This window comes from Pseudomonas sp. IT-P176 (assembly GCF_949767245.1).
Classification (GTDB): domain Bacteria; phylum Pseudomonadota; class Gammaproteobacteria; order Pseudomonadales; family Pseudomonadaceae; genus Aquipseudomonas.
In genome coordinates, this window is sequence record NZ_CATKPN010000123.1 from 168,416 (window position 1) to 218,566 (window position 50,151).

General features: G+C 61.4%; 52 protein-coding genes. 34 read left to right on the top strand and 18 right to left on the bottom strand.

Features of this window, described 5'->3' with window-relative positions:
• Positions 1-3: 3 nt before the first annotated feature.
• Entirely contained in the window at positions 4-1,515 is a 1,512-nt protein-coding gene (gene pap, locus ACM6IP_RS26915; RefSeq protein ID WP_095167995.1) for a polyphosphate:AMP phosphotransferase, read from the bottom strand.
• Between the two features lie 139 nt (positions 1,516-1,654).
• Here pap and mnmC point away from each other — a divergent pair, with 139 nt between their 5' ends.
• The 5 genes from mnmC (at position 1,655) to ACM6IP_RS26940 (ending at position 8,859) form a co-directional block, all read left to right on the top strand.
• Positions 1,655-3,637, top strand: a complete 1,983-nt coding sequence (mnmC, locus tag ACM6IP_RS26920) for a bifunctional tRNA (5-methylaminomethyl-2-thiouridine)(34)-methyltransferase MnmD/FAD-dependent 5-carboxymethylaminomethyl-2-thiouridine(34) oxidoreductase MnmC (protein WP_414862664.1) — start codon at positions 1,655-1,657, stop codon at positions 3,635-3,637.
• Positions 3,638-3,773: 136 nt separating this feature from the next.
• Positions 3,774-5,546: an N-acetylglutaminylglutamine amidotransferase gene (locus tag ACM6IP_RS26925; protein ID WP_414862665.1), complete on the top strand. Its 1,773-nt coding sequence runs from the start codon at positions 3,774-3,776 to the stop codon at positions 5,544-5,546.
• A gap of 3 nt (positions 5,547-5,549) precedes the next feature.
• A complete protein-coding gene (gene ngg / locus ACM6IP_RS26930) occupies positions 5,550-7,280 on the top strand; it encodes an N-acetylglutaminylglutamine synthetase (RefSeq protein WP_095167989.1) in 1,731 nt (576 codons plus the stop codon).
• A gap of 90 nt (positions 7,281-7,370) precedes the next feature.
• Positions 7,371-8,558, top strand: coding sequence for an osmoprotectant NAGGN system M42 family peptidase (locus tag ACM6IP_RS26935; RefSeq protein WP_166591345.1), 1,188 nt, complete (start codon positions 7,371-7,373; stop codon positions 8,556-8,558).
• Positions 8,559-8,631: 73 nt separating this feature from the next.
• Positions 8,632-8,859, top strand: a complete 228-nt coding sequence (locus ACM6IP_RS26940) for a YheU family protein (protein WP_095168255.1) — start codon at positions 8,632-8,634, stop codon at positions 8,857-8,859.
• 3 nt (positions 8,860-8,862) lie between these two features.
• Here ACM6IP_RS26940 and csrA read toward each other — a convergent pair whose 3' ends face one another.
• The 3 genes from csrA to ACM6IP_RS26955 form a co-directional block, all read right to left on the bottom strand.
• A complete protein-coding gene (csrA, locus tag ACM6IP_RS26945; protein WP_095167985.1) occupies positions 8,863-9,048 on the bottom strand; it encodes a carbon storage regulator CsrA in 186 nt (61 codons plus the stop codon).
• Positions 9,049-9,189: 141 nt separating this feature from the next.
• On the bottom strand, positions 9,190-9,522 hold the full coding sequence (locus tag ACM6IP_RS26950) for a YnfA family protein (protein WP_159997392.1): 333 nt from the start codon (positions 9,520-9,522) through the stop codon (positions 9,190-9,192).
• A gap of 65 nt (positions 9,523-9,587) precedes the next feature.
• Positions 9,588-10,403: an SDR family oxidoreductase gene (locus ACM6IP_RS26955; RefSeq protein WP_095167982.1), complete on the bottom strand. Its 816-nt coding sequence runs from the start codon at positions 10,401-10,403 to the stop codon at positions 9,588-9,590.
• Between the two features lie 286 nt (positions 10,404-10,689).
• Between ACM6IP_RS26955 and ACM6IP_RS26960 the strand changes: the two genes are divergently transcribed.
• Positions 10,690-10,842 carry a DUF3309 family protein gene (locus tag ACM6IP_RS26960; protein ID WP_095167980.1) on the top strand — a complete coding sequence of 51 codons (153 nt, stop codon included), beginning with the start codon at positions 10,690-10,692 and terminating at the stop codon, positions 10,840-10,842.
• Positions 10,843-10,904: 62 nt separating this feature from the next.
• Here ACM6IP_RS26960 and ACM6IP_RS26965 read toward each other — a convergent pair whose 3' ends face one another.
• The 5 genes from ACM6IP_RS26965 to ACM6IP_RS26985 form a co-directional block, all read right to left on the bottom strand.
• Positions 10,905-12,998 (bottom strand): LTA synthase family protein, encoded by a 2,094-nt coding sequence (locus tag ACM6IP_RS26965; protein WP_401130142.1) that lies wholly within the window; start codon positions 12,996-12,998, stop codon positions 10,905-10,907.
• A 404-nt stretch (positions 12,999-13,402) separates the two neighbouring features.
• Positions 13,403-13,594, bottom strand: coding sequence for a PLDc N-terminal domain-containing protein (locus ACM6IP_RS26970; RefSeq protein WP_095167976.1), 192 nt, complete (start codon positions 13,592-13,594; stop codon positions 13,403-13,405).
• Between the two features lie 76 nt (positions 13,595-13,670).
• Positions 13,671-14,201: a hypothetical protein gene (locus tag ACM6IP_RS26975; RefSeq protein WP_095167974.1), complete on the bottom strand. Its 531-nt coding sequence runs from the start codon at positions 14,199-14,201 to the stop codon at positions 13,671-13,673.
• 90 nt (positions 14,202-14,291) lie between these two features.
• Positions 14,292-14,810: an ankyrin repeat domain-containing protein gene (locus ACM6IP_RS26980; RefSeq protein WP_095167972.1), complete on the bottom strand. Its 519-nt coding sequence runs from the start codon at positions 14,808-14,810 to the stop codon at positions 14,292-14,294.
• A 97-nt stretch (positions 14,811-14,907) separates the two neighbouring features.
• Entirely contained in the window at positions 14,908-16,746 is a 1,839-nt protein-coding gene (locus ACM6IP_RS26985; protein WP_414862666.1) for a long-chain-acyl-CoA synthetase, read from the bottom strand.
• 407 nt (positions 16,747-17,153) lie between these two features.
• Between ACM6IP_RS26985 and ACM6IP_RS26990 the strand changes: the two genes are divergently transcribed.
• Complete coding sequence (locus ACM6IP_RS26990; RefSeq protein ID WP_095167968.1) at positions 17,154-17,432, top strand: DUF3509 domain-containing protein; 279 nt, start codon at positions 17,154-17,156, stop codon at positions 17,430-17,432.
• Between the two features lie 62 nt (positions 17,433-17,494).
• On the opposite strand, the gene ACM6IP_RS26995 is transcribed toward ACM6IP_RS26990, so the two are convergent.
• The 4 genes from ACM6IP_RS26995 to aroC all read right to left on the bottom strand — a co-directional run bounded on the left by ACM6IP_RS26995 (position 17,495) and on the right by aroC (position 20,806).
• Positions 17,495-17,761, bottom strand: a complete 267-nt coding sequence (locus tag ACM6IP_RS26995) for a helix-turn-helix domain-containing protein (protein ID WP_095167966.1) — start codon at positions 17,759-17,761, stop codon at positions 17,495-17,497.
• Between the two features lie 231 nt (positions 17,762-17,992).
• A complete protein-coding gene (locus tag ACM6IP_RS27000) occupies positions 17,993-18,535 on the bottom strand; it encodes an acireductone dioxygenase (protein WP_414862667.1) in 543 nt (180 codons plus the stop codon).
• Positions 18,532-19,686: an MFS transporter gene (locus ACM6IP_RS27005; protein ID WP_162530209.1), complete on the bottom strand. Its 1,155-nt coding sequence runs from the start codon at positions 19,684-19,686 to the stop codon at positions 18,532-18,534. Before ACM6IP_RS27005 ends, ACM6IP_RS27000 begins: the two co-directional genes overlap by 4 nt.
• A gap of 28 nt (positions 19,687-19,714) precedes the next feature.
• A complete protein-coding gene (gene aroC, locus ACM6IP_RS27010) occupies positions 19,715-20,806 on the bottom strand; it encodes a chorismate synthase (protein ID WP_095167962.1) in 1,092 nt (363 codons plus the stop codon).
• A 79-nt stretch (positions 20,807-20,885) separates the two neighbouring features.
• On the opposite strand from aroC, the gene ACM6IP_RS27015 reads away from it, so the two are divergent.
• Together ACM6IP_RS27015 and ACM6IP_RS27020 are read left to right on the top strand one after the other, a co-directional pair.
• Positions 20,886-21,896, top strand: coding sequence for an alpha/beta hydrolase (locus tag ACM6IP_RS27015; RefSeq protein ID WP_095167960.1), 1,011 nt, complete (start codon positions 20,886-20,888; stop codon positions 21,894-21,896).
• Positions 21,897-21,995: 99 nt separating this feature from the next.
• Positions 21,996-22,787 carry a hypothetical protein gene (locus ACM6IP_RS27020; RefSeq protein WP_414862668.1) on the top strand — a complete coding sequence of 264 codons (792 nt, stop codon included), beginning with the start codon at positions 21,996-21,998 and terminating at the stop codon, positions 22,785-22,787.
• A gap of 195 nt (positions 22,788-22,982) precedes the next feature.
• Here the strand turns inward: ACM6IP_RS27020 and prmB are convergent, their stop codons facing one another.
• On the bottom strand, positions 22,983-23,891 hold the full coding sequence (prmB, locus tag ACM6IP_RS27025; protein WP_414862669.1) for a 50S ribosomal protein L3 N(5)-glutamine methyltransferase: 909 nt from the start codon (positions 23,889-23,891) through the stop codon (positions 22,983-22,985).
• 241 nt (positions 23,892-24,132) lie between these two features.
• Here prmB and ACM6IP_RS27030 point away from each other — a divergent pair, with 241 nt between their 5' ends.
• From ACM6IP_RS27030 to ACM6IP_RS27050, 5 genes are all read left to right on the top strand, one after another.
• On the top strand, positions 24,133-24,723 hold the full coding sequence (locus tag ACM6IP_RS27030) for a cysteine hydrolase family protein (protein ID WP_095167955.1): 591 nt from the start codon (positions 24,133-24,135) through the stop codon (positions 24,721-24,723).
• A 131-nt stretch (positions 24,724-24,854) separates the two neighbouring features.
• Positions 24,855-25,175, top strand: coding sequence for a hypothetical protein (locus ACM6IP_RS27035; RefSeq protein ID WP_095167953.1), 321 nt, complete (start codon positions 24,855-24,857; stop codon positions 25,173-25,175).
• A gap of 75 nt (positions 25,176-25,250) precedes the next feature.
• Positions 25,251-25,808, top strand: a complete 558-nt coding sequence (locus ACM6IP_RS27040) for a Smr/MutS family protein (RefSeq protein ID WP_095167951.1) — start codon at positions 25,251-25,253, stop codon at positions 25,806-25,808.
• Positions 25,809-25,885: 77 nt separating this feature from the next.
• Positions 25,886-26,431 carry a GTP cyclohydrolase I FolE gene (folE, locus tag ACM6IP_RS27045; protein WP_003204506.1) on the top strand — a complete coding sequence of 182 codons (546 nt, stop codon included), beginning with the start codon at positions 25,886-25,888 and terminating at the stop codon, positions 26,429-26,431.
• Between the two features lie 103 nt (positions 26,432-26,534).
• Positions 26,535-26,906: a glutathione S-transferase N-terminal domain-containing protein gene (locus ACM6IP_RS27050; protein ID WP_095167949.1), complete on the top strand. Its 372-nt coding sequence runs from the start codon at positions 26,535-26,537 to the stop codon at positions 26,904-26,906.
• 78 nt (positions 26,907-26,984) lie between these two features.
• Here ACM6IP_RS27050 and ACM6IP_RS27055 read toward each other — a convergent pair whose 3' ends face one another.
• Positions 26,985-28,151, bottom strand: coding sequence for a PLP-dependent aminotransferase family protein (locus ACM6IP_RS27055; protein ID WP_414862670.1), 1,167 nt, complete (start codon positions 28,149-28,151; stop codon positions 26,985-26,987).
• An 82-nt stretch (positions 28,152-28,233) separates the two neighbouring features.
• Here ACM6IP_RS27055 and ACM6IP_RS27060 point away from each other — a divergent pair, with 82 nt between their 5' ends.
• From ACM6IP_RS27060 to ACM6IP_RS27070, 3 genes are all read left to right on the top strand, one after another.
• The gene (locus tag ACM6IP_RS27060; RefSeq protein WP_320332822.1) at positions 28,234-28,680 is read left to right on the top strand and encodes a MarR family winged helix-turn-helix transcriptional regulator; all 447 of its coding nucleotides are present in this window, start codon (positions 28,234-28,236) and stop codon (positions 28,678-28,680) included.
• A gap of 219 nt (positions 28,681-28,899) precedes the next feature.
• Complete coding sequence (locus tag ACM6IP_RS27065) at positions 28,900-30,249, top strand: NCS2 family permease (RefSeq protein ID WP_095167943.1); 1,350 nt, start codon at positions 28,900-28,902, stop codon at positions 30,247-30,249.
• Positions 30,250-30,313: 64 nt separating this feature from the next.
• Positions 30,314-30,940: a LysE family translocator gene (locus ACM6IP_RS27070; RefSeq protein WP_095167942.1), complete on the top strand. Its 627-nt coding sequence runs from the start codon at positions 30,314-30,316 to the stop codon at positions 30,938-30,940.
• A gap of 178 nt (positions 30,941-31,118) precedes the next feature.
• Here the strand turns inward: ACM6IP_RS27070 and uraH are convergent, their stop codons facing one another.
• A complete protein-coding gene (gene uraH, locus ACM6IP_RS27075; RefSeq protein WP_095078352.1) occupies positions 31,119-31,472 on the bottom strand; it encodes a hydroxyisourate hydrolase in 354 nt (117 codons plus the stop codon).
• A gap of 436 nt (positions 31,473-31,908) precedes the next feature.
• On the opposite strand from uraH, the gene puuE reads away from it, so the two are divergent.
• From puuE to ACM6IP_RS27120, 9 genes are all read left to right on the top strand, one after another.
• Positions 31,909-32,835 (top strand): allantoinase PuuE, encoded by a 927-nt coding sequence (puuE, locus tag ACM6IP_RS27080; protein ID WP_095167940.1) that lies wholly within the window; start codon positions 31,909-31,911, stop codon positions 32,833-32,835.
• On the top strand, positions 32,832-33,347 hold the full coding sequence (gene uraD, locus ACM6IP_RS27085) for a 2-oxo-4-hydroxy-4-carboxy-5-ureidoimidazoline decarboxylase (protein WP_414862671.1): 516 nt from the start codon (positions 32,832-32,834) through the stop codon (positions 33,345-33,347). Before puuE ends, uraD begins: the two co-directional genes overlap by 4 nt.
• Positions 33,348-33,388: 41 nt before the next feature.
• Positions 33,389-34,384: an allantoicase gene (gene alc, locus ACM6IP_RS27090; RefSeq protein WP_095167936.1), complete on the top strand. Its 996-nt coding sequence runs from the start codon at positions 33,389-33,391 to the stop codon at positions 34,382-34,384.
• A gap of 127 nt (positions 34,385-34,511) precedes the next feature.
• Positions 34,512-35,015: an ureidoglycolate lyase gene (locus ACM6IP_RS27095; protein WP_095167934.1), complete on the top strand. Its 504-nt coding sequence runs from the start codon at positions 34,512-34,514 to the stop codon at positions 35,013-35,015.
• A gap of 50 nt (positions 35,016-35,065) precedes the next feature.
• Positions 35,066-36,364 carry a urate hydroxylase PuuD gene (locus tag ACM6IP_RS27100; protein WP_095167932.1) on the top strand — a complete coding sequence of 433 codons (1,299 nt, stop codon included), beginning with the start codon at positions 35,066-35,068 and terminating at the stop codon, positions 36,362-36,364.
• A 140-nt stretch (positions 36,365-36,504) separates the two neighbouring features.
• Positions 36,505-37,863 carry a nucleobase:cation symporter-2 family protein gene (locus tag ACM6IP_RS27105; protein ID WP_414862672.1) on the top strand — a complete coding sequence of 453 codons (1,359 nt, stop codon included), beginning with the start codon at positions 36,505-36,507 and terminating at the stop codon, positions 37,861-37,863.
• 97 nt (positions 37,864-37,960) lie between these two features.
• Positions 37,961-38,746: an outer membrane protein OmpK gene (locus ACM6IP_RS27110; protein WP_095167929.1), complete on the top strand. Its 786-nt coding sequence runs from the start codon at positions 37,961-37,963 to the stop codon at positions 38,744-38,746.
• A 1-nt stretch (position 38,747) separates the two neighbouring features.
• The gene (locus ACM6IP_RS27115) at positions 38,748-39,128 is read left to right on the top strand and encodes a hypothetical protein (RefSeq protein WP_143501178.1); all 381 of its coding nucleotides are present in this window, start codon (positions 38,748-38,750) and stop codon (positions 39,126-39,128) included.
• A complete protein-coding gene (locus ACM6IP_RS27120) occupies positions 39,125-39,910 on the top strand; it encodes an outer membrane protein OmpK (RefSeq protein WP_095167928.1) in 786 nt (261 codons plus the stop codon). The genes ACM6IP_RS27115 and ACM6IP_RS27120 overlap by 4 nt, the downstream gene beginning before the upstream one ends.
• Positions 39,911-39,982: 72 nt before the next feature.
• On the opposite strand, the gene ACM6IP_RS27125 is transcribed toward ACM6IP_RS27120, so the two are convergent.
• Positions 39,983-41,152, bottom strand: a complete 1,170-nt coding sequence (locus ACM6IP_RS27125; RefSeq protein ID WP_095167926.1) for a patatin-like phospholipase family protein — start codon at positions 41,150-41,152, stop codon at positions 39,983-39,985.
• 46 nt (positions 41,153-41,198) lie between these two features.
• On the bottom strand, positions 41,199-42,131 hold the full coding sequence (locus ACM6IP_RS27130) for a lipid A biosynthesis lauroyl acyltransferase (RefSeq protein ID WP_414862673.1): 933 nt from the start codon (positions 42,129-42,131) through the stop codon (positions 41,199-41,201).
• Positions 42,132-42,252: 121 nt separating this feature from the next.
• On the opposite strand from ACM6IP_RS27130, the gene minC reads away from it, so the two are divergent.
• The 8 genes from minC to ACM6IP_RS27170 all read left to right on the top strand — a co-directional run bounded on the left by minC (position 42,253) and on the right by ACM6IP_RS27170 (position 50,058).
• On the top strand, positions 42,253-42,990 hold the full coding sequence (minC, locus tag ACM6IP_RS27135; protein ID WP_095167923.1) for a septum site-determining protein MinC: 738 nt from the start codon (positions 42,253-42,255) through the stop codon (positions 42,988-42,990).
• A gap of 199 nt (positions 42,991-43,189) precedes the next feature.
• Complete coding sequence (minD, locus tag ACM6IP_RS27140) at positions 43,190-44,002, top strand: septum site-determining protein MinD (protein ID WP_095167921.1); 813 nt, start codon at positions 43,190-43,192, stop codon at positions 44,000-44,002.
• Positions 44,002-44,256 (top strand): cell division topological specificity factor MinE, encoded by a 255-nt coding sequence (gene minE / locus ACM6IP_RS27145; protein ID WP_095167919.1) that lies wholly within the window; start codon positions 44,002-44,004, stop codon positions 44,254-44,256. Before minD ends, minE begins: the two co-directional genes overlap by 1 nt.
• A 91-nt stretch (positions 44,257-44,347) precedes the next feature.
• Positions 44,348-44,983 carry an RluA family pseudouridine synthase gene (locus ACM6IP_RS27150; protein ID WP_027620023.1) on the top strand — a complete coding sequence of 212 codons (636 nt, stop codon included), beginning with the start codon at positions 44,348-44,350 and terminating at the stop codon, positions 44,981-44,983.
• 54 nt (positions 44,984-45,037) lie between these two features.
• Positions 45,038-46,141, top strand: a complete 1,104-nt coding sequence (locus ACM6IP_RS27155; RefSeq protein WP_414862674.1) for a hypothetical protein — start codon at positions 45,038-45,040, stop codon at positions 46,139-46,141.
• 96 nt (positions 46,142-46,237) lie between these two features.
• Positions 46,238-47,527 (top strand): M18 family aminopeptidase, encoded by a 1,290-nt coding sequence (locus tag ACM6IP_RS27160; RefSeq protein WP_095167916.1) that lies wholly within the window; start codon positions 46,238-46,240, stop codon positions 47,525-47,527.
• A gap of 119 nt (positions 47,528-47,646) precedes the next feature.
• Entirely contained in the window at positions 47,647-47,823 is a 177-nt protein-coding gene (locus ACM6IP_RS27165) for a hypothetical protein (protein WP_174244590.1), read from the top strand.
• Between the two features lie 78 nt (positions 47,824-47,901).
• Entirely contained in the window at positions 47,902-50,058 is a 2,157-nt protein-coding gene (locus ACM6IP_RS27170) for a mechanosensitive ion channel family protein (RefSeq protein WP_320332827.1), read from the top strand.
• Positions 50,059-50,151: the final 93 nt, after the last annotated feature.

Genomic DNA, 50,151 nt, shown 5'->3' on the forward strand with positions numbered 1-50,151 from the left:
CCCCTACTTGTGTTTCTTGTCGTGCTTGTCGGATTTCTCGAACGCCGCTTCCAGTGCCCGGTTGATGGTACGCAGCACCTTGACCCGGGCCCAGCGCTTGTCGTTGGCCTCCACCAGGGTCCAGGGCGCGACCTCGGTGCTGGTGCGGTCGACCATATCGCCCACGGCGCCACGGTAGTCGTCCCATTTTTCGCGGTTACGCCAATCGTCCTCGGTGATCTTGAAGCGCTTGAAGGGGATCTGTTCGCGCTCCTGGAAACGCTCCAGCTGGGTCTGTTTATCGATGGCCAACCAGAACTTCACGACGATTACATTGGAGGCATCGAGTTGCTCTTCGAAGTCGTTGATCTCGCCATAGGCGCGCATCCAGTCGGCCGGCGTACAGAAGCCTTCGATACGTTCCACCAACACCCGGCCATACCAGGAGCGGTCAAAGATGGTGAACTTGCCCCGCGCCGGAACGTGCCGCCAGAAGCGCCACAGGTAAGGTTGCGCACGCTCTTCCTCGGTCGGCGCGGCAATCGGCACGATGCTGTACTGCCGCGGATCGAGCGCCGCAGCCACCCGGCGGATCGCCCCGCCCTTGCCTGCCGCATCATTGCCCTCGAACACCGCGACCAATGCGTGCTTGCGCATGCGCTTGTCCCGCAGCAAGCCGGCCAGCCGTGCCTGCTCGGTAATTAACTGCTCTTCATAGTCTTTCTTGCCCAGGTGCTGGCTCATGTCCAGGGCATCCAGCAGCCCGCGCTGGTCCACGCTGGTGGTCAGTGGCGCGGCGCTGACCTTGTCCGGCTTGAGGTTGGGCCGCTTGAGGGCGGCCTGCAGGCCGGCGAGCAGGATCTTGCCCACCGCCAGGCTGCGATAATGGGGGTCGACGCCTTCGATAATGTGCCATGGCGCGTAATCGCGGCTGGTGCGGCGGATCACCCGCTCGCCGTACTTCACGAACTTGTCGTAGGTTTGGGACTGCTGCCAGTCCAACGGGCTGATGCGCCAGCTATGCAGCGGGTCGTCCTGCAGCGATTTGAGGCGGGCCTTCATTTGCTGCTTGGACAGGTGAAACCAGAACTTGAAGATCAGTGCGCCTTCGTTGCAGAGCATTTTCTCCAGGCGTTCCGCACCGTTGATTGCCTGGTCCAGCACCGCGTCCTTGAACAAGCCGTGAACCCGACCTTGCAGCATCTGGCTGTACCAATTGCCGAAGAACACCCCCATACGGCCCTTGGCCGGAAGCATCCGCCAATAGCGCCAGGCCGGTGGCCGCGCCAGTTCTTCATCGGTCTGCTGGTCGAAGGTGCGCACTTCAATCAGCCGCGGGTCCATCCACTCGTTGAGCAATTTGACCGTCTCGCCCTTGCCGGCGCCTTCGATACCATTGATCAGCACGATCACCGGAAAGCGGTCCTGCTGCTGCAACTCGAACTGGGCTTCGAGCAAGGCTTCACGCAGCGCCGGTACTTCGGCCTCATAGGTTTCTTTATCGATCGCGTGACCGATTTCGGCAGATTCGAACATGAGTGGCTCCCATCCAAGATGGCCCAAGCCTAGCGGATTGACCGGCGGTTTGTGCGGGTAATACGCGCCGAGCTGCCATAGATCAGTTGCCGTTGCCCTGATCCGCTAGAATGGCGGCCTTGCCAATGCTGAGCCCGCCATGAACCCTGTATTGCCCCACGCCCAGCTCGACTGGGACGACCAAGGCCGCCCGCGCTCGCGGGTGTTCGATGACGTGTATTTTTCCGACCAATCGGGCCTGGAAGAAACCCGCTATGTATTCATCGAACAAAACCGCCTGAGCGAACGTTTTGCCGCCCTGAGTGCCGGCGAAAAACTGGTGATTGGCGAGACCGGCTTCGGTACCGGGCTGAACTTCCTGTGTGCCTGGCAACTGTTTGAACAGCAGGCAGTGGCCGGCGCGCGCCTGCATTTCATCAGCGTTGAAAAATACCCGCTGAGCCCTGCCGATCTGCAGCGAGCCCTGGCCCTGTGGCCGGAACTCAAGGCCTTCGCCGAGCCCTTGCTGGCGCAGTACGTCGCCATCCACCAGGGTTTCCAGCGCCTGGTGCTGGACCATGGCCGCGTCACGCTGACACTGCTGATTGGCGACGCCCTGGAGCAGTTGCCACAACTGGACGCGCAGATCGACGCCTGGTTTCTCGACGGCTTTGCCCCGGCGAAAAATCCCGAGATGTGGACCGCCGAACTGTTCGCCGAACTGGCGCGCCTGGCCGCTCCCGGCTCGACCATCAGCACCTTCACCAGCACCGGCTGGGTGCGTCGTTTGCTCAACGCCGCCGGCTTCAAGATGCGCCGCACCCCGGGCATCGGCCACAAATGGGAGATCCTGCGCGGGGCGTTCGTCGCCTGGCCCGCAGAGACGCCAGCACCGGCAGCCGTCAAACCCTGGTTTGCCCGACCGCCGCAGCACCTGGGCGAACGCCATGCGCTGGTGATCGGTGCCGGCCTGGCCGGCTGCGCGAGTGCCGCCAGCCTCGCCGCACGTGGCTGGCAGGTCAGCCTGCTGGAGCGCCACGCCGACCTCGCCCAGGAAGCCTCCGGCAACCCGCAAGGGGTGCTGTACCTGAAGTTGTCGGCCCACGGCACCGCCCTCTCGCAAATGATCGTCAGCGGCTTCGGCCATACCCGGCGTCTGCTCGAACACTTGCACCGCGGCCACGACTGGGATGATTGCGGGGTCCTGCAACTGGCATTCGATGCCAAGGAAGCCGAGCGCCAGGCCAAGCTGGCGGCGGCGTTTGCCAGCGATCTGCTGCAGCCGCTGGATCGCCTCCAGGCACAGGCCATCGCCGGCATCGCCCTGGAACACGGCGGGTTGTTTTACCCCGAAGGCGGCTGGGTGCACCCGCCTGCGTTGTGCCGCTGGCAAGCGGCCCACCCCCAGGTGCAACTGCTGGCCCACCGCGAAGTACTGCAACTGCGCAAGGTCGACCAGCTCTGGCAAGCCTGGGATGGCGAGACCCTGCTGGCCAGCGCGCCGGTGGTGATCCTGGCTGGCGCGGCGCAGATCAAACAGTTTGCGCAAAGTGCCGACTTGCCGCTCAAGCGGATTCGCGGGCAAATCACTCGTCTAGCGCAAACCCCACAGAGCCAGAGCCTCGGCACCGTCGTGTGCGCCGAAGGTTACGTCGCCCCGGCGCGCCTGGGTGAACACACCCTGGGCGCCAGCTTCGACTTCAAGAGCGACGACCTCACGCCGACCACCGCCGAACACCTGGGCAACCTGGACATGCTCAAGGACATCTCGCCCGACCTGGTCGAGCGCCTGCACATATCCGAACTGGACCCGGAGCAACTCCAGGGACGCGCGGCCTTCCGCTGTACCAGCCCCGACTACCTGCCGATTGTCGGTCCGCTGGCCGACAGCCAGGCCTTCACCCAGGCCTATGGCGCACTGGCCAAGGACGCCCGGCAAGTACCGGACCATGCGTGCCCTTGGCTCGAAGGCTTGTACGTCAATAGCGGCCATGGTTCCCGGGGGTTGATCACCGCTCCGCTGTCTGGCGAGCTGCTCGCAGCCTGGCTGGACAATGAACCGCTGCCCCTGCCCCGCAGCGTGGCTGAAGCCTGCCACCCGAATCGATTTGCCTTGCGCCAGTTGATTCGCGGCAAAGGCTGAGACCAGTCCGGTAACCTCTGCTTATAACCGATCGATCTAAAACTCACAGCACCGCAGCAGGTCAGTTTCTGAGTACCCGCCACTTCCGGCGGGTTCGAGATTGACCCTCCCCAACGGAAAAACCGGTAAGGAATTTATGTGCGGATTAGCTGGCGAGTTACGTTTTGATCATCAACCGGCCGACCTGGCCGCCATTGAGCGAATCACCCATCACCTGGCGCCTCGTGGCCCCGACGCCTGGGGTTTTCACAGCCAGGGGCCGATTGCCCTGGGCCATCGACGGCTGAAAATCATGGACCTGTCGGACGGCTCGGCGCAGCCGATGGTCGACAGTCAACTGGGCCTGTCCCTGGCCTTCAACGGCGCGATCTACAACTTCCCCGAATTGCGCGCCGAGCTGGAAAGCCTCGGTTACGGCTTCTATTCCGGCGGTGACACCGAAGTGTTGCTCAAGGGCTATCACGCCTGGGGCGCAGACCTGCTGCCCCGCCTCAACGGCATGTTTGCCTTCGCCATCTGGGAGCGCGACAGCCAACGCCTGTTCATCGCCCGTGACCGCCTCGGCGTGAAACCCTTGTACCTGTCGCGCACCGGCCAGCGCCTGCGCTTCGCCTCGACTTTGCCTGCCCTGCTCAAGGGCGGCGACATCAACCCGATCCTCGACCCGGTGGCGCTCAACCACTACCTGAACTTCCACGCTGTGGTCCCGGCGCCCCGCACCTTGCTGGCAGGCATCGAAAAACTGCCGCCGGCGACCTGGATGCGTATCGAGGCTGACGGCAGCACCGAACAGCAAACCTGGTGGACGCTGCCCTACGGACCCCGCGCCGACGAACTCGACCTGACCCTGGAAGACTGGCGTGACCGGGTGCTGCAGAGTACCCGTGACGCGGTGGCGATTCGTCAGCGCGCGGCGGTGGATGTCGGCGTGCTGCTGTCCGGCGGCGTCGACTCCAGCCTGCTGGTGGGGCTGCTGCGCGAAGTCGGTGTGCAAGACCTGTCGACCTTCTCTATCGGTTTTCAGGACGCGGGCGGCGAACGGGGTGACGAGTTCCAATACTCGGACCTGATCGCCAAGCACTATGGCACCCGCCATCACCAACTGCGCATCGACGAGAAGGAAATCATCGAGCAACTGCCCGCCGCGTTCCGCGCGATGAGCGAGCCGATGGTCAGCCACGACTGCATCGCCTTCTACTTGCTGTCCCGGGAAGTGGCCAAGCACTGCAAAGTGGTGCAAAGCGGCCAGGGTGCGGATGAACTGTTTGCCGGCTACCACTGGTACCCGCAGGTCGATGGCGCCAGCGACGCCTATGCGGCCTATCGCGAGGCCTTCTTCGACCGCAGCTACGACGACTACGCCGCCACCGTGCAACCGCAATGGCTGACCGAGCATGACGCCGCCGGCGACTTCGTGCGGGCACATTTCGCCCAGCCCGGCGCCTCCGCACCTGTGGATAAAGCGTTGCGCCTGGACAGTACGGTGATGCTGGTCGACGACCCGGTCAAGCGTGTGGATAACATGACCATGGCCTGGGGCCTGGAGGCGCGTACGCCGTTTCTCGACTACCGCCTGGTGGAATTGTCAGCCCGGGTACCGGGCAAATTCAAACTGCCGGACGGCGGCAAGCAGGTGCTCAAGGAAGCTGCGCGCCTGGTGATCCCCAGCGAGGTGATCGACCGCAAGAAGGGTTATTTCCCAGTTCCCGGCCTCAAGCATCTGCAAGGTGCGACCCTGGACTGGGTGCGCGAACTGCTGCTGGATCCAAGCCAGGACCGTGGACTGTTCAAGCCGGCGATGCTCGACCGCCTGCTCACCGACCCGCAAGGCCAGTTGACCCCGTTGCGCGGCTCCAAACTGTGGCAACTGGCAGCGCTGAACCTATGGCTCAGCGAACAAGGAATCTGACTGATGAAACCTCACGCCACAGCGCTGAACCAGCGCTTGCTGCGCGGCCAGGCACCGTCCTATGAACGCCTGCAAGCGCGTTTCGCCGAAGACGGCAGCGACGCGGGCGAGCCGATTGCCGTGCATTGCGGCTGGGGCCGGTTGCTGATCGGCCATACCTTCCCCGACGCGGCGAGCCTGGCCCGGGAACTGGCCCATGAAGAACCGGGCGAGCGCGACATTGCCCTGTACGTGGCCGCGCCCCAGCAAGTACTGGGCCTGGAGCCGGCGCAGCTGTTTCTCGACCCCTCCGACACCCTGCGCCTGTGGTTCAGCGACTACCGCCAGGCAACCCGGGTCTTTCGCGGCTTCCGTATTCGCCGGGCGCAGAGCGACGCCGACTGGCACGCCATCAACCAGTTGTACCAGGCCCGTTCCATGCTGCCCATCGACCCGCAGCGCCTGACGCCCCGGCATCACGGTGGCCCGGTCTACTGGCTGGCCGAAGATGAAGACAGCGGCGCGGTGATCGGCAGCGTCATGGGCCTCAACCATGACAAGGCCTTCGCCGACCCCGAACACGGCAGCAGCCTGTGGTGCCTGGCGGTCGACCCGCAGTGCACGCGGCCCGGGGTTGGCGAAGTGCTGGTACGCCACCTGATCGAACACTTCATGAGCCGTGGCCTGAGCTACCTCGATCTCTCGGTTTTGCACGACAACCGTCAGGCCAAGCAGCTCTATACCAAGCTGGGGTTTCGCACGCTCACGACCTTCGCCATCAAGCGCAAGAATGGCATCAACCAGTCGCTGTTTCTCGGCCCGGGGCCCCAGGCCGATTTCAATCCTTATGCGCGGATCATCGTCGATGAAGCCCACCGGCGCGGCATCGATGTGCAGGTCGACGATGCCCAGGCCGGCATGTTCACCCTCAGCCATGGCGGGCGCCGGGTGCGTTGCCGCGAATCCCTCAGCGACCTGACCAGCGCCATCAGCATGAGCCTGTGCCAGGACAAGAGCCTGACCCACAAGGTGCTCAAGGCCGCCGGGCTGAATCTGCCGGCCCAGCAACTGGCGGGCAACGCCGACGACAACCTGGCGTTTCTCGACGAACACCGCCGGGTCGTGGTCAAACCCCTGGACGGTGAACAGGGCCAAGGGGTGGCAGTGGACTTGCAGAGCATCGACGAGCTGCAACAGGCCATCGACGACGCCCGCCGCTTCGACTCCCGGGTGTTGCTGGAAAGTTTCCACCAAGGCCTCGACCTGCGCATTCTGGTGATCGGCTTCGAGGTGGTCGCGGCCGCCATCCGCCGCCCGGCGCAAATCATCGGCGATGGCCAGCATACGATCGACGCCTTGATCCAGGCCCAGAGCCGCCGACGCCAGGCCGCCACCGACGGCGAAAGCAAAATCCCCCTGGACCACGAAACCGAGCGCACGCTGCAGGCCGCCGGCTTTACCTACAGCAGCATCCTGCCCGCGGGCGAGCGCCTGTGTGTGCGGCGTACAGCCAACCTGCACACCGGCGGCACCCTGGAAGATGTCACCGAGATGCTGCATCCCACCCTGGTCGATGCCGCCGTGCGCGCGGCGCGGGCACTGGATATTCCGGTGGTAGGCCTGGACCTGATGGTGCCGGCCGCCGATCAGCCGGACTACGTGTTCATCGAAGCCAATGAACGTGCCGGCCTGGCCAATCACGAACCACAACCGGTGGCCGAGCGGTTTGTGGATCTGTTGTTTCCGCATAGCTGACAGCTGCGAGCGGCGAGTCACGCCTGAGCGCGTTAGCTCTTGAGGCTTGCCGCTTGCCGCTCGCGACTCAAGTCAATTCAAGGAATTCCCATGACCCGTAAAATTCCCGAACCCGATCTCGCCTACCTGCAGAAAGTCCTCCTGGAGATGCTCGCCATCCCCAGCCCGACCGGTTTCACCGACACCATCGTGCGCTACGTCGCCGAGCGTCTTGAAGAACTGGGCATCCCCTTTGAGCTGACCCGCCGTGGCACCATTCGCGCCACGCTCAAGGGCCAGAAAAACAGCCCCGATCGCGCCGTCTCCGCGCACCTCGACACCATCGGCGCCAGCGTGCGCGCGGTAAAGGACAACGGTCGCCTGACCCTCGCCCCGGTGGGCTGCTGGTCCAGCCGTTTTGCCGAAGGCAGCCGCGTCAGCCTGTTCACCGACAACGGCGTGATACGGGGCAGCGTGCTGCCGTTGATGGCCTCGGGGCATGCGTTCAACACCGCGGTCGACGAACTGCCGGTGAGTTGGGATCACGTCGAACTGCGCCTGGATGCCTATTGCGCCACCCGGGCCGATTGCGATTCGCTGGGCGTGAGCATCGGCGATTTTGTCGCCTTCGATCCCTTGCCGGAATTCACCGAGAGCGGCCACATCAGTGCCCGGCACCTGGACGACAAGGCCGGCGTGGCCGCCCTGCTGGCCGCGCTCAAAGCCATTGTCGACAGCGGCGAACCCTTGATGATCGACTGTCATCCGCTGTTCACCATCACCGAGGAAACCGGCAGTGGCGCGGCGGCGGCATTGCCCTGGGATGTCAGTGAATTTGTCGGCATCGACATTGCGCCGGTCGCCCCGGGTCAGCACTCCAGCGAGCACGCGGTCAGTGTGGCGATGCAGGATTCCGGCGGGCCCTATGACTACCACCTCTCGCGCCACCTGTTGCGGCTGGCCAGCGAGCATGAATTGCCGGTGCGCCGCGATCTGTTCCGCTATTACTTCAGCGACGCCCACTCGGCGGTCACCGCCGGCCATGACATCCGCACCGCCCTGCTGGCATTCGGTTGCGACGCCACCCACGGCTACGAGCGCACCCATATCGACAGCCTCGCCGCCTTGAGCCGCTTGCTGGGTGCCTACATCCTCAGCCCGCCGGTATTTGCCAGCGACGCCCAACCGGCCAAAGGCTCACTGGATCGCTTCAGCCATCAACTGGAACACGATGCACAGATGGAAAGCGATACCCGCGTGCCCTCGGTGGACAGCCTGGTAGGGCAACGTTCGTCCTAGGACCCGGGTCACTTTGCACTGGTCCTGCTGCGCGAAGCGCCGTAGGATCGGCGCATTGATGACCGAGGTAGCCATGCTGATTCCCCACGACCAACTTGAAGTCGACACCCTGACCCGCCTGATCGAAGACTTTGTCACCCGCGACGGCACCGACAACGGCGACGACACACCGCTGCAGACTCGGGTGCTGCGGGTGCGCAATGCCCTGAGCAAAGGCCAGGCCCTGATTGTCTTCGACCCCGAGAGCGAGCAGTGCCAGTTGATGCTCAAGCACGATGTGCCCAAGCACCTGTTCGACTGAGCCTTAGTCGCGCATTTCCCGGGCACGCTTGGCCTGGATGCGTTCGTAGACTTCACAACGGTGGACATTGACGTGCCGCGGGGCTTCGACGCCGAACCGCACATTGCCACCGCTGACGTCGAGAACACGCACGGTGATGGTGTCGCCAATGGAGATCAATTCACCGACAACGCGGCTGAGTACAAGCATGGCTCTAGTCCTTGAGGTTACCGAGCCCTGAAGATGGCCGGCGAACCCCGGAGCTTCAAGACAGCGCCAGGAAAATAGCCCCTTCCTACACGCCAGATCGAATTACCCTACAGACATCCCCTGCAATACCCGCCAAATGACTCAGGTCGACGTGAAGCGTGGGCCAAACAGAATAATGCTCGCCCCCAGCACACACAGGGCTACCCCCAACCAGTCCGAACTCAGCGGACGCACCCGCTCGACCAGCCCCAGCCAGGCGATCGAGGCAACGATGTAGATCCCGCCGTAAGCGGCATAGGCTCGCCCGGCGTAGGTCGCCTCGACCTTGGTCAACAGCAGGGCAAACAGCGTCAGGCTGAGCAACGCCGGGACCATCCACCAGGCGCTTTTGCCCTGGCGCAGCCACATCCAGAAGGCGTAGCAACCGGCGATTTCAAACAGCGCCGCGAGGAAGAACCACAGGTAATTGAGCATGGGCACATCTCGTCAGGGTTGCCAGAATGCGGCAACCCTAACCATCGCGCCTCTGAGTCGCAAGTTCAGCTAGCGTTTTGCCGGGCCTTGGCGCGCATCTTGTCGGCCATGACGGTCATTTCGTTGTACAGCAATTGCGGATTCTTCTGCTTCAGTGCCCAGGCCATGCGCCCCTGTTCATGGGGCAGGATCATGAACTCGCCAGCCGCGACGTGCTGGTAGATGTAGTCGGCGATATCGCTGGCGGTAATTGGCGAGCTCTCCAGCAACTTGCCGACTTGGGCCTTCATGGCCGGGGTCGGGCCGCGGAACGAGTCGAGCAGGTTGGTCTGGAAGAACGACGGGCAGACCACGTGCACGCCGATCTCCTGTTGCGCCAACTCGATCAACAGGCTCTCGGACAGCGCCACCACGCCGGCCTTGGCCACGTTGTAGTTGCTCATGGCCGGCCCCTGCATCAGTGCCGCCATCGAAGCGATGTTGATGATCTTGCCCTTGCTTTGCTCCAGCAGCGGCAGGAAGGCCTTGCAGCCCTTGACCACGCCCATCAGGTTGATCGCGATCTGCCAGTCCCAGTCTTCCAGCGACAGCTCGCTGAAGAAGCCACCTGAGGCGACCCCAGCGTTGTTGACGATCACGTCGATGCCGCCGAACTTGACCTCACAGGCCTGGGCAAAGGCCGTCAACTGGCTGTAGTCGCGCACATCACAGCGCTGCACAAAGCCATCACCGCCGGCCTCGCGGACTAGCTTGAGGGTTTCCTGCAGGCCGGGCTCGCTGACGTCCGACAAGGCCAACTGCCAACCTTCACGAGCCCAGCGCAGAGCGATTTCGCGACCCAGGCCGGACCCGGCGCCAGTGATCATCATGCGATTTTGCATAGGAAGTTGCCTTGTTGTTCTGGGAAAGATGCTCGCAGTGTAGCGAAGGAATTTCCTACACCCATGACCATCAAAGCGCTGAATGCCCCAGGCAAACCGAACCACAGCGCAGCCCCCTCGCGGTGGTTGATAAACGAAATAAACCGGCAAGCAAATAGCAGTAAAGAAACTTTGAATTTTCTCGCGCCGGCCACAGTCGGAAATATTAAGCCGCTCGGATTTATTGCAGTCGGGCCTGTTATTCAACCAATGCGACGTTCAATAACTCTCCAATAAGGAATTCGACATGGGCACGATTCTTCTGGTTATCCTGATTCTGCTGTTGATCGGTGGTCTGCCGGTATTCCCCCACTCCAGAAGTTGGGGCTATGGGCCATCCGGGGTGATTGGCGTGGTGGTCGTGGTGCTGCTGGTATTGCTGTTGCTCGGCAGGATCTAAGACAAAAACTGCAGGCAAAAAAAGAGGCCCGAACGGGCCTCTTTTTTGTATTACGCCAGGCCTTAGTCCGGCGTGCCGTCTACTACACCAGCGGTGTTATCGATCAGGCTTTTGGTTGCCGTCTGCAGGAAGGCTTCCAGTTTCTGTTTCATCTCAGCGGTACGCGGTGCGTCCGGGATGATCTCGGCACGTGGATTGGCGCCCAGTTGGTACTGGTACATCTTCGGCGCCATGTCCTTTTCCTTCGGCAGCACCAGGATCTGGTCCTGGGTGATGATCGCCGTAGTCTGCTCGCTACCCGAAGGCTTGATCACGCCAAAGCCGGTATCGCCCTGCGGCAGGTTGAGCAGGTCACGCCCCCAGCACTGGTGACGCGTTTCGCCGCCCAGGCGGCCCATGATGGTCGGCACGATGTCGACCTGAGTCCCCACGGTGTGATCCAGGGTACCGAACTTTTCCTGGATACCCGGCGCGATCATCAGCATCGGCACGTTGAAGCGGCCCAGGTCCATTTCGGTGATCTGGCGCTCGTTGCCAAACCCATGGTCGCCAACGATGACAAACAGGGTTTCCTTGAAGTACGGCTCCTTGCGGGCCTTCTCGAAGAACTGCCCCAGTGCCCAGTCGGAGTAGCGCATGGCGGTCAAGTGTTCGTTGAGGCTGCCACGACCGGTGACCGGCTCCACCGGCAAAGGAGTCGGCAACGCGTATGGGGTGTGGTTGGACAGGGTTTGCAGCAAGGCATAGAACGGCTTGCCGTTTTCACGCGCCTTGAGTTCTACCAGGCCACGGTCGAACATGTCCTGGTCGGACACGCCCCAGGTCGGGTCGGAGAACACCGGGTTGACGAAGTCGTTGCGGCCGACAAAGTTGGTCATGCCCTGGTTGCTGAAGAAGCCCGACTGGTTGTCCCAGGCAAAGTCACCGTTGTAGACATACACGTCGTCGAACTTGCGTGCACTGAGCAACTGCGGCAGGCCGGACAGCTTGTGGCTGCCTTCCGGGGTCTGCATCAGGTATTCAAAGCCTGGCAGGTTAGGGAAGCACGCCATGGTGGCGAACATGCCCTGGTGGGTGTGGGTGCCGTTGGAGAAGAAACGGTCGAACAGCAGGCCTTCCTTGGACAGTTTGTCCAGGTACGGGGTGATGTTGCCCGGCGCGCCCAGCGCACCGACCGAGTGACCGGCCATGCTTTCCATCAGGATCACGACGACGTTCTTGATCGGCAGGGTCTTGTCGGCAGGCGGCAGGAAATCCCGGCGCACGGCGGCGCTGTCGGCATCCACCAGCTTCTCGTCCGGCATGACCAGCATGTCGCGCACGATCTGCTGCGCCTCAGGCTGCGGCAGGGTGGCTTTCCAGATGTTGTCGCGGTCTTCGGACATCCGGCTTTTCGCCGCGGCCACCAGTTGCAGGGTGCCGTTGAGGCCCAACTGGTTGGCGAAGTTCGAGTCGGTGGTGTACACGTCACCCCAGCGCATCGGCGGGCCTTGACGCAGGGTGCCACGGGCGGCCGCTACGCAGATCAGCAGGCAGACCATGAATACCGCCGTGCGCAGGTACCACGGCGCCACCTGACGGGTGCCGACATTGCCACCACTGAACGGGCCACGCGGCCGGGTAGCACGGTCAGCGCCCTTGAACGCCAGGCTCAGCAACCAAGTGCCGACCACCCAGGCCAGCAGGTAGCGCACCACCGGGAACCCGTACCAGAGCATGCTCATCACGGTCTTCGGGTCTTCCTTCACGTACTGGAAGACCAGGCCGTTGAGGCGCTGGTGGAACTCACGGTAGAAGTCCATCTCCATCAGGCCAAGGAACAGCGCGATGCTCGACACTACCGTCAGCCAGAACCGGAACAGGCCACGGGCGGCCATCGCCCGGACGCTGAACAGCGACAGCAACAGCGGGATGCTGAGGTAGATCACCAGACGCAGGTCGAAACGCAGGCCGTTGGCGAAAGCTTCGAGGAAAGTCGAAGCCGGTGTGTCAAGAATCATCTCCCGGTTGTACACCAGCAACGCCAGGCGCAGCAGGGAGAGCATCACCATCATGACCAGGGCGCAGAGTAGCGTGTACGCCAGATGGGATTTGACGGTCGGTTGCAGCAAGCGATTCGAGGCTCGCTGCTGATTCAGGGCGTCCGTGTTTGCCATGTCGTTTTAGGACCCATTGGAAGTTGAAGTTACAAAGAAGTAGCGGCGCCCAGGCTTTCTTATTGCCATGACTTGGGGGAAATGGCCGGGACCTTGCGCGGAGCACAAATGTTGCACGATCACCCACGGCATTGCCATTTATTACTCGCAAGCACTGGCGGGGCGAAAACCGGGGATGAAAAACAAGCGGGCGAATTGTCTTGGAGCGGTTGTGAAAATTTCGTGCAACGCATATCTGGAAACACAAAAAAGGGTACTGCGAGCTAACCTGGTCCTGTAGCAGCTGCCGAAGGCTGCGTTGGGTTGCGCAGCGACCCCCGGCTATCTTGCCAATCCGGATGAACGTCCTGCGGCCGTTGACGCAGCCTCGCGGGCTCGACAGCTGCTACGGTTGTTGATGGGGGCTATAGGCGCACGTTGCCCCGTGGCCCGGCAATGGCCCAGATGATCAGGCCCAGTACCGGCAACAAGAGGATCAGCAGTATCCAGACGATTTTCATCCCGGTTTGCGCGCCGCTCTTGAGCACGTTGATGATCGCCCAGATATCCAGCGCCAGGATAATCAGGCCAACCAGGCCATTAAAGGTAGAACCCATGGTGTTGCTCCCAATAGAAGGCATTCCCCCCTTAGGATAGCCGGCTCCCGGGAGGGTTCCCTTTTATTGCCGTGAGTTAAACGTGTACGGCTACCTTGAGCGCTTCCAGGGACGGCGCCGCATTGATCCCGACTTCGGCACACAACTCCAGCACCCGTGCCACGTCGTTGCCATACACCAGCACGAGCTGGATTTCGTCGTCGAGCAACTGGCTGAAGTTGAGCAGCGTGTAACCGCCGTTTTCCGGGTTCATGCTGCCCATCTGGATCTGGATCCGGTTGAGCGCGGTCAGCGCCTCGGTCTTGGCCAGTTGCTTGGGCTTGATGTTGAACGCCACACCGGGGCCGAACGACGCAACGATCTGCTCGAACAGGTCCATATAGGTGTCAGCCTGGAACAGCACGGTGTCCGGCAGGCTGCCAACTACCACCCACTCGCCCAATGCAATCGGGAAAGTGTCGTCGTAGTTGATGTCCGGATTGGCCGCCAGGAACGCCTCCGGGTCGGCGTACGCCTGCGCCGCCTCATCGGCGATCTGCACGATTTGCGCGTCGCTCATGCAGCCGGAGCTGATTTTACTGATGAGTTCGATGAGTGCGGCTTTCATGGCAGATCCTGTAGCGAGGGAGATTTTCGGCCGCGAAGGATAGCGTATTTGGCGGTAATTATTCAGCGAAGCTTGCGGCCCACCCGGCTATCAGCCAAGGATCTTCTCCAACTGCGCCGTGGTATCCACCGCGCCCATGGTCTTGGCCGCGTCCAGCGCGGTGATGCCGTTGGCGTCCTTGGCCTTGGGATCTGCGCCCTTGCCAATCAAGTAGTCGACGATGGCTGTGCGGTTGAACATCGCGGCCATCATCAACGCGGTCCGGCCATCGAAGGACGAACCTTCGATCTCCGCCCCGCCATCGACCAGTGCCGCCACCACCGCCAGGTCACCCTTGAACGCCGCCCCGGCAATCGGGCTCTGGCCGTTGTCGTTGCGAATCTGCGGGTCGGCCTTGTGCTCCAGCAGCACTTTCACCGCATCGACATGCCCGTGGTAAGCCGCCAGCATCAACAGGGTGTCGCCCTTGTGATTGCGCAGGTTCGGCGGCAAACCCTTGCTCAACAGCGCCGCGAGCATCGCCGCATCGCCTTCACGGGCCTTGTTGAAAACCTGCTCGGCAAACTCGGCGGCTTCTTCCGGGGTCATCTGGCGGGGTTGGTCTGACATGGGTGACTCCACATTCGGTCAATCGATAGGCCGCTAGTGTCCGCAAGCGGCCTGCCCCCTGTCACCCCTTTTTTCTCTCATGCCACCATAGCCACAATCAATAACGGAACTTGCCGCCATGGATATCCGCCAGTACCTGTTCGGTGATCTGCACGTAAGTGTCTGAACCGGGCAGCCAGGCATAGATCGGATCGTCGCCGGTTTTGCCGGGGTCGAAAGCTTCGTCCTTGAGTCGGGTCTTCTGGTACTTGAAGGTGCCAGTGGTTTCCATCTTGACTTTGACCCGCAGGAACAACGGTACCGCATAGGCCGGCATCTGCTCGCGGGCGAACCTCAGCAGCTCACTGAAATCCAGGGTCGCCAGGGATTCGGCCGGGGTGATCGCCGCCATGCCGGCACGCCCGTTGGTGTTGCTGATCTCCACGCCATAGGCCACCGCCTCGGCAATATGCGGGTGTTGCAAGAGGATGTTCTCGACTTCGGTGGTGGACACGTTCTCGCCCTTCCAGCGATAGGTGTCGCCCAACCGGTCGACGAACTGGGCGTGACCAAAACCGATGTTGCGCAGCAAGTCACCAGTATTGAAGTAACGGTCGCCCTTCTCGAACACATCGTGCAGCACCACTTTTTCGGTCTTTTGCGGGTCGGTATAGCCGTCAAGCGGAGCCTTGTCGTCAATCTTCGCCAGCAACAGGCCTTGCCGGCCCTTGCCGACTTTCTGCATGAAGCCGTTGCTGTTGCGTAGCGGCGCACCGCTGTCGTGGGCGTACTCCACCAACTCCCAGGACATCAGCGAAAAACCGATGGTGTTATCGAAGTTGAGGATGTTGCTGAAACCTATGTTGCCGTCACTGGCGGCATACAGTTCACAGATGTGATTGACCGCAAAACGCCCCTTGAACTCGCTCCACACGCCGGGGCGCAAGCCGTTGCCAATCATCTTCACGACTGCGTGATCCCGGTCGTTAGTGGCCGGCGTCTGGTCGATCAGGTAGCGGCACAACTCACCCACGTAACCGATGGTTGTAGCCTGGTACTTACGCACATCGTTCCAGAACTGGCTGGCGCTGAACTTGCGCCGAATGGCGAAACCCGAGGCGCCGCAGATGGCTGAGCCCCAGCACACGCACAGGCCCGTCGCGTGGTACAGCGGCAAGGTGCAATAGACGACATCGTCCGGGCTCATATCCAGGGCGATCATGCCGAAGCTGGCGCTGCTGCGCATCCAGCGACCGTGTTTGAAGACCCCTGCCTTGGGTAACCCGGTGGTGCCGGAGGTATAGATGTAGAAGCACGGGTCATCGAGAAACACCTGCTGGCTGCTGGGCGGGTTGTCGCTTGCGCAATCGGCACTCTCGGCCATCAGGTTGCGCAAGCCCTCTGGTGCCTCGCCGTGATGCCGAGAGCAATCCTGGTCAGCCACCCACCAGGTGCGGCTGTCATCGATGGCGACCTGCTGGCGAATCGCCGAATAGGCCTGGACCAACTCTCCACCGACAACAATGGCCGCCGGCTTGACCAGGTTGACACTGTGCAGCAGCGCCTGGTGGGTTTGCGAAGTATTGAGCATGGCGCTGACGGCGCCGACCTTGGCCACCGCCAGCACCGTGACCAGCAGTTCAGGACGGTTCTCGATGAACACCCCGACCACGTCGCCCTTGCCGATGCCCTGGGCCAACAGGTGATGAGCGATACGGTTGGCCCACTGGTTGACCTGTGCATAAGTCAGCGACACGCTGCCGTGCAGCAAGGCAGGGCCATCAGGGTTACGAACTGTCGCCTGTTCGAAGGTGAACGCCAGGCCACAAGGCTGGTCCGGCTGTTTGACATTGGCCACCTTGAGGCCCTTGACCACCCGGGGCAGGGCTTTGACGATCGACGGCAACTTACGGAGCATCATGCTCCAGGTAATAGTGTCGTGGTGCGTGCTGCTCATGGTTGCTCCCGTTCGGCCCTCTGCGGCGGGCCTGTATTGTTATTGTCGGGCGAACATGCAATCGAGGTGTTCGGGCAACTTCATCCCTGTATGAGACACAACGGAAAACCTCTGCTTAACGGCAAAAAAGTACGCCAGGGGTTCTGTCGCTGTACACGCGGTTTTTGAAATGTTTTGTATCCGGCCCTCGCCCACTGCCACTGCCGGCAGGTGGGCCCGCAAACGGCCGTGCAATCTCGCAAAATGCAGGATGCACGATGGCCATTCATGCAGAATGCACGAATCCGAAAAATTCACTTTTTCATATATCATTGATTTATAAGGATTTTTTTAGATAACGATACTGGCACAATCACTGCAACTACCCCTCCATGCTTGCCATTCATGTGCACACGGAGCTGATAGACATGAGCCTGATCCAAGAAAAATTCACTTCGCTGTTCTCCAACTTCGACGTCACCACCCAGGCACGCCCGGATGGCGGCATTCTGCTGACCTTGCGCAGCAGTGAAGGCAAAGTCTTCAAGCGCTCGATTTCCTACGCCCAACTGCATGCTGGCGATCAACTGTCCTGGGTGATCAGCGCTATTCGTCGCGACCTGGCGGAACAGGCCAGTGAATTGCCGCAAATTTCCATGCTGCAGAGCCAACAGCGCTTTGCCCTGCCGACCTATCACTCGATGTAATCGAAGCGGGTTGCTAGCAGATTTCCTTGGGCCACCTGACACCCAGTCAGGTGGCCCTTTTTTTAGCGCAACATACCGCGTCTGGCCGCCTCCCCCACCGCTTGTGCACGGTTGCTGACCTGCAGCTTGGCGTAGATATTGGCCAGGTGAAATTTCACCGTGGCCTGGGAGATCGAGCGAATCACACTGATTTCCCAAACGGTCTTGCCGCGCTTGGCCCAGTGCAAGATCTCCAGTTCCTTCTCGCTCAGCGGCTTGCCTGCCCGATCCGGGCGTCGGCGCTTGACTGGCTTGACCTCCGGCCCGGCGTCACCCGTTGCGCTGTCCATTACCTTTCTCCTGGTGATCGTCCATGCCTGAACTCGAACGGTGATCGTCCGGGCCAGTGGTTGAGTGTCAGAAAGAAAGAGTTACATAGAGGGCGGATTAAACAAGCGCATGAACGCTGAATCAGTCTTCACTGACTCAGCAATAGGCAACGTCCTACGCACTGCACAAGGAAAGCCCGGATGACGCACTGCGCCAGCGTTTAATCGCCAGTAGCGTATCCGCTCGGCAGTTTAATCTTCCAGCCGCGGGAAGTGCCCGGCGAAGTCACCAGGGGTGATGCGGGGCAGCGGTTCCACAGCAGTGCTGAACAGGCCGATGGCCACGAAGTGCGGTCGCTCGCCCTTGTCGAACCAGTGCCGAGTACCGGCAGGCAGCAGGATCAGGTCGTTTTTCTCGCAGAGTACGGCGTACACATAATCGCCGATGTGCAAATTGAACTGGCCACGTCCGGCAACAAACAACCGTACCAGGTCCTCGTCAAAATGCTGCTCTTCGAGGAGCTCGGCAGGCGATTCAGCGGGTTGCTGCTCGCTGCTGACACTGATGACCTGCACCCCAAGGTAACCACGCTCGGTCATCAGTTGGTCGATCGGCCCCTGATAGGCGGCCACCAGCTCTTCGTCGCTGGCGCCCGGCTGAAGCTTTGCCGCCTCCTGCCAACGGTCGAATCTGACACCCTGTTCGGCCAGGGTCGCGCTGATGTCGTCGAAGTGGGTCAGGACCTTGTTCGGCAGGTCCGGGCTTGAAACGTGGTAAACCGACAGGCTGCTCATTTCGGCAACTCCTCTTGCATGCGTGTGGCAATGATAACGGCTGCAGCCAGCGCGGCGAGGCTTGCAATACTAAAGGTGAAGGTGGCGCCCAGGGCATTCCAGCTGTAGCCGGCGTACAAAGCCCCCAGTGCACCACCGGTGCCGGCCAGCGCCGCGTAGAGCGCCTGGCCCTGCCCCTGCTGGCGCGGGCCGAAACTGCGTTGGACAAAATGAATGGCTGCGGCGTGAAAGCTGCCAAAGGTGGCCGCGTGCAGGACCTGCGCAAACAACAGCACCCAGAGAAACTCGGCGAACGACCCCAGCAGCAGCCAGCGCAAGGCGGCCAGCAGGAAACTGGCCAGCAGCACTCGGCGCACTGAAAACCGCGCCAGGATCCGGCTCATGAACAGGAACATCAGGACTTCGGCGACCACTCCCACGGCCCAGAGCATGCCGATCACTCCACGGCTGTAGCCCAGGCGCTCCAGGTGCAGGGTCAGGAAGGTGTAGTACGGCCCGTGGCTGAGCTGCATCAGGCCCACGCAGGCATAAAATGCCAGGACCCCCGGATTGCGCAACTGCTTGACGAAGCCCTCCCCTGCCAGGCGGTTGCCGGGCGCAGGCTGGGCGTTGGGCACCCACAGGCTGCTGATGATGATCCCCGCCATGATCACCACCAGGGTTACCGGGTAGACGTCCAGGCTCAACCATTCGAACAGCCGCCCCAGTGCAACCACCGCGATAATGAAGCCGATAGAACCCCACAGGCGGATCTGGCTGTAGCGCGAAGCCTGGCCTTGCAGGTGCGCGAGGGTGATCACTTCGAACTGCGGCAGCACCGCGTGCCAGAAAAACGCGTGCAGGGCCATGACCATTGCCAGCCAGGCGTAGCTCTTGCTGACGAAGATCAGGCAGAACGTCAGCAGCGTACAGACCGCGCCAAAACGCACAATGGCCAGGCGCCGGCCAGTGTAGTCACCCAGCCAGCCCCAGATATTGGGCGCGATGCAGCGCATCAGCATCGGGATCGCTACCAGCTCGCCGATACGCGCAGGCGAAAACCCCAGGTGGTCGAAGTACAGCGCCAAAAAAGGCGCTGTCGAACCGAGCAAGGCGAAATAAAACAGATAAAAGCTGGAAAGCCGCCAGTACGGGAGCACCGCCACGGCCATCAGACCGCGGCGACGTCAGGGCCCGGCTTCACAGCTGGCCCAACACCGGGGTGCTGACGCGCACGTCGGCGTTTTGCCCGCGATGGCGCAGCAGGTGGTCCATCAACACAATGGCCATCATCGCTTCGGCAATCGGCGTGGCGCGGATGCCGACGCAGGGGTCGTGACGGCCCTTGGTGATCACGTCCACCGGGTTGCCATGGACATCGATCGAGCGGCCCGGGGTGGTGATGCTCGACGTTGGCTTGAGCGCCAGGTGGGCAACGATCGGCTGGCCGGAAGAAATGCCACCGAGGATGCCGCCGGCGTTGTTGCTGAGGAAACCTTGTGGGGTCATCTCGTCGCGGTGTTCGGTACCGCGCTGGGCGACGCTGGCGAACCCGGCGCCGATTTCCACGCCCTTGACCGCATTGATGCTCATCAGCGCATGGGCCAGTTCGGCATCGAGGCGATCGAAGATCGGCTCACCCAGGCCTGGCTTCACGCCTTCGGCGACCACGGTGATCTTGGCGCCGACCGAGTCCTGGTCGCGGCGCAGTTGATCCATGTAGGCCTCAAGTTCCGGCACCTTGTCCGGGTCGGCGCTGAAAAACGCATTTTGCTCCACCGAGTCCCAGCTCTTGAACGGGATTTCGATCGGGCCCAACTGGCTCATGTAGCCGCGAATCACGATGCCCTGGGTCGCCAGGTACTTTTTCGCAATCGCCCCGGCCGCCACGCGCATGGCAGTTTCACGCGCAGAACTGCGACCGCCGCCACGGTAATCGCGTTCGCCGTATTTGTGGTGGTAGGTGTAGTCGGCGTGGGCCGGGCGGAACAGATCCTTGATCGCCGAGTAGTCCTTGGACTTCTGGTCGGTGTTGCGGATCAGCAGGCCAATGGCACAGCCAGTGGTCCGGCCTTCGAACACGCCGGAGAGGATTTCCACCTCGTCGGCTTCCTGGCGCTGGGTGGTGTGGCGGCTGGTGCCTGGCTTGCGTCGGTCGAGATCGCGCTGCAGGTCGTCCAGGGACAACTCAAGACCCGGCGGGCAGCCGTCGACAATGGCGACCAACGCCGGACCATGGCTTTCGCCCGCGGTGGTGACAGTGAACAGCTTGCCGTAGGTATTGCCGGACATGCAGGGCGCTCCGTGAAATCGCTGAACTAAGTGCGCGCCAGTATACGCAGGCTCACCCAGTAGTTCATCCTCGAACCTTATGGGTGTCTGCGAGTCCAACCGACACCTTGTGAATGATGGCGTGATGATGCTGCGAGTTATAGCCTTGAGCCTTACCCTGATTACCGGCCTGCTGTGCAATATCGCGCAGGCCACGGTCCTGCAACGCCCGGTCAGCCTGGATACCGGCAGCGGCGAGCTGTTTGGCTCGATGCTGCTGCCCAAGTCCGACGCCCCGGTGCCGGTGGTCCTGATCATTTCCGGCTCGGGCCCCACCGACCGCAACGGCAATAACCCAGAGGGCGGCAACAACGATAGCCTCAAGCGCCTGGCCTGGGTGCTGGCCAAACACAATATCGCCAGCGTGCGCTACGACAAGCGCGGCGTGGCGGCGAGCCTGGCGGCCACCCCGGACGAGCGCAACCTGAGCCTGGAGGCCTACGTGGCCGACGCCGTGGCCTGGGGCAAGCAACTCAAAAGTGACCCGCGCCTGGGGCCGCTGATTCTATTGGGGCACAGTGAAGGGGCACTGGTAGCCACCCTTGCCGCTCCCCAGGTGGACGCCGCCGGCCTGATTTCCCTGTCCGGCAGCGCACGACCGGTGGATCAGGTGTTGCGCCAACAGTTGAGCCACCGCCTGCCGCCCCAGTTGCTGCTGCGCAGCAATGAACTGCTGGACAGCCTCAAGGCCGGCCAGGTGGACAGCAATGTGCCGCCGGCGCTGCAAGTGATCTTTCGCCCCAGCGTGCAACCCTACTTGATCAGCCTGTTCCGCCAGGACCCGGCCGCCGCATTCGCCCGCCTGCACATGCCCGCGCTGATCGTCCAGGGCAGCAATGACATGCAGGTCGGTGTCGGGGATGCGCAAATGCTCAAGGCTGCCAAGCCCGACGCCCAGTTGGTGGTGATCGAGGGCATGAACCACGTGATGCGCATCGTGCCCAACGACATCAAGCGCCAGGTGGCGTCCTACAAGGATCCGCAACTGCCACTGGCGGCAGAACTCGGCACCCGGATCCTCGGCTTTATTGATGCAATTGCTCGAAGTTAGCCCGGTTTTACCCTCCAGTCCTGCGCAATTCGGCCGATAAGCCAGTGTCGACAGCCCATTGTCTGTCGACAAGCAGCGCTTGGACAGGATCTCGCCGTTATGACTGATACCCACAAATCACCCGACACCACGCCCGACACAACGGCCCCCGAAGCGGCGCAGCAGCCGTGGGCGGACGTTGCGGCCGAGCACCGGCGGATGCTGCGCCTGGCGCCGCTGAAAACCGATCGCAGCACCGGGGGCCGGCCGTTGCGCTTTGTCGAGTTCGGCTATGCCGAGCGCAACAACAAGGAGCGCAGCCTGTTGCGCATGAGCATCACGTTGCCGGGCCAGCGGGTGCGCAAGGAGCAGAACCACCTGGACGTCTGGGTCGACCACGAACAGCGGCGCGTGCACTTCGGCCCCGACAGCGGTGTGCAGATAGAACCAATGAACCGCGGCATCGGGCGTTTTCTCGCGGCCCAAGGCATTACCTGGGCGAAGAAAAAGTGGGCGAGCTACAGCTTTGATGCGATGGACCTGAGCAACAAGGATGCCTTGGTCGAAGACACGCGCTTGCGCCGCGACCATTTTTTGCGGGTGCACGGTTTTGACGTGGTCTATGCCGACGCCCAGCATTTGAAAGGCAGCGTCAAGGCCGGCAAGGTCGGTGACCTGCTGGGCGACTGGAACACCGAGAAGCTGCAGTTCGTGGAAATCCTCGAAGCCGCGCAGATGTTGCAGCAAGCCGAGCAGAACCTGGCTGAACAGGAAGTCAAACAGCAAAAGCAGGAAGAAACCGTCAGCAAATTCAAACGCGAAGAAACCGGTTTGCGCTTCACCATTACCTGCCTGGTGGCGTTTTCAGTGTTCCAGGCCGGTTTGCTGATCTGGATCGCCACACACCGCTGACCACCGCCAACTTCTGTAGGAGCAAGGCTTGCCCGCGAAGAACGTCAACGCGCACATTCAGGGTATGCGCGGCGCTCTGCAGACCATCGCGAGCAGGCCGCAAGCGGGCGCCGCAAGCGGGCGCCGCAAGCGGGCGCTCGCTCCTACAAGGATTCGTAACAACCCGTGGGAGCGAGCTTGCTCGCGAAGGATGGATCAGGCCCGTGATGCAAACAGTGCCTGGTGTTCACGGCATTGCTCAGCGCTGAGCATGAACACGCCGTGGCCGCCGCGTTCGAACTCCAGCCAGGCGAAATCGACTTCCGGGTACAGCGCCTCGACGTGTACCTGGCTGTTGCCCACCTCGACAATCAGCAAGCCTTTCTCGTTCAGGTGATCGGCCGCCTGCGCGAGCATGCGCCGCACCAGGTTCAGACCGTCTTCGCCACAGGCCAGGCCCAGCTCGGGCTCGTGCTGGAACTCGTCCGGCATATCGGCAAAGTCTTCGGCATCCACGTACGGTGGATTGGACACGATCAGGTCGAAACGCTGGCCAGGCAAACCGTCGAATCCGTCGCCCTGGACCGTGTACACCCGCTCATCGACGCCATGGCGCTCGATATTCTGGTTGGCCACCTCAAGGGCTTCGAACGACAAGTCCGCCAGCACCACTTCAGCGTCCTGGAACTCATAGGCACAGGCGATGCCGATGCAACCGGAACCGGTGCACAGGTCGAGAATGCGCGCCGGCTCGCTGTCCAGCCAGGGAACGAAGCGTTTTTCGATCAGTTCGCCAATCGGTGAACGCGGGATCAACACGCGCTCATCGACAATGAACGACATGCCGCAGAACCAGGCCTCGCCCAGCAGGTAGGCAGTGGGAATGCGGTCTTCGATACGGCGCTTGAGCAACCGCTGCAGGTTGACCAGTTCGTCGTCTTCGAGCGCGCAGTCCAGGTAGCTGTCGGCGATTTCCCAAGGCAGGTGCAACGCCCCCAGCACTAGTTGACGGGCTTCATCCCAGGCGTTGTCGGTCCCATGGCCGAAAAACAGATCCTCCCCATGAAAACGGCTGACAGCCCAACGAATATGGTCGCGCAAAGTGCGCAGACGGGAAGTGATCACGGGGTAAACTCCTGAAAAAAACGACCGGGGATTCTAACAGCCTAAACCTGCCCCGACGATCAATGAAAAAACCCTTGGGCAAATGTAGGATTTATCCGGTTTTTTCAGCTTTTGGTTGAACATCCGGTCAGCTCTTGACAGGCTGCAGCCCAGCAACGACGGTGCCTACGATGGTAGCGATTCACAGAAGCGCTCAGCCAGAGGACAATGTCGCAAAAGCCCCACTCGAAGGAGCCCCAGAATGTCCGTTCCAAAGACGATGTTTCAACTCAGCGGTCGTGGTTACGCGCCAGCCAATCTGGCCCACGCGACACTGGTGATCATCGATGCACAAAAAGAATACCTCAGCGGCCCGCTGGCCCTGACCGGCATGGCAGAGGCCGTGGCCAACATCCAGCAACTGCTCGCAGCGGCCCGGGCCGCGGGGCGACCGATTGTCCATGTGCATCACCTGGGCACCGTCGGCGGCCTGTTCGACCCCCAGGGCGAGCGCGGTGAGTTCATTCCCGGCCTCGAACCCCTGAGCGACGAAACCCTCATCGGCAAGTTGCTGCCCAGCGCGTTCCACGGCACGCCCCTGGAAAAACGCCTGCAGGACCTTGGCTCCCTGGACCTGATCGTCTGCGGCTTCATGAGTCACTCCAGCGTCAGTACCACCGTGCGTGCGGCCAAGAACCTGGGCTTTCGCTGCACCCTGGTCGAAGACGCCTGCGCCACCCGGGACCTGCCCTACAAGGGCGGCGTACTGACTGCCGAGCACGTCCAGCAGACCGAAATGGCGATCATGGCTGACAACTTCGCCACCCTCGCCCAGACCCGGGACCTGATCTGATCGCCCGCGGATGAGCGGCGATCATCGCCGCTCATCCGCAAAAGACTCTCATTTCCTCTATTTGCCTTAGCCTCAGGAACAACCCGGTCAACTCCCGGTCGAAGGGCCGATACCCATTGAGGAAGGTCGGAATGAAGATATCCGATGGATTTGACGCTCGCCGCTTGCGCCCCAAAGGGCAACGCAACTGGCGTTATCGTTTCGGCGCTGCATTCGCCGCCCTGCTCGCCACCCTCGGTGTGCTGCTGGCAATGGCCGGTGCTGCCAGCCTGCTTGGTCGTCCGCCCGCACTGGGTGAACTGAACGCCAGCCCGCTGGGCTCGGCGATCATTCTGGCGATTGGCCTGTTGCTGCTCTACCTGGGTGTCGCGTTCTGGCGTCGCTGTCGCCGCCGCATGCGTCAACCTCGCGAGCTGAACATGGCCCCGCATTTGATGAAAAAGCATGACTGAGTCGCGCGTGACGCGTTTTGCCGCGCCCGATTCACCTCGACTTGGGTAAACTGGCCGCCCTTCGCGGAGGCTGACATGCAAGACGACGATTTTTCCCTGTTCAAAAGTGCGATCCAAGGCGTCAAGCCGATCAAGCACGACCGCGCCGAAACCGGTAAGCCCAAGGCTGACCGCGCGCAAATTGCCAAGCTGCGCCAGGCAGCGACCATTCGTACCGACGTGGCGGCTGTGGACGGCCTGTCCGACCAATTCGTGATCGATGTCGGTCCGGAAGACGAGTTGATGTGGGCACGTGACGGGGTCCAGGAAAGCCAGATGCGCAAGCTCAAGATCGGGCAGATCCCGTTCGAAGGCAGCCTCGACCTGCACGGCATGAACGTGGAAAAGGCCCGCGAGACGCTCTGGGCATTTCTCGCCGAAGCGACAAAATTCGAAATCCGCTGCGTGCGCGTGACCCACGGCAAGGCCGTGCGCCTGGACGGCAAGCGCCCGATGATCAAAAGCCACGTCAACACCTGGCTGCGCCAGCATTCACAGGTCCTGGGCTTTACCTCCTGCCAGGCCAAGCACGGCGGCGCCGGTGCGGTGTATGTGATGCTCAAACGAACCATGATGGAAGGCCGCGACGAGTAAAGCTGACGCGTCACGCTTGCAGCGCCGTGTCCGCCACCGTACCCTTGCCCTTTGCGTAAAATCCCACAGGTAGTTTCATGTCCCTGGAACAGAATTACACCGCGATTCTCGGCCAACTGGGCGAGGACGTGTCCCGCGAGGGCCTGCTCGACACGCCAAAGCGTGCCGCCAAAGCCATGCAGTACCTTTGCCGCGGTTATGAACAGACACTTGAAGAAGTCACCAACGGTGCCTTGTTCAGCTCCGACAACAGCGAAATGGTACTGGTCAAGGACATCGAGCTTTACTCGTTGTGCGAACACCACCTGCTGCCTTTCATCGGCAAGGCGCACGTCGCCTACATTCCGAGTGGCAAGGTACTGGGCCTGTCGAAAGTCGCGCGGATCGTCGATATGTACGCCCGCCGCCTGCAGATCCAGGAAAACCTCAGTCGCCAGATCGCCGATGCGGTGCAGCAAGTCACCGGCGCCCTGGGCGTTGCAGTGGTGATCGAGGCCAAGCACATGTGCATGATGATGCGCGGTGTGGAGAAACAGAATTCGTCGATGATCACTTCGGTGATGCTCGGTGAGTTCCGCGAAAATGCGGCCACCCGCAGCGAGTTTCTCAGCCTGATCAAGTAACACGCGGCACCCGGAAAACCGGCGTTCATCGCCGGTTTTTTTTCGTCCGTGAAAAATCAGGTAAGCTGCGCGCCATTCCCATTTGCCCCGTGAGGCTTACATCGTGTTCGTCAAAGCGCTTCGTGTCGGCCTCGGCCAGTTGATCATCTTCATCGACTTCATCACCCGTCCTGGTAAAAAGCAGCGCCCTGCCGCCGCCCAGGCCCAGGTCGAAGCCGCCGCCAAGGGCCTGACCCTGTACCAGTTCCACGCCTGCCCGTTCTGCGTGAAAACCCGCCGCACCCTGCGTCGCCTGAACGTGCCGGTGGCCCTGCGCGATGCAAAGAACAACGAGCAGGACCGCCAGACCCTGCTGGAGCAAGGCGGCAAGATCAAAGTGCCGTGCCTGCGCATCGAAGAGAACGGCCAGACCACCTGGATGTATGAGTCCAAGGTAATCATCGATTACCTGGACCAGCGTTTCGCCGCGGCCTGATCGTTGGGCGCTAGAAACACAAACCCCAGACAAGCATAAACCGGCCCATTGGCCGGTTTATGCTTGTCTAGCTTCCCCTTACGCCGCCTGCCGCGCCTGTCCCTCGCGCACCACCGCCGCTAATCGCTTGAGCCCTTCATCCAGGCGCGCCGGGTCAATGTGGCTGAAATTCAGCCGCAGGTGCCCCAGGTTGCAATCCGGCTCGGGAAAGAACGGTTCCCCCGGCATGAACGCCACATCATTGGCCAGTGCAGCCTTGAGCAAGGTTCGGGTGTCGAGCGGCTGCTTGAGAGTCAGCCAGAAAAACAGACCACCCTGCGGCAGTTCCCAATCCGCCAGCTCGCTGAAATGCCGCTGCAGCGCCGCCTGGAATCCATCGCGCCGAACTCGGTAGAAATCCCGCAGCTCGCTCAGGTGATCACGCAGGCGCTCGGTGCCGATCCATTGCAAGGCCTGCCATTGACCAACACGGTTGGTGTGCAGGTCCGCCGACTGCTTGAGCCGTAGCAGATGCGGGAACAGGTCCGGGCTGGCAATCAGGTAGCCGACACGCAAGCCCGGCAACAAGGTCTTGGACACGGTGCCGGTGTAGATCCAACTGGCCCGCTGCAAGCGGCTGACAATCGGCGTGGCGCTGGCGCCATCGAATGTCAGCTCGCGGTACGGCTCATCCTCGATCAGGGTCACGCCGAATTCGTCGAGCAACGCCGCCACGCCATCGCGCTTGGCCTCGCTGTAGCGCACCGCAGAGGGGTTCTGGAAGGTCGGGATCAGGTAGATGAACGCCGGCCGATGTTGCTCCAGGCGCGCCCGCAGCTTCACCAGGTCGGGGCCGTCGGCCTCCAGCGGCACGCTCAGGCAATCGGCACCGAACAGCTGGAAGATTTGCAGCGCGGCCAAGTAGGTCGGCGCCTCGAGCAGGATCTGCGTGCCTTGGTCGATGTACAGCTTGGCCGCCAGGTCGAGGGTCTGTTGTGAGCCGCTGACCACCAACACCTGGTTCGCCTCACAGGGTACGCCGAGGGCACGCGCCTCTGCCGCCAATGCTTCACGCAGCGCCGGCTCGCCTTCACTCATGCCGTATTGGCCCATGGACACTGGCATATCGGCCCACTGCACCTTTGGCAGCATGGCTTCGGCCGGCAGGCCGCCGGCAAACGACATCACTTCCGGGCGCTGGGCCGCGGCGAGGATTTCACGGATCAAGGAACTCTTGAGGCGCGCAACACGTTCGGAAAAAGCCATGGGGGTCACCGGTAGCAAAGGCCAAGGAAATTAAGTCAAACTGGTTGACCGAAATTACGCCAGCCCGGACAGATACGTCAATATGCTTGACCTTAAATCCCAAAGCACCCAGCAAGCCGCCATGGAAGCGTTTTTTTTCGGCTACCAGGCCTTCACTGCCAAAGCCGACGAAATGCTCGAACGCCGAGGCCTCAGCCGGGTGCACCAGCGCATCGTGTTTTTCATCGCCCGCTACCCGAGCTTGAGCGTCAAGGAATTGCTCGCGCTACTGGGTGTCAGCAAACAGGCACTGAACATGCCCTTGCGCCAATTGCTGGAAATGCACCTGGTGGACAGCGTGGCGGCCGTGGACGACAAACGTAAGCGCCTGCTGCAACTGACGACCGAAGGTGTGCGCTTCGAAGCCGCGCTGCGCCGTGAACAGGTGAAGCTGCTCGAGCGCGTGTTTGCCGAGGCGGGTGAAGCGGCGGTGGATGGCTGGCTGGCGGTAAACAAGGCCCTGGGGCAAACCCAAGCGCTCGCAGACTGAGCCCTCAGTCTGGATCCACTGGCGATATATCCCTATCGCCAGATTTTTCGTCGACAAAACCGAAAACATTATTTGCTTTATTTGTATACAAAAGCATAATTCGCTTCGTGCGAGTTCCTGACCAAGAGGTCAACAAATTCGCAAGTGCCTCAAAGAGCCGCTGCCCACCTCTGTGTCCGGCTCTGGAAATAACAATAAAACTCTTGAGGAGTACTCGCTGTGGAAAGCCGCAAATCCGAAGCACCGACGCTGGATCTCTCGCCCCCCGTACGTACCGGCTGGCTGGAGCGCCTGTTTAAACTCAGCGTGCATGGCACCACGGTGAAGACCGAGCTGATCGCCGGCCTGACCACCTTTATCACCATGGCCTACATCATCTTCGTCAACCCGAACATCATGGCCGATGCCGGCATCGATCACGGTGCGGCCTTTGTCGCCACCTGCATCGCCGCAGCGCTGGGTTGCCTGTTGATGGGGCTGTACGCCAACTGGCCAGTGGGCCTGGCGCCGGGCATGGGCTTGAACGCGTTCTTTACCTACACCGTGGTCGGGACCATGGGCTACAACTGGGAAACCGCACTGGGCGCGGTGTTCGTCTCCGGTGTGTTGTTCATGATCCTGACCTTCTCGCGAATCCGCGAATGGCTGCTCAATAGCATTCCGGTGAGCCTGCGTTATGCCATGGGGGCCGGTGTCGGCCTGTTCCTCGGGTTGATCGGCCTGAAGACCGCCGGCATCGTGGTCGACAGCCCGGCTACCCTGATCAAGCTCGGTTCCCTGCGCGAGCCAGGCCCGCTGCTGGCCGCCATCTGCTTCCTGATGATCGCCATCCTCAGCTATCACCGGGTCTTCGGCGCCATCCTCATCAGCATCATCACCGTGACCCTGGCCGGTTGGGGCCTGGGCCTGGTGCACTACGAGGGCATCATGTCCGCTCCGCCGAGCCTGGCGCCGACCTGGATGGCCATGAACGTCGCTGGCGTGTTCAACGTCAGCATGATCAGCGTGGTGCTGGCGTTCCTCTTCGTGCACATGTTCGACACCGCCGGGACCCTGATGGGTGTCGCGCAACGGGCCAACCTGGTGGGTAAGGACGGCAAGATCGAAAACCTCTCCCGCGCCATGAAGGCCGACAGTGCCTCCAGCGTGTTTGGTGCGGTGGTCGGCGTGCCTCCAGTAACCAGCTATGTGGAAAGTGCCGCGGGTGTGGCTGCGGGTGGTCGCACTGGTCTTACCGCGGTGACCGTCGGCGTGCTATTTATTGCCGCAATGTTCTTCGCACCGCTGGCAGGCATGATTCCGGCGTATGCCACCGCCGGTGCATTGATTTATGTGGCGATGCTGATGATGGGCGGCATGGCTCACATCGAGTGGGACGAAGCCACCGACAGCATTCCGGCGATCGTCACCGCGATCATGATGCCCCTGACCTTTTCGGTCGCCGACGGTATCGCGCTGGGCTTTATCACGTACGTGGCCCTGAAGGCCGGTACTGGCAAGTACAAGGAAATATCCGTAAGCCTGTGGGTTCTTTGCGCGATCTTTATCGCCAAGTTCATTTTCTTGTAAGCGTTTCAAGCGTGACCCAGCCTCACCCCGTCGGGTGGGGCTTTTGCACATATGGAGGAAAGTGATGAGTCTGGAAACCTGGCTGCTGTTCAGCGGCGCCGCCCTGGTCGTGATCCTGATCCCGGGCCCCTTGTCGTTATTGATGATCAGCAACAGCCTGAACTACGGTTTGCGCCGCTCTTACCCGGCGTTTCTCGGCGGGGTGTTTGCCTCGATCTGCCTGCTGAGCGCCTCGGCCCTGGGCCTTGGCGCGTTGCTGCTGGCCTCGGAGCAACTGTTCAGCGCGCTGAAGATCGTCGGCGCCCTGTATCTGTTCTACCTCGCCTGGCAGAGCTGGCAGCAGTCCCGGCAACCGGCCCACGCCACTGAAGTGCCCCAGGCGGCCGCTGTGCCGCGCTTTCGCGCACTGTTCGGGCGCGCCTTTGTCCTGGGGGCGAGCAATCCCAAGGACATCCTGTTCTTCGCCGCCTTCCTGCCCCAGTTCCTCAGCGCACAGCAGCCGTTCCTGCCGCAGCTGCTGATCATGATCGTCACCTGGACCCTGCTCGACCTGTGCTGCAAGCTGGCCTACGGCCTTGGCGCCCATGGTGCCGCGCGCTACCTGCGCAGCGGCAAGGGGCAAAGCTGGTTCAACCGGATCAGCGCCGGCTTGTTCAGTGGCGCGGGCGCAGCTTCCCTGCTGAGCCGCTAAAAGCATCGCGGGCAAGCCTTGCTCCTGCAGGATTTGCATCACCCTGCAAAACCGTAGGAGCAGGGCTTGCCCGCGATGGCGTGCATACAGGCGCCACACTTTTCCCGGGACGAAAAAAAGCCCGCAGTGTGAGCGGGCGAAGGACCAAAGAAGCTTTTTGCGCAGATTCTTGGGGGATCTAGCTTCCTCTGTAGGTCGAATAGCTATACGGCGAAATCAGCAACGGCACATGGTAGTGATCCTGCTCGGCCGAGATGCCGAAACGCAGTACCACCACATCCAGGAACGCCGGCTCCGGCAGCTGGACACCGCGGGCGCGGTAGTAGTCGCCGGCATGAAACTGCAGCTGATAGACCCCGGACCGGTAGTCATCGCCTTGCAACAAGGGCGCATCACAACGGCCATCGCTGTTGGTCAGTGCGCTGGCGACCAATTCCAGCTGCGAACCCTCAACGCGGTACAACTCGACCTTGATCGAGCTGCCCGGGCAACCGTGTGCTGCATCCAAAACGTGTGTAGTCAAACGTCCCATTGATTCTGCGCGCCTGCCCGCGTGTACGGCAGTCAGGCCTCGCGCCTCCCGAAGTCAGTTGAAAAGGAGACCGCACCCTTTCGGAGCACGAAAAGTTGCGGCGAGCAGCTGATTAAGACACTTTCAATAAAAATTGTACACAATAATAATGACTTTTTATCCCAAGCTTCCTGACCTGCCCGCCTCGCCTGGTTTATCCGCAAAACCACAGCCAATCACGACCTCTCATCCATAAGCTGACCAGTCAGGCAGGTTTCTTGCAGTAGCACTGGAAGATGACAGTTGATGAAAAATGGAAAAAATCAGGCTTACAAAGCGCACATAAAGTTGTATACAATCACTCCATCGCTGTGACGCCAGCCTGTCATCTCACCATCAGGCCGCCACACCACCCCTTATCGCGAATAAGCAAACTCGAATAAGAAGGAAGACTGCAGTGAGCGCTGACTACCCACGCGACCTGATCGGTTACGGCAGTAACCCTCCCCACCCACACTGGCCGGGCAATGCCCGCATCGCTTTGTCCTTCGTGCTCAACTACGAAGAAGGCGGCGAGCGCAACATCCTGCACGGCGACAAAGAATCGGAAGCCTTCCTTTCGGAAATGGTCTCGGCGCAGCCGCTGCAGGGCGAGCGCAACATGAGCATGGAGTCCTTGTACGAGTATGGCAGCCGTGTCGGCGTCTGGCGGATTCTCAAGCTGTTCAAGGAATTCGACATTCCGCTGACCGTCTTCGCCGTGGCCATGGCCGCCCAGCGCCACCCGGACGTGATCCGCGCGATGGTCGAGGCCGGCCACGAGATCTGCAGCCACGGCTATCGCTGGATCGACTACCAGTACATGGACGAAGCGCAAGAGCGCGAGCACATGCTCGAAGCCATCCGCATCCTCACTGAAATCACCGGCGAGCGCCCATTGGGCTGGTACACCGGCCGCACCGGCCCGAACACCCGGCGACTGGTGATGGAAGAAGGCGGTTTCCTCTACGACTGCGACACCTACGACGACGACCTGCCCTACTGGGAACCGAACAACCCGACCGGCAAGCCGCACCTGGTGATCCCCTACACCCTGGACACCAACGACATGCGTTTCACCCAGGTCCAGGGTTTCAACAAGGGCGACGACTTCTTCGAATACCTCAAGGATGCGTTTGACGTGCTCTACGCCGAAGGCGCCGAGGCGCCGAAGATGCTGTCTATCGGCCTGCACTGTCGCCTGATCGGTCGTCCGGCGCGCCTGGCTTCGCTCAAGCGCTTTATCGAATACGCTAAAAGTCATGAACAGGTGTGGTTCAGCCGCCGCGTCGACATCGCTCGCCACTGGCAACAAACCCACCCGTACCAAGGGGCGTCGAAATGACCACCTTTCAAACGCTGAAACCCTCGAGCCTGAGCCGTGACGCCTTCGTCAGCGCTTTCGCCGATATCTACGAACATTCGCCATGGGTGGCCGAAAAGGCCTTCGACCTGGGCCAGGACGCTTCGATCGACGAGATCGAAACCCTGCACCAGCGCATGAGCGACATCCTGTTGAGCGCCGATCACGCAAGCCAGCTTGCGCTGATCAACGCTCACCCGGACCTGGCCGGCAAAGCTGCCGTCCAGGGCCAACTGACCGAAGCCAGCACCAATGAACAAGCCGGCGCCGGTATTCACCAATGCACGGCCGAAGAGTTTTCTCGCTTCACCGAGCTGAACGACGCCTACAAAGCCAAGTTCAAGTTTCCCTTCATCATGGCGGTAAAAGGCAGCAACCGGCATCAGATCCTCGCAGCGTTCGAAACACGCATCCACAACCCGGTCGACACCGAGTTCAAGTGCGCGTTGGCAGAGATCAACAAGATCGCGTTGTTTCGATTACTGACCCTCTAAACGACCATCCCCAGCCACTCTATTTAAGGCAGACAAGAAGAATGAAAGCTTACGCCGTACCTTTCGAGAAGTTCGTCAACCTGGCCGACGCCCGCCTGGGCACCAAGATCATCTCGGTCACCGATGACTGGTTTGCCGACGCCAACCGTCTGTTCCAGCCGACCCCGGCCGTATGGAAGGAGGGCGTTTTCGATGACAACGGCAAGTGGATGGACGGCTGGGAGTCGCGCCGCAAGCGCTTCGAAGGCTACGACAGCGCTGTGATCCGCCTGGGTGTACCGGGTTCGATCAAGGGTGTGGACATCGACACTTCATTCTTCACCGGCAACTTCCCGCCATCGGCCTCCCTGGAAGCCTGCTTCCTGACCTCCGGTGAGCCGGACGCAAACACCCAATGGACCGAAGTCCTGTCGGCTGTCGAGCTGCAGGGCAATAGCCACCATTTCCACGAAATCAACAACGACCAGTCGTTCAGCCACCTGCGTTTCAACATCTACCCTGATGGTGGCGTGGCCCGTCTGCGTGTGTACGGCATTCCGTTCCGCGACTGGTCGGCCGTTGGCGACAACGAGCAGGTTGACCTGGCTGCTGCCTTGAATGGCGGTCGTGCCCTGGCCTGCTCCGATGAACACTTCGGCCGCATGAGCAACATCCTCAACCCAGGCCGCGGGATCAACATGGGCGATGGCTGGGAAACTGCCCGTCGTCGCACACCTGGCAATGACTGGGTGATCGTCGCCCTGGGCCACCCGGGCGAGATCGAGAAAATTGTCGTCGACACCCTGCACTTCAAGGGCAACTACCCAGACACTTGCTCGATCCAGGGCGCGTTCGTCAAGGGCGGTACCGACAGCCAGATCGAAACCCAGTCGTTGTTCTGGCGCGAACTGTTGCCGGCACAGAAGCTGGAAATGCACGCCGAACACACCTTCGCCGAGCAGATCAAGGCCCTGGGCCCGATCACCCACATCCGCCTGAACGTATTCCCGGATGGTGGTGTGAGCCGCCTGCGTGTACTGGGCAAGGTAGCTAAATAAGCGTCGCCCCTAATCGCGGGCAAGCCCGCTCCCACAAGGAATGGTGGTGTACACACAACCTGTGGGAGCTGGCTTGCCAGCGATGACGATAGAACCAACAACACAGAATCCGGATAAGAAGAACAGCATGCGCACATTGACGATTGAACCGCTGACCAAAGAAGCCTTCGCCCCTTTCGGTGACGTAATCGAAACCGACGGCAGCGATCACTTCATGATCAACAACGGTTCGACCATGCGCTTCCATAAACTGGCGACGGTGGAAACCGCCAAGCCAGAAGACAACGCGATCATCAGCATTTTCCGCGCCGACGCGCAGGACATGCCGCTGACCGTTTGCATGCTGGAGCGTCACCCGTTGGGCAGCCAGGCTTTCATTCCGCTGCTCGGCAACCCCTTTCTGATCGTGGTCGCGCCCGTTGGCGATGAACCTGTATCAGGCTTGGTCCGCGCCTTCGTCACCAACGGCAGGCAGGGCATTAATTACCATCGCGGCGTCTGGCACCACCCGGTGCTGACGATCGAAAAGCGGGATGACTTCCTGGTGGTTGATCGCAGTGGCACAGGCAATAACTGCGATGAGCATTTTTTCAAAGAGGATCAACGCTTGATCCTTGCCCCCCACCAATAAGAGAAGGCCTGATCACTCGACGACAGAGTGACAGGCGAGAGGTAAAGACTGTGGAAGCACATCTGTTCGAATGGCTGAACCTGAGCGTGCGCTGGGTTCACATGATCACTGGCGTCGCCTGGATCGGCGCGTCGTTCTATTTTGTCTGGCTGGAAAACAACCTCAATCGGGTCAACCCGAAGAACGGTCTGGCGGGCGATCTCTGGGCGATTCACGGTGGCGGGATCTACCACCTGGAGAAATACAAACTGGCTCCACCGACCATGCCGGACAACCTGCACTGGTTCAAGTGGGAGGCCTACTTCACTTGGTTGTCGGGGATCGCGCTGCTGTGCGTGGTGTTCTACTCCAACCCGACCCTGTACCTGTTGGCACCTGGCAGCAGCCTGAGCGGCCCTGAAGGGGTTCTGCTGGGCATCGGTTCGCTGTTCGCCGGCTGGTTCATCTACTCCTTCCTGTGCGACTCGGCCCTGGGCAAACGCCCTGCCCTGCTGGGTTTCATCCTGTTCGTCCTGATCATCGGCGCGGCCTACGGCTTCAGCAAAGTGTTCAGCGGCCGGGGTGCTTACCTGCACGTGGGCGCCATCATCGGCACCATCATGGTCGGTAACGTGTTCCGCATCATCATGCCGGCACAACGGGCACTGGTGGCGGCGATCGCCGAGAACCGCACCCCGGACCCGGCCCTGCCGGCCAAGGGCCTGCTGCGTTCGCGACACAACAACTACTTCACCTTGCCTGTGCTGTTCATCATGATCAGCAACCACTTCCCGAGCACCTACGGCAGCCAGTACAACTGGTTGATCCTGGCCGGGATCGCGGTGCTGGCGGTGTTGGTGCGTCACTACTTCAACACCCGCCACGACAGCCACAAGTTCGCCTGGACCCTGCCAGTCGCGGCCGTAGGCATGATCAGCCTGGCGTACGTTACCGGCCCCGCGCCGATGACCAGCCCGGAAGTGGCCAAGGCCCCCGCGCAGATCCAGTACCAGCCGCTGCCGGAAACCGCCGTCGGTGGTGGTGCGAAACCGGCCGATGCCACGCCAGCCGCTGCACCTGCAGCCCCGGCCCAGGCAGCCAATACCGGTCCAGGCTTTGACAAGGTGCACAGTGTGATCCAGGAACGCTGCGCGGTCTGTCACTCGGCCAAGCCCACCAGCCCGCTGTTCAGTGCCGCCCCGGGCGGCGTGATGTTCGACACACCCGAGCAGATCCGCCAGAACGCCCCGCGCATTCAAGCCCAGGCAGTCACCACGCAGATCATGCCACTGGGCAACATCACCCAGATGACCCAGCAGGAACGTGACCTGATCGGCGCCTGGATCGTGCAGGGAGCCCAGACCAATTAAGTAACGAAAAGCATCGCTGGCAAGCCAGCTCCCACAAGGATCACCTGAATCCTGTGGGAGCTGGCTTGCCAGCGATTGGCCGCGCCGCGGTCCTCCCTGCTGCACAAAATCACAAGAATAAAAAAGATCCGAGGTGTTGCATGTCCGTGTCATCCGAAGCGCGCATCCCCGACGCACCCGCCATCGCGCGCCTGCCGTTGTTGCAACTGATCCTGGTAGGTCTGCAACACGTTCTGTTGATGTACGGCGGCGCCATTGCGGTGCCGTTGATCATCGGACAGGCCGCTGGCCTGAGTCGTGAAGAAATCGCCTTTCTGATCAATGCCGACCTGCTGGTCGCCGGGATCGCCACCATCGTCCAGTCAATGGGCATCGGCCCCATGGGCATTCGCATGCCGGTGATGATGGGCGCCAGCTTCGCGGCGGTCGGCAGCATGGTGGCCATGGCCGGCATGCCCGGCATCGGCTTGCAAGGCATCTTCGGCGCGACCATTGCCGCAGGGTTCTTCGGCATGCTGATCGCACCGTTCATGTCCAAGGTGGTGCGTTTCTTCCCGCCTCTGGTGACCGGTACCGTCATCACCTCGATCGGTTTGTCACTGTTCCCCGTCGCGGTGAACTGGGCAGGCGGCGGCAGTTCCGTCGCACAATTCGGTTCCCCCATCTACCTTGCCATCGCCGCCCTGGTGCTGGGCACCATCTTGTTGGTACACCGCTTCATGCGCGGGTTCTGGGTCAACATTTCGGTGCTGATCGGCATGACCCTGGGCTACATCCTCTGTGGCCTTTTGGGCATGGTCGACCTCAGCGGCATGACCCAGGCGCCCTGGCTGCAGATCGTCACGCCGCTGCACTTCGGCATGCCCAAGTTTGAATTGGCGCCGATCCTGTCGATGTGCCTGGTGGTGGTGATCATCTTCGTCGAGTCCACCGGGATGTTCCTGGCGCTGGGCAAGATCACCGGCCAGGAAGTCTGCCCGCGCATGCTGCGTCGCGGCTTGCTGTGTGATGCCGGCGCCTCGTTCTTCGCCGGCTTCCTCAACACCTTCACCCACTCCTCGTTTGCCCAGAACATTGGCCTGGTGCAGATGACTGGCGTGCGTTGCCGCTCGGTCACCATCGTTGCCGGGGGGTTGCTGATCCTCCTGAGCCTGCTGCCCAAGGCCGCGTTCCTGGTGGCCTCGATCCCGCCGGCAGTGCTGGGCGGCGCGGCTATCGCCATGTTCGGCATGGTCGCGGCCACCGGGATCAAGATCCTCCAGGAAGCCGACATCGCCGACCGGCGCAATCAATTGCTGGTGGCGGTGAGTATCGGCATGGGCCTGATCCCGGTGGTCCGGCCGGAATTCTTCGCCCACCTGCCCCTGTGGATGAGCCCGATCACCCACAGCGGCATTGCCATGGCCACCCTCAGCGCGCTGACGCTGAACCTGTTGTTCAACATCCTGGGTGGCAGCGAACGGGCTGCCATCAACGATTGCGCCGCTCACCCGCACTGATGCAAACGCAACATCCCCTGTAGGCGCTGGCTGCCAGCGCCTACAGGGTTGGCGGCTGCCTGCAAGAGCAAAAATAAAAACAAAAAGGGAGCAACAGATGATTCGTACACACACAAGCCTACTGTTGGGCACCAGCCTGTTGGCCGCGAGCCAGGCCATGGCCGGCGACCTGCTGCTGTGGCAAACCAACAGCCTGAGCTACCTGTACGGCAAGAATTTCGCGATCAACCCATCGATCCAGCAGACCGTGACCTTCGAGCACGCTGACCGCTGGAAGTACGGCGACACCTTTCTGTTCGTCGACAAGATCTTCTACAACGGCAAGGAAGACCCCAACAAAGGCCCCCACAGCTTTTACGGCGAGTTCAGCCCACGCCTGTCGGCAGGCAAGATCTTCGACCAGAAACTGCAATTAGGTCCGATCAAGGACGTATTGCTGGCCATGACCTATGAGTATGGCGAAGGCGAAAGCGAAGCCTACCTGATTGGCCCCGGCTTCGACCTGGCGGTGCCCGGGTTCAACTACGTGACCCTGAACTTCTACCGACGCCAGACCGAAGGGCCGCGCCCAGGTGACGGGGTCTGGCAGATCACCCCGACCTGGTCCTACACCATTCCCGCCGGCCGCTCCGACGTGCTGATCGACGGCTACCTCGACTGGGTCGTGGACAACGACCAGAACTCACGCGGCACCTATCACGCCAACCTGCACCTCAACCCGCAGATCAAGTACGACCTGGGCAAGGCCCTCAATGGCCCGGCCAAACAGATCTACGTCGGGGCCGAATACAGCTACTGGAAAAACAAGTACGGCATCGAGGACAACGCCAATCTGGACACCAACCAGAACACCGCCAGCCTGCTGATCAAGGTGCACTTCTAGAATGGCCCGCAACGGTGCCCCAGGTTTGATACCGGTGCGCTGTTGCGGGGCGCTTGAGCCGTGGCGCGGGAGCCAGTATTCTCCGCGGCCGTCTGAATCCGGTATAAAAAAAAGCCCGGATTTAATTCCTGACCAGAAAGCCAACTTATCCCGGCCCTGGACGGTCACGAGGCTAGACAGACAAAAGCCCAATGGACGCTTGATCGACTGTTTTCGAACAGCCGACCAGGCGTTTTTTGCCTTTTTAAATGCCTTGGCCCAGCTCTTGCTAAGAGCTGTAAAGCTGACCGATTGGATGGTTTTTGCAGCACTGAAAAAAGGCGCCACACCAGAGCGCCGTCAAAAAAAACGTGGAACACCTACTTTGGGAGCAACCGAATGAAACGTACGTGCACTAGCCTGATGCTCGCCGGATCCTTGCTGGCAGGGGGCCAGGCCATGGCCGGCGATCTGCTGCAGTGGCAGAACAACAGCCTGACCTATCTCTACGGCAAAGACTTTCAAGTCAACCCGCGCATCCAGCAGACCGTGACCTTCGAGCACGCCGACGCCTGGAAGTACGGCGACAACTTCTTCTTTATCGACAAGATCTTCTACAACGGCAAAGAAGATGCCTTCGCCGGTGAGAACACCCACTACGGTGAGCTCCAGCCGCGCCTGTCATTCAACAAGATCTTCGACCAGAAGTTCGAGTTTGGCCCAATCAAGGACGTGCTGCTGGCCATGACCTACGAGTTTGGCGAAGACGACACCGAGTCCTACCTGATCGGTCCGGGCTTCGACCTGGCCATTCCAGGCTTCGACTACTTCCAGCTGAACTTCTACAACCGCCACACCGAAGGCGACCGTCCGGGTGACGATGTCTGGCAGATCACCCCTGTGTGGTCGTACACCATCCCTGTCGGCGGCTCCGATGTGCTGATCGACGGTTTCATGGACTGGGTGGTCGACAACGACGTCAACAGCAAAGGCGAATACCACGCCAACCTGCACTTCAACCCACAGGTCAAATACGACCTGGGCAAGGCCTTGAATCTGGGCGAGAAGCAGTTGTACGTCGGTGTCGAGTACGACTACTGGAAAAACAAGTACGGGATTGAAGACAGCCAGGGCTTCAAGACCGATCAGAGCGTGACCAGCTTCCTGGTCAAGGTGCACTTCTGAGTCTGGACTGACCAACCGGTATCACCCTTCACCCGCCAACGCGCATCGTAGGCGGGTGAAGGGCGATGCCTGTCAGGCCGGAATCACCGGCTCCCGCACCCCAAGAAACCGACACAACTCCTCCCGCTTGGCCAAGGCATCGCGCCGGCCGAGCTCGATCAGCTCGCTGCAATATCCCGCCTCGAACAGCAGGTAACTCAATACCCCTGCCCCGCTAGTCTTGGTTGCCCCCGGGCCGCGCAGGAACAGGCGCAGTGCCGCCGGCAATTCCTGACGGTGCCGTGCGGCGATCTCGTCGATCGGCTGGCTCGGCGCAATCACCAGCACCTCTACCGGCGCCACACCCAGGGCGCGGGTTGGTGTGCCATCGGGCAGCAAGTGGCTGAACTGGTTCAGGCGTTGCAGCAACTCGATGTCGCTTTCCAGGCTATCGATGAAGGTGCTGTTGAGCATGTGCCCGCCGATCTGCGCCAAGGACGGCTGCTGGCCGGTGTAGGTGCGCAGGGAGGTGTCGGGATCGACGCCGCGCGGGTTGCCACTGACACCCACTACCAGCACCCGGCTCGCCCCCAGGTGCAACGCCGGGCTGATCGGCGCCGACTGGCGTACCGCGCCATCGCCGAAGTACTCATTGCCGATTTTCACCGGCGCAAACAACAGGGGAATGGCCGAACTGGCCAGCAGGTGCTCGACGCTCAACCGGGTCGGCACGCCAATGCGCCGATGCCGCAACCAAGGGTCGATGCTGCGACCGCCCTGATAAAAGGTTACCGCCTGTCCGGATTCATAGCCAAAGGCGGTGACGGCCACAGCGTGCAGTTGTTTTTGCGCGATGGCCTGATCGATCCCCGACAGGTCCAGCCTGGTGTGGAGCAGATCACTCAAGGGCGAGCTGTTGAGCAGCGCCACCGGCACCTTGGCGCCGATCCCCAGCAGACTGTGGGTGACAAAACGACTGGCCTGGCTAATCACACCGGGCCAGTCGCTGCGCAGCACCTGATGGCTGCGAAAGCCCTGCCAGAACGCGGTCAGGCGTTCGATGGCGGCCGTGAAGTCCATGGCCCCGGCGGCCAGGCTGACCGCATTGACTGCCCCAGCCGAGGTGCCGACGATTACCGGGAACGGATTGGCCGCGCCGGCCGGCAACAGTTGCGCGATGGCCGCCAATACGCCTACCTGGTACGCCGCCCGAGCCCCGCCGCCGGAAAGAATCAAGCCTGTCACCGGTTCAGCCGAACTCATCGCCACACTCCCTGGTGCTGGTTATTGACGGTAGGCCGTCGCAGGCTCAACCACGCTTGTCGTAGAGTTTCGGCTCGCCCGGCGGCCGGCTCTTGAAGCGCCGGTGCGCCCACAGGTACTGCTCGGGACAAGCACTGACGGCGCTTTCGATCCACTGGTTGATGCGGATGCAGTCGGCTTCGTCGCTGGCCCCCGGGAAATCGCTGAACGGCGGGTGGATCACCAGGCGGTAACCGCTGCCATCGGCCAGGCGTTCCTGGGTGAACGGCACCACCAGCGCCTTGCCCAGCTTGGCAAACTTGCTGGTGGCCGGCACCGTGGCCGCGAGAATGCCAAACAACGGCACAAAGATACTTTGCTTGGCGCCGTAGTCCTGGTCCGGTGCATACCAGATCGCCCGGCCTGCGCGCAGCAGCTTGAACATGCCACGCACGTCCTCGCGCTCGATGGCCAGGGAGTCGAGGTTATGCCGCTCGCGGCCACGACGCTGGATGAAATCGAATAGCGGGTTCTTGTGCTCGCGGTACATGCCATCGATGGTGTGTTGCTGGCCCAGCAGCGCCGCGCCGACTTCCAGGGTGGTGAAGTGCAAGGCCATCAGGATCACGCCCTGGCCATCGCGCTGGGCCTGCTTGAGATGCTCCAGGCCTTCGATATGCGACAGGCGCGCCAGGCGCTCGCGTGGCCACCACCAACTCATGGCCATTTCAAAGAAGGCAATGCCGGTGGAGGCGAAGTTTTCCTTGAGCAGACGTTTGCGTTCGTCGGGAGTTTTCTCGGGAAAACACAGCTCAAGGTTACGTTTGGCGATGCGCCGACGGTCGCTGGCGACCCGATACATGCCGGCCCCCAGCACACGACCAATGCGCAACAGCCACGCATACGGCAACTGGACAACCAGCCACAGCAGCCCTAGACCGCACCATAGCGGCCAAAAACGTGGCGAAAGAAATGCAGCTCGAAATTGCGGGCGATCCATTAACGATTCCGGACGGACAACAAGGTCGCGCATTCTACATCGGTTCGACCCTGCTTGCGGGCTGCGGGCGTTCTCGTTATAAGTCTCGGCACTTTTAGTGACAAGCCGTTGTATGCCAACCATGAGCCAAACCGAACTGCTAGACCAAGATCCCGTGTTCCAGTTGAAGGGCAGCATGCTCGCCATTACGGTGCTGGAGCTGGCCCGCAATGACCTGGAAATCCTCGACCGGCAGCTGGCTGCAAAGGTAGCTCTGGCACCTAATTTCTTCAGCAACGCCCCGCTGGTGCTGGCCCTGGACAAGCTACCGGCCAGTGAAGGCTCGGTGGACCTGCCGGCCCTGATGCGCGTATGCCGCCACCATGGCCTGCGTACCCTGGCCATCCGCGCCAGCCGTATCGAGGACATTGCCGCGGCCATCGCCGTCGACCTGCCGGTGTTGCCACCGTCGGGTGCCCGCGAGCGCGCCCTTGAACCGCTGGAAGGTGAAGTGCGCAAAAAACCGGAAAAACCACCGGAGCCGAGCATCAAGCCGACGCGCATCATCACTTCGCCAGTACGTGGCGGCCAGCAGATCTACGCCCAGGGCAGCGACCTGGTGGTGGTGTCCTCGGTCAGTCCGGGGGCGGAACTTCTGGCCGATGGCAACATCCATGTATACGGGCCGATGCGCGGTCGTGCGCTGGCCGGGGTCAAAGGCGACACCAAGGCACGGATTTTCTGCCAGCAAATGAGCGCTGAACTGCTGTCCATCGCCGGTCATTACAAGGTTTCCGAAGATCTTCGTCGCGACCCGCTCTGGGGGGCCGGTGTACAAGTCAGCCTGTCGGGCGACGTGTTGAACATCATTCGGCTTTAACGGATACTGCCGCATTTTCCAAGCATCTCTAAAACGTAGTGAAAACGGCTCAAACGAAGTAGGAAAATGGCGTAGAGCGGTGTTTACCGGAGGTAAACCCTGCCCCAGGCCCGATTCCAGCCAAGGCTGTCCGACTGCAGTAGTTTTCAAGAGATGTTTTTCGGGGCTAAAAGTCCTTTTTCCTTAGGGGTGAAACACCTTGGCCAAGATTCTCGTGGTTACATCCGGCAAGGGTGGTGTGGGTAAGACCACCACCAGCGCCGCTATCGGTACCGGCCTCGCTCTGCGTGGTCACAAAACAGTCATCGTCGACTTCGACGTCGGCCTGCGTAACCTCGACCTGATCATGGGTTGCGAGCGTCGTGTGGTGTATGACTTCGTCAATGTGGTCAATGGCGAAGCCAACCTGCAGCAGGCCCTGATCAAGGACAAGCGCCTTGAGAACCTCTACGTCCTGGCAGCCAGTCAGACCCGCGACAAAGACGCGCTGACCGTCGAAGGCGTGGAAAAGGTGCTGATGGCACTCAAGGAAGATTTCGAATTCGTGGTCTGCGACTCCCCGGCGGGCATCGAGAAAGGCGCCCACCTGGCCATGTACTTCGCTGATGAAGCGATTGTCGTGACCAACCCGGAAGTGTCCTCGGTACGTGACTCGGACCGCATGCTGGGCCTGCTGGCCAGCAAATCGCGACGCGCCGAAAACGGCGAAGACCCGATCAAGGAACACCTGCTGTTGACTCGCTACAACCCTGAGCGCGTCAGCAACGGCGAAATGCTTGGCGTCGAAGACGTCAAGGAGATTCTGGCCGTCACCCTGCTTGGCGTGATTCCAGAGTCGCAAGCCGTACTCAAGGCTTCCAACCAAGGCGTGCCAGTGATTCTCGACGACCAGAGCGACGCCGGTAAGGCGTACAGCGATGCCGTCGATCGTCTGTTGGGCAAAACCGTGGAACACCGGTTCCTTGATGTTGAGAAGAAGGGATTCTTCGAGCGCCTTTTTGGAGGTAGATAATGAATCTTTTTGACTTCTTTCGCGCCAGCAAAAAAACCAGCACCGCGTCGGTAGCGAAAGAGCGTCTGCAGATCATCGTGGCGCATGAACGCGGCCAGCGCAGCACCCCTGACTACCTGCCAGCCTTGCAAAAGGAACTGGTCGAGGTGATCCGCAAGTACGTCAATATCGGGTCCGACGACGTGCATGTTGCACTGGAAAACCAGGGCAGCTGCTCGATTCTGGAACTCAATATCACCCTGCCAGATCGCTGAGTCGATCCGGCTGGAGCCACGGCGGCTCAGGTCCCCCAGGTTTGCTGGAGGGGCCTGAGTCGCCGTTGGCGTTTGTTACGAGGCTGTTTTAATGCCGTTGTCCAATATCCACATCCTCCACCAGGACGCCGCTGTCCTGGTGGTGAACAAGCCTACCCTGCTGCTCTCGGTGCCTGGCCGCGCCGACGACAACAAGGACTGCCTGATTACTCGCCTGCAGGAAAACGGCTACCCGGAAGCGCGTATCGTCCATCGACTGGACTGGGAAACCTCGGGGATCATCCTGCTGGCCCGCGACCCGGATACCCATCGCGAACTGTCTCGGCAATTTCACGACCGTGAAACCGAAAAAGCCTACACGGCGCTGTGCTGGGGCCAACCGGAACTGGACAGTGGCAGTATCGATCTGCCGCTGCGCTACGACCCACCGACCAAACCACGCCACGTGGTCGACCACGAGTTCGGCAAACATGCGCTGACCTTCTGGCGCGTGCTGGAGCGCTGTGGCGACTGGTGCCGGGTGGAGCTGACGCCGATTACCGGACGCTCGCACCAATTGCGCGTGCACATGCTCTCCATCGGCCATCCGCTGTTGGGCGACGGGCTGTACGCCCACCCCCAAGCCCTGGCGGCGTATCCTCGGCTGTGCCTGCACGCCAGCATGCTGAGCTTTACCCACCCGCAAAGTGGTGAACGCCTGCGCTTTGAGTGCCCGGCACCCTTTTGAGCGCCTTGAAGCCCTTTCAAGCAACCCGTCGAAACCTGAAGGACGCCTGGACCGATGACGCCTGACTCCCCACAACCGTCGACGCCCCTTGAGAAAGCGCCGCAGCAGTTGCTCTATCTAGTCTACGGCGACAAGGACGTGTACCGGCGCGAAGCCAAGTTCAGCATCCTCACGGCGCTGGCCCAACTGAAAAAGGCCGAGCCGCTGTGCATCCGCGTCCTCACCGATCGCCCGCAGGACTACGCCGGCTGGCCGGTCGAAACCATCGCCCTGAGCGATGAGATCATGACCGCCTGGCAGGGCAGCAACGGCTATCACCACCGGCGCAAGGCCTGCGCCATTGCCTATGGCCTGACCCTGGCGCACAAGACCCTGTTCGTCGACACCGACACGCTGTTCCTCGACAACCCCCTGCGGGTGTTCGAGCACATTGGCCCCGGCCAGTACGTGATGGATCGCTTCGAGTACGATTGGCGCACCGTATGCGAACGTGCGGACTACCTCAAGCTGGGCACTTGCCTGCAAGCCCACGGGGTCACGTCTGACAACGGTTTCAAGCTGTACAACAGTGGCCTGTGTGGCGTCACCGACGGCGATAGCCCCTTGCTTGAACGCAGCATCGAGCTGATCGACGAGTGGACCCGCGATGGGTTCGATATCCACACCATCGAACAGATCGCCCTATCCTTCGCCATGCGCGACAAGCCGGTGCATGAAGCCAACCGCTACATCTACCACTACTTCGCCGAGAAGGGCTTTTTCCATGCCATGCAAAAGCACTTCTTCAGCCTGCATGGCGAACGCTTCCGCGCCGAACTGCCCACGCTGTGCACCGAGGTGCCCCGCTGCAAACCGATCCCCTCGCCGTGGCAGCGCCTGCGCATCAAGTGGAAGCTGCGCAACAAGCGTGGTGCGGTGAAAAAGGTCGGCCGTGCGTTGCTCTATGGCAGTGCCGCCCCCGAGCACCCGTACTACGAAGTATGTCGTCATGAATGGTGGGAGTCGGCTTCGCGGGAGATTCTGCGTTGGGACGAAGGCACGCGAAAGCAGTTCTTCGGCCCCGACCAGGGACGCTGGCCGAAACACCTGCCCAAGCCGGCAAAATCGGCGGACGAACAAACCATCATTGCCTACCTGCGCAAGCGTTTGGCACATTGATCCCGTGTCGCGAGTCGATTGCCGTGCGCCACACGCACTTGCCCAATGCGTGTGGCCAATACGTTAAACTCGCGGCACTGCTGTCTGGAGCTACTTATGCGCGAAGAGTTGAACCAAGGCCTGATCGACTTCCTCAAGGCCTCCCCTACCCCCTTTCATGCCACTGCCAGCCTGGTCCAGCGCCTGGAAGCGGCGGGCTATCAGCGCCTTGACGAGCGCGAGTCCTGGACTACCGAAGCCAACGGTCGTTACTACGTAACCCGTAACGACTCCTCGATCGTGGCCATCAAGCTGGGCCGCAACTCGCCGCTGTACGACGGCATTCGCATGGTCGGCGCCCATACCGATAGCCCGTGCCTGCGGGTCAAGCCGCAACCTGAACTGCAACGCCAGGGGTTCTGGCAACTGGGCGTCGAAGTCTATGGCGGCGCGCTGCTTGCCCCCTGGTTCGACCGCGACCTGTCGCTGGCCGGACGCGTGACCTTCCGCCGCGACGGCAAGGTCGAAAGCCAGTTGATCGACTTCAAGGCGCCGATCGCCACCATTCCCAACCTGGCCATTCACCTCAACCGTGAGGCCAACCTGGGCTGGGCGATCAACGCGCAGACCGAACTGCCGCCGATCCTCGCGCAATTTGCCGGTGACGAGCGCGTCGATTTCCGCGCCGTGCTCACCAACCAATTGGCCCTGGAACACGGCCTGAATGCCGACGTGGTGCTGGACTACGAGTTGAGCTTCTACGACACCCAAAGCGCCGCGGTGATTGGCCTGCACGGCGATTTCATTGCCGGTGCGCGCCTGGACAACCTGCTGTCGTGCTACGCCGGCCTGCAAGCGCTGCTGAGCGCCGAGACTGACGAGACCTGCGTGTTTGTCGCCAACGACCACGAAGAAGTCGGCTCCTGCTCGGCCTGCGGTGCCGACGGCCCGATGCTGGAGCAGACCCTGCGCCGCCTGCTGCCCGAAGGTGAGGAGTTCGTGCGCACCATCCAGAAATCCCTGTTGATCTCGGCCGACAATGCCCACGGCGTGCACCCCAACTACGCCGACAAGCACGACGCCAACCATGGCCCGAAACTCAATGCCGGCCCGGTGATCAAGGTCAACAGCAACCAGCGCTACGCCACCAACAGTGAAACCGCCGGTTTCTTCCGCCACCTGTGCATGGCCGAAGAAGTACCCGTGCAGAGCTTCGTGGTGCGCAGTGACATGGGTTGCGGCTCGACCATCGGCCCGATCACCGCCAGCCACCTGGGCGTGCGAACCGTGGACATCGGCCTGCCGACGTTCGCCATGCACTCGATCCGCGAACTGTGCGGCAGCCACGACCTGGTGCACCTGGTCAAAGTGCTGAGCGCGTTCTACGCCTGCCGCGAATTGCCATGACCCGTCACGGCGAGGGTGCTGGTGCCCTCGCCGCGAATTGCCCTGGCGTTGACATTCATCACGCCCGTTGACGCAAAAGCCACCTAAACTTAAACCTGTACCTTTCTAAGGCTGTCGCCATGATCTCGATGTCTTTGTTCAACTCCATGCTCATTCCGATCCTGTCGGGGATGATCCTGCTGGCCATCGGCTTCAACTTTCGCGACAAGAACGCCGGCGTGTTCTCGATGTGGATCGGCATGCTGGTGATTCTCGCCACCGTGGTCATCAAGATCCTCGCCAAGCTCAACGAATAAAAGCACCCGCCACGCTCGCATTGGCTTTGCCCCACTCGTACACTCGGTCAACCTGCACCTGTTGAGGTTGACCGCCTAGTGTTTGCTCGCCTGTTCGCCCTGCCGTCCACGTTGTTCATTTGCCTGCTGCTGTTGCTGCCCATGGCGTCGGCCCAGGCGGTCGGCTTGCCGAGCCTGCTCGGCAGCTCCAGCAAAACCCAGCCGCAGGCGAGCGAGCCCTTGGGGCAATCGCTGGACGAAGTGATCAAGTCGCTGGAAAACGACCAGCAACGGGCCAAGCTGCTGGCCGACCTGAAAAAACTGCGCGACGCCACGAAAAAGGCCCAGCCACCCGCGGAAGAAGGCGTGCTGGGCCTGATCGGCGGCACCCTGTCGAGCCTGGAAAAACAACTCACCGGCGCCGACAGCCCGATCACCCGCTGGAGCGCCGAATTTGACCAGGCCAAGGAAGAATTCAGCAGCCTGATGCTGCCGGCAAGCGAATGGCTGCCGATCATCTTTGGCTTTGCCGTGGTGCTGATGCTCTGGAGCCTGCTCGCCGCGGCCCTGATCTGGCTCAGCCACCGCTTGCGCATGCGCTTCGGCCTGACCGAAGAGCTGCCACAACATCCCCGGACCTGGGACCTGGTGCGCTTCGCCCTGCGCAAGCTCGGGCCCTGGCTGATCGCCCTGGTGATCACCGTCTACATGAGCTACGCCCTGCCGCCCTCCCTGGGCAAGTACCTGGCGATGGTGCTGGCCTATGCACTGGTCGTGGGGACCTGCTTCTCGGCAGTCTGCGTGATTGCCTTTTCCCTGCTCGATGGTCCGCACCGCCACCGCGCGTTGTACATCCTGCGGCACCAGGCCTTCCGCCCGCTGTGGCTGATCGGCAGCTTTGCCGCATTCGGCGAAGCCTTGAACGACCCAAGGCTGGTGGCCAGCCTGGGGATTCACCTGGCCCACGCCACCGCCACCGTCGCCAATGTACTGGCCGCCCTGTCTACCGGCCTGTTCATCCTGCGTTTCCGCCGTCCCATCGCGCACCTGATCCGCAACCAGCCGCTGTCGCGACGCCTGACCCGCCGCGCCCTCAGCGACACGATCGAGATCCTCGGTACCTTCTGGTACCTGCCAGCCCTGGTACTGGTGGGCATCTCGCTGTTTGCCACCTTCGTCTCGGCAGGCGACACCAGCACCGCCCTGCGCCAGGCGCTGATCTGCACCGTGCTGCTGGTGGTGTGCATGGTCATCAACGGCCTGGTTCGCCGGCATTCCCTCAAGCCGCAACGCGGGGCCAAGCGCCACGCGCTGTACTCCGAACGCCTCAAGAGCTTCTGCTACACCCTGGTGCACCTGGCGATCTGGCTGGTGTTCATCGAACTGGGCCTGCGGGTCTGGGGCATGTCGTTGATCCGCTTCACCGAAGGCGAAGGCCATGACGTCAGCGTCAAATTGTTCAGCCTGGCCGGCACCCTGATTTTCGCCTGGTTGATCTGGATCCTCAGCGACACCGCCGTGCACCACGCCCTCACCCGCTCGCGCAAAGGCCTGGCCAATGCCCGTGCGCAGACCATGATGCCGCTGATTCGCAACGTGCTGTTCGTGGCGATTTTTATCATCGCGCTGATCGTCGCCCTGGCCAACATGGGCATGAACGTCACCCCGCTGCTGGCCGGTGCCGGCGTCATCGGCCTGGCCATCGGTTTTGGTGCCCAGTCTCTGGTAGCAGACCTGATCACCGGGCTGTTCATCATCATCGAGGACTCCCTGGCCATCGACGACTATGTCGACGTCGGCGGCCACCTGGGCACTGTCGAAGGCCTGACCATCCGCACCGTACGCCTGCGGGACATCGACGGCATCGTCCACACCATCCCGTTCAGCGAAATCAAAAGCATCAAGAACTACTCGCGCGAGTTCGGCTACGCCATCTTCCGCGTGGCGGTGCCCTACAACATGGAAATCGACGAAGCGATCAAACTGATGCGCGACGTCGGCCAGAAGATCCGTAACGATCCGCTGCAACGCCGTAACATCTGGTCGCCGCTGGAGATCCAGGGCGTCGAGAGTTTCGAGTCTGGTAGTGCGATCCTGCGCGCCCGGTTCAAGACCGCGCCGATCAAGCAGTGGGAAGTGTCACGGGCGTTCAACCTGTCGCTCAAGCGCCATATGGACGAGGCCGGCCTGGACCTGGCGACGCCACGCATGAGCGTCCAGGTGATTACCCCGGGAGGGGGGACCGAGAAGGATTGATGGTGCCTGACATGCCGCTAGCCCGCGATGGGCGTAGGTATCTACACAGCTTTGTGGCGGCCTGTGGGCCTACCGGAGGTGTTGGATTCGGCC

Bases quoted from the DNA above. Each gene is read 5' to 3' on its own strand.
- ACM6IP_RS26925 (WP_414862665.1), top strand. From the start codon at position 3,774: ATGTGCGGATTAGCTGGCGAGTTACGTTTTGATCATCAACCGGCCGAC.
- ACM6IP_RS27110 (WP_095167929.1), top strand. From the start codon at position 37,961: ATGATTCGTACACACACAAGCCTACTGTTGGGCACCAGCCTGTTGGCC.
- ACM6IP_RS27060 (WP_320332822.1), top strand. From the start codon at position 28,234: ATGCTTGACCTTAAATCCCAAAGCACCCAGCAAGCCGCCATGGAAGCG.
- ACM6IP_RS27130 (WP_414862673.1), bottom strand. From the start codon at position 42,131: ATGGATCGCCCGCAATTTCGAGCTGCATTTCTTTCGCCACGTTTTTGG.
- ACM6IP_RS26940 (WP_095168255.1), top strand. From the start codon at position 8,632: ATGCTGATTCCCCACGACCAACTTGAAGTCGACACCCTGACCCGCCTG.
- aroC (WP_095167962.1), bottom strand. From the start codon at position 20,806: ATGTCCGGCAATACCTACGGCAAGCTGTTCACTGTCACCACCGCGGGC.
- csrA (WP_095167985.1), bottom strand. From the start codon at position 9,048: ATGCTTGTACTCAGCCGCGTTGTCGGTGAATTGATCTCCATTGGCGAC.
- ACM6IP_RS27155 (WP_414862674.1), top strand. From the start codon at position 45,038: ATGACGCCTGACTCCCCACAACCGTCGACGCCCCTTGAGAAAGCGCCG.
- mnmC (WP_414862664.1), top strand. From the start codon at position 1,655: ATGAACCCTGTATTGCCCCACGCCCAGCTCGACTGGGACGACCAAGGC.
- ngg (WP_095167989.1), top strand. From the start codon at position 5,550: ATGAAACCTCACGCCACAGCGCTGAACCAGCGCTTGCTGCGCGGCCAG.
- minE (WP_095167919.1), top strand. From the start codon at position 44,002: ATGAATCTTTTTGACTTCTTTCGCGCCAGCAAAAAAACCAGCACCGCG.
- folE (WP_003204506.1), top strand. From the start codon at position 25,886: ATGTCCCTGGAACAGAATTACACCGCGATTCTCGGCCAACTGGGCGAG.
- ACM6IP_RS27160 (WP_095167916.1), top strand. From the start codon at position 46,238: ATGCGCGAAGAGTTGAACCAAGGCCTGATCGACTTCCTCAAGGCCTCC.
- ACM6IP_RS27040 (WP_095167951.1), top strand. From the start codon at position 25,251: ATGCAAGACGACGATTTTTCCCTGTTCAAAAGTGCGATCCAAGGCGTC.
- ACM6IP_RS26975 (WP_095167974.1), bottom strand. From the start codon at position 14,201: ATGAAAGCCGCACTCATCGAACTCATCAGTAAAATCAGCTCCGGCTGC.
- ACM6IP_RS27115 (WP_143501178.1), top strand. From the start codon at position 38,748: ATGGCCCGCAACGGTGCCCCAGGTTTGATACCGGTGCGCTGTTGCGGG.
- ACM6IP_RS26935 (WP_166591345.1), top strand. From the start codon at position 7,371: ATGACCCGTAAAATTCCCGAACCCGATCTCGCCTACCTGCAGAAAGTC.
- uraD (WP_414862671.1), top strand. From the start codon at position 32,832: ATGACCACCTTTCAAACGCTGAAACCCTCGAGCCTGAGCCGTGACGCC.
- ACM6IP_RS26980 (WP_095167972.1), bottom strand. From the start codon at position 14,810: ATGTCAGACCAACCCCGCCAGATGACCCCGGAAGAAGCCGCCGAGTTT.
- ACM6IP_RS26950 (WP_159997392.1), bottom strand. From the start codon at position 9,522: ATGCTCAATTACCTGTGGTTCTTCCTCGCGGCGCTGTTTGAAATCGCC.
- ACM6IP_RS27095 (WP_095167934.1), top strand. From the start codon at position 34,512: ATGCGCACATTGACGATTGAACCGCTGACCAAAGAAGCCTTCGCCCCT.
- ACM6IP_RS27070 (WP_095167942.1), top strand. From the start codon at position 30,314: ATGAGTCTGGAAACCTGGCTGCTGTTCAGCGGCGCCGCCCTGGTCGTG.
- ACM6IP_RS27125 (WP_095167926.1), bottom strand. From the start codon at position 41,152: ATGAGTTCGGCTGAACCGGTGACAGGCTTGATTCTTTCCGGCGGCGGG.
- ACM6IP_RS27000 (WP_414862667.1), bottom strand. From the start codon at position 18,535: ATGAGCAGCCTGTCGGTTTACCACGTTTCAAGCCCGGACCTGCCGAAC.
- ACM6IP_RS27015 (WP_095167960.1), top strand. From the start codon at position 20,886: ATGGGTGTCTGCGAGTCCAACCGACACCTTGTGAATGATGGCGTGATG.
- ACM6IP_RS27020 (WP_414862668.1), top strand. From the start codon at position 21,996: ATGACTGATACCCACAAATCACCCGACACCACGCCCGACACAACGGCC.
- ACM6IP_RS27055 (WP_414862670.1), bottom strand. From the start codon at position 28,151: ATGGCTTTTTCCGAACGTGTTGCGCGCCTCAAGAGTTCCTTGATCCGT.
- pap (WP_095167995.1), bottom strand. From the start codon at position 1,515: ATGTTCGAATCTGCCGAAATCGGTCACGCGATCGATAAAGAAACCTAT.
- ACM6IP_RS26960 (WP_095167980.1), top strand. From the start codon at position 10,690: ATGGGCACGATTCTTCTGGTTATCCTGATTCTGCTGTTGATCGGTGGT.
- ACM6IP_RS27035 (WP_095167953.1), top strand. From the start codon at position 24,855: ATGAAGATATCCGATGGATTTGACGCTCGCCGCTTGCGCCCCAAAGGG.
- ACM6IP_RS27165 (WP_174244590.1), top strand. From the start codon at position 47,647: ATGATCTCGATGTCTTTGTTCAACTCCATGCTCATTCCGATCCTGTCG.
- ACM6IP_RS26955 (WP_095167982.1), bottom strand. From the start codon at position 10,403: ATGCAAAATCGCATGATGATCACTGGCGCCGGGTCCGGCCTGGGTCGC.
- ACM6IP_RS26970 (WP_095167976.1), bottom strand. From the start codon at position 13,594: ATGGGTTCTACCTTTAATGGCCTGGTTGGCCTGATTATCCTGGCGCTG.
- minC (WP_095167923.1), top strand. From the start codon at position 42,253: ATGAGCCAAACCGAACTGCTAGACCAAGATCCCGTGTTCCAGTTGAAG.
- ACM6IP_RS27005 (WP_162530209.1), bottom strand. From the start codon at position 19,686: ATGGCCGTGGCGGTGCTCCCGTACTGGCGGCTTTCCAGCTTTTATCTG.
- ACM6IP_RS27150 (WP_027620023.1), top strand. From the start codon at position 44,348: ATGCCGTTGTCCAATATCCACATCCTCCACCAGGACGCCGCTGTCCTG.
- ACM6IP_RS26965 (WP_401130142.1), bottom strand. From the start codon at position 12,998: ATGGCAAACACGGACGCCCTGAATCAGCAGCGAGCCTCGAATCGCTTG.
- alc (WP_095167936.1), top strand. From the start codon at position 33,389: ATGAAAGCTTACGCCGTACCTTTCGAGAAGTTCGTCAACCTGGCCGAC.
- ACM6IP_RS26990 (WP_095167968.1), top strand. From the start codon at position 17,154: ATGAGCCTGATCCAAGAAAAATTCACTTCGCTGTTCTCCAACTTCGAC.
- ACM6IP_RS27105 (WP_414862672.1), top strand. From the start codon at position 36,505: ATGTCCGTGTCATCCGAAGCGCGCATCCCCGACGCACCCGCCATCGCG.
- ACM6IP_RS26995 (WP_095167966.1), bottom strand. From the start codon at position 17,761: ATGGACAGCGCAACGGGTGACGCCGGGCCGGAGGTCAAGCCAGTCAAG.
- ACM6IP_RS26985 (WP_414862666.1), bottom strand. From the start codon at position 16,746: ATGAGCAGCACGCACCACGACACTATTACCTGGAGCATGATGCTCCGT.
- uraH (WP_095078352.1), bottom strand. From the start codon at position 31,472: ATGGGACGTTTGACTACACACGTTTTGGATGCAGCACACGGTTGCCCG.
- ACM6IP_RS27120 (WP_095167928.1), top strand. From the start codon at position 39,125: ATGAAACGTACGTGCACTAGCCTGATGCTCGCCGGATCCTTGCTGGCA.
- ACM6IP_RS27030 (WP_095167955.1), top strand. From the start codon at position 24,133: ATGTCCGTTCCAAAGACGATGTTTCAACTCAGCGGTCGTGGTTACGCG.